This is a genomic window from Kosakonia sp. CFBP8986 (assembly GCF_034044935.1).
GTDB classification, from domain to species: Bacteria; Pseudomonadota; Gammaproteobacteria; order Enterobacterales; family Enterobacteriaceae; genus Kosakonia; species Kosakonia cowanii.
On sequence record NZ_JAXCXB010000001.1, the window covers coordinates 115344 to 171023 of the forward strand.

Annotated in this window: 55 protein-coding genes and 2 pseudogenes (2 of these 57 running past the window's edge); 20 read left to right on the forward strand and 37 right to left on the reverse strand. The window is 56.7% G+C overall.

Annotation, left to right across the window (positions count from 1 at the left end):
• Positions 1-38: the end of an N-acetyltransferase gene (gene yhhY / locus SOM48_RS00540; RefSeq protein WP_128481973.1), read on the forward strand. The gene continues 454 nt to the left of window position 1, outside the view; 38 of the gene's 492 nt are visible here — the last part of the coding sequence; the start codon falls outside the window, past its left edge; its stop codon occupies positions 36-38.
• 35 nt (positions 39-73) lie between these two features.
• Here the strand turns inward: yhhY and ggt are convergent, their stop codons facing one another.
• The gene (gene ggt, locus SOM48_RS00545) at positions 74-1834 is read right to left on the reverse strand and encodes a gamma-glutamyltransferase (RefSeq protein WP_320511217.1); all 1761 of its coding nucleotides are present in this window, start codon (positions 1832-1834) and stop codon (positions 74-76) included.
• Positions 1835-1957: 123 nt separating this feature from the next.
• Here ggt and SOM48_RS00550 point away from each other — a divergent pair, with 123 nt between their 5' ends.
• Positions 1958-2485 (forward strand): DUF2756 family protein, encoded by a 528-nt coding sequence (locus SOM48_RS00550; protein ID WP_312199537.1) that lies wholly within the window; start codon positions 1958-1960, stop codon positions 2483-2485.
• On the opposite strand, the gene ugpQ is transcribed toward SOM48_RS00550, so the two are convergent.
• The 11 genes and pseudogenes from ugpQ to SOM48_RS22785 all read right to left on the reverse strand — a co-directional run.
• A complete protein-coding gene (gene ugpQ, locus SOM48_RS00555) occupies positions 2482-3222 on the reverse strand; it encodes a glycerophosphodiester phosphodiesterase (RefSeq protein WP_054802640.1) in 741 nt (246 codons plus the stop codon). The genes SOM48_RS00550 and ugpQ overlap by 4 nt on opposite strands.
• The gene (locus SOM48_RS00560) at positions 3219-4292 is read right to left on the reverse strand and encodes a sn-glycerol-3-phosphate import ATP-binding protein UgpC (RefSeq protein ID WP_312480627.1); all 1074 of its coding nucleotides are present in this window, start codon (positions 4290-4292) and stop codon (positions 3219-3221) included. Before SOM48_RS00560 ends, ugpQ begins: the two co-directional genes overlap by 4 nt.
• Position 4293: 1 nt before the next feature.
• Positions 4294-5139 (reverse strand): sn-glycerol-3-phosphate ABC transporter permease UgpE, encoded by an 846-nt coding sequence (ugpE, locus tag SOM48_RS00565; RefSeq protein WP_042717160.1) that lies wholly within the window; start codon positions 5137-5139, stop codon positions 4294-4296.
• The gene (gene ugpA / locus SOM48_RS00570; protein WP_289744844.1) at positions 5136-6023 is read right to left on the reverse strand and encodes a sn-glycerol-3-phosphate ABC transporter permease UgpA; all 888 of its coding nucleotides are present in this window, start codon (positions 6021-6023) and stop codon (positions 5136-5138) included. The genes ugpE and ugpA overlap by 4 nt, the downstream gene beginning before the upstream one ends.
• 97 nt (positions 6024-6120) lie before the next feature.
• Positions 6121-7437, reverse strand: a complete 1317-nt coding sequence (gene ugpB, locus SOM48_RS00575) for a sn-glycerol-3-phosphate ABC transporter substrate-binding protein UgpB (protein WP_313276093.1) — start codon at positions 7435-7437, stop codon at positions 6121-6123.
• Positions 7438-7719: 282 nt separating this feature from the next.
• A complete protein-coding gene (locus SOM48_RS00580) occupies positions 7720-7875 on the reverse strand; it encodes a type I toxin-antitoxin system Hok/Gef family toxin (protein WP_023482078.1) in 156 nt (51 codons plus the stop codon).
• 277 nt (positions 7876-8152) lie between these two features.
• Positions 8153-8866, reverse strand: a complete 714-nt coding sequence (gene livF, locus SOM48_RS00590) for a high-affinity branched-chain amino acid ABC transporter ATP-binding protein LivF (protein ID WP_023482055.1) — start codon at positions 8864-8866, stop codon at positions 8153-8155.
• Position 8867: 1 nt separating this feature from the next.
• A complete protein-coding gene (livG, locus tag SOM48_RS00595) occupies positions 8868-9635 on the reverse strand; it encodes a high-affinity branched-chain amino acid ABC transporter ATP-binding protein LivG (RefSeq protein ID WP_023482112.1) in 768 nt (255 codons plus the stop codon).
• The gene (locus SOM48_RS00600) at positions 9632-10909 is read right to left on the reverse strand and encodes a high-affinity branched-chain amino acid ABC transporter permease LivM (RefSeq protein WP_128481969.1); all 1278 of its coding nucleotides are present in this window, start codon (positions 10907-10909) and stop codon (positions 9632-9634) included. The genes livG and SOM48_RS00600 overlap by 4 nt, the downstream gene beginning before the upstream one ends.
• On the reverse strand, positions 10906-11832 hold the full coding sequence (livH, locus tag SOM48_RS00605; protein ID WP_023482039.1) for a high-affinity branched-chain amino acid ABC transporter permease LivH: 927 nt from the start codon (positions 11830-11832) through the stop codon (positions 10906-10908). The genes SOM48_RS00600 and livH overlap by 4 nt, the downstream gene beginning before the upstream one ends.
• Positions 11760-12038, reverse strand: a pseudogene (locus SOM48_RS22785) (hypothetical protein); the annotation flags it as partial. The gene livH and the pseudogene SOM48_RS22785, both read right to left, overlap by 73 nt.
• A gap of 625 nt (positions 12039-12663) precedes the next feature.
• Between SOM48_RS22785 and panM the strand changes: the two are divergent.
• A complete protein-coding gene (gene panM / locus SOM48_RS00615) occupies positions 12664-13047 on the forward strand; it encodes an aspartate 1-decarboxylase autocleavage activator PanM (protein WP_320511218.1) in 384 nt (127 codons plus the stop codon).
• A 142-nt stretch (positions 13048-13189) separates the two neighbouring features.
• On the opposite strand, the gene SOM48_RS00620 is transcribed toward panM, so the two are convergent.
• The 6 genes from SOM48_RS00620 to ftsY form a co-directional block, all read right to left on the reverse strand.
• Positions 13190-14293, reverse strand: coding sequence for a branched-chain amino acid ABC transporter substrate-binding protein (locus SOM48_RS00620; protein WP_139569052.1), 1104 nt, complete (start codon positions 14291-14293; stop codon positions 13190-13192).
• Between the two features lie 244 nt (positions 14294-14537).
• The gene (locus tag SOM48_RS00625) at positions 14538-15800 is read right to left on the reverse strand and encodes a 4-aminobutyrate--2-oxoglutarate transaminase (protein ID WP_320511219.1); all 1263 of its coding nucleotides are present in this window, start codon (positions 15798-15800) and stop codon (positions 14538-14540) included.
• A gap of 148 nt (positions 15801-15948) precedes the next feature.
• On the reverse strand, positions 15949-16806 hold the full coding sequence (gene rpoH / locus SOM48_RS00630; RefSeq protein ID WP_023482062.1) for an RNA polymerase sigma factor RpoH: 858 nt from the start codon (positions 16804-16806) through the stop codon (positions 15949-15951).
• Between the two features lie 266 nt (positions 16807-17072).
• Positions 17073-18131: a permease-like cell division protein FtsX gene (ftsX, locus tag SOM48_RS00635; RefSeq protein ID WP_054802646.1), complete on the reverse strand. Its 1059-nt coding sequence runs from the start codon at positions 18129-18131 to the stop codon at positions 17073-17075.
• Positions 18124-18792 (reverse strand): cell division ATP-binding protein FtsE, encoded by a 669-nt coding sequence (gene ftsE, locus SOM48_RS00640; protein WP_023482101.1) that lies wholly within the window; start codon positions 18790-18792, stop codon positions 18124-18126. The genes ftsX and ftsE overlap by 8 nt, the downstream gene beginning before the upstream one ends.
• 2 nt (positions 18793-18794) lie before the next feature.
• Positions 18795-20285 (reverse strand): signal recognition particle-docking protein FtsY, encoded by a 1491-nt coding sequence (ftsY, locus tag SOM48_RS00645; protein ID WP_320511220.1) that lies wholly within the window; start codon positions 20283-20285, stop codon positions 18795-18797.
• Between the two features lie 190 nt (positions 20286-20475).
• Between ftsY and rsmD the strand changes: the two genes are divergently transcribed.
• The 4 genes from rsmD to zntA all read left to right on the forward strand — a co-directional run bounded on the left by rsmD (position 20476) and on the right by zntA (position 24369).
• Entirely contained in the window at positions 20476-21078 is a 603-nt protein-coding gene (gene rsmD / locus SOM48_RS00650) for a 16S rRNA (guanine(966)-N(2))-methyltransferase (protein WP_128481967.1), read from the forward strand.
• Positions 21068-21337: a DUF1145 family protein gene (locus SOM48_RS00655; protein WP_223284346.1), complete on the forward strand. Its 270-nt coding sequence runs from the start codon at positions 21068-21070 to the stop codon at positions 21335-21337. The genes rsmD and SOM48_RS00655 overlap by 11 nt, the downstream gene beginning before the upstream one ends.
• Before the next feature lie 122 nt (positions 21338-21459).
• Entirely contained in the window at positions 21460-22086 is a 627-nt protein-coding gene (locus SOM48_RS00660; RefSeq protein WP_023482129.1) for a lysoplasmalogenase, read from the forward strand.
• Positions 22087-22161: 75 nt separating this feature from the next.
• Entirely contained in the window at positions 22162-24369 is a 2208-nt protein-coding gene (zntA, locus tag SOM48_RS00665; RefSeq protein WP_320511221.1) for a Zn(II)/Cd(II)/Pb(II) translocating P-type ATPase ZntA, read from the forward strand.
• Here the strand turns inward: zntA and tusA are convergent.
• Positions 24366-24611 (reverse strand): sulfurtransferase TusA, encoded by a 246-nt coding sequence (gene tusA, locus SOM48_RS00670; RefSeq protein WP_139569043.1) that lies wholly within the window; start codon positions 24609-24611, stop codon positions 24366-24368. The two genes, zntA and tusA, sit on opposite strands and share 4 nt — an antisense overlap.
• Before the next feature lie 188 nt (positions 24612-24799).
• Between tusA and SOM48_RS00675 the strand changes: the two genes are divergently transcribed.
• Together SOM48_RS00675 and SOM48_RS00680 are read left to right on the forward strand one after the other, a co-directional pair.
• The gene (locus SOM48_RS00675) at positions 24800-25465 is read left to right on the forward strand and encodes a 7-cyano-7-deazaguanine/7-aminomethyl-7-deazaguanine transporter (RefSeq protein ID WP_042713185.1); all 666 of its coding nucleotides are present in this window, start codon (positions 24800-24802) and stop codon (positions 25463-25465) included.
• Positions 25466-25537: 72 nt separating this feature from the next.
• Entirely contained in the window at positions 25538-26095 is a 558-nt protein-coding gene (locus SOM48_RS00680; protein ID WP_042713186.1) for a DcrB family lipoprotein, read from the forward strand.
• Between the two features lie 69 nt (positions 26096-26164).
• Here SOM48_RS00680 and SOM48_RS00685 read toward each other — a convergent pair.
• Positions 26165-27390 (reverse strand): annotated as a pseudogene (locus SOM48_RS00685) (MFS transporter).
• Between the two features lie 111 nt (positions 27391-27501).
• Between SOM48_RS00685 and SOM48_RS00690 the strand changes: the two are divergent.
• Entirely contained in the window at positions 27502-28551 is a 1050-nt protein-coding gene (locus tag SOM48_RS00690; RefSeq protein WP_023482089.1) for an AI-2E family transporter, read from the forward strand.
• On the opposite strand, the gene arnF is transcribed toward SOM48_RS00690, so the two are convergent.
• The 8 genes from arnF to SOM48_RS00730 all read right to left on the reverse strand — a co-directional run bounded on the left by arnF (position 28548) and on the right by SOM48_RS00730 (position 36825).
• The gene (gene arnF, locus SOM48_RS00695; protein WP_320511222.1) at positions 28548-28934 is read right to left on the reverse strand and encodes a 4-amino-4-deoxy-L-arabinose-phosphoundecaprenol flippase subunit ArnF; all 387 of its coding nucleotides are present in this window, start codon (positions 28932-28934) and stop codon (positions 28548-28550) included. The two genes, SOM48_RS00690 and arnF, sit on opposite strands and share 4 nt — an antisense overlap.
• A complete protein-coding gene (gene arnE, locus SOM48_RS00700) occupies positions 28931-29269 on the reverse strand; it encodes a 4-amino-4-deoxy-L-arabinose-phosphoundecaprenol flippase subunit ArnE (RefSeq protein WP_320511223.1) in 339 nt (112 codons plus the stop codon). Before arnE ends, arnF begins: the two co-directional genes overlap by 4 nt.
• Positions 29266-30906, reverse strand: a complete 1641-nt coding sequence (gene arnT / locus SOM48_RS00705; protein ID WP_320511224.1) for a lipid IV(A) 4-amino-4-deoxy-L-arabinosyltransferase — start codon at positions 30904-30906, stop codon at positions 29266-29268. Before arnT ends, arnE begins: the two co-directional genes overlap by 4 nt.
• Entirely contained in the window at positions 30903-31805 is a 903-nt protein-coding gene (gene arnD, locus SOM48_RS00710) for a 4-deoxy-4-formamido-L-arabinose-phosphoundecaprenol deformylase (RefSeq protein ID WP_076769380.1), read from the reverse strand. Before arnD ends, arnT begins: the two co-directional genes overlap by 4 nt.
• 2 nt (positions 31806-31807) lie before the next feature.
• Entirely contained in the window at positions 31808-33787 is a 1980-nt protein-coding gene (gene arnA, locus SOM48_RS00715) for a bifunctional UDP-4-amino-4-deoxy-L-arabinose formyltransferase/UDP-glucuronic acid oxidase ArnA (RefSeq protein ID WP_288879904.1), read from the reverse strand.
• Positions 33784-34767 (reverse strand): undecaprenyl-phosphate 4-deoxy-4-formamido-L-arabinose transferase, encoded by a 984-nt coding sequence (gene arnC, locus SOM48_RS00720; RefSeq protein WP_054802652.1) that lies wholly within the window; start codon positions 34765-34767, stop codon positions 33784-33786. Before arnC ends, arnA begins: the two co-directional genes overlap by 4 nt.
• A 1-nt stretch (position 34768) precedes the next feature.
• Positions 34769-35905, reverse strand: a complete 1137-nt coding sequence (gene arnB, locus SOM48_RS00725; RefSeq protein ID WP_320511456.1) for a UDP-4-amino-4-deoxy-L-arabinose aminotransferase — start codon at positions 35903-35905, stop codon at positions 34769-34771.
• A gap of 410 nt (positions 35906-36315) precedes the next feature.
• A complete protein-coding gene (locus SOM48_RS00730) occupies positions 36316-36825 on the reverse strand; it encodes a phenolic acid decarboxylase (RefSeq protein ID WP_042713196.1) in 510 nt (169 codons plus the stop codon).
• A gap of 98 nt (positions 36826-36923) precedes the next feature.
• On the opposite strand from SOM48_RS00730, the gene SOM48_RS00735 reads away from it, so the two are divergent.
• From SOM48_RS00735 to SOM48_RS00775, 9 genes are all read left to right on the forward strand, one after another.
• Positions 36924-37784: a LysR family transcriptional regulator gene (locus SOM48_RS00735; protein ID WP_023482027.1), complete on the forward strand. Its 861-nt coding sequence runs from the start codon at positions 36924-36926 to the stop codon at positions 37782-37784.
• Between the two features lie 193 nt (positions 37785-37977).
• Positions 37978-39549 (forward strand): nickel ABC transporter substrate-binding protein, encoded by a 1572-nt coding sequence (gene nikA, locus SOM48_RS00740; protein WP_320511225.1) that lies wholly within the window; start codon positions 37978-37980, stop codon positions 39547-39549.
• Entirely contained in the window at positions 39546-40487 is a 942-nt protein-coding gene (gene nikB, locus SOM48_RS00745) for a nickel ABC transporter permease subunit NikB (RefSeq protein WP_054802655.1), read from the forward strand. Before nikA ends, nikB begins: the two co-directional genes overlap by 4 nt.
• Positions 40487-41320, forward strand: coding sequence for a nickel ABC transporter permease subunit NikC (nikC, locus tag SOM48_RS00750; RefSeq protein WP_313275358.1), 834 nt, complete (start codon positions 40487-40489; stop codon positions 41318-41320). Before nikB ends, nikC begins: the two co-directional genes overlap by 1 nt.
• Positions 41320-42081: a nickel import ATP-binding protein NikD gene (nikD, locus tag SOM48_RS00755; protein ID WP_320511226.1), complete on the forward strand. Its 762-nt coding sequence runs from the start codon at positions 41320-41322 to the stop codon at positions 42079-42081. The genes nikC and nikD overlap by 1 nt, the downstream gene beginning before the upstream one ends.
• Positions 42081-42872 carry a nickel import ATP-binding protein NikE gene (gene nikE, locus SOM48_RS00760; protein ID WP_320511227.1) on the forward strand — a complete coding sequence of 264 codons (792 nt, stop codon included), beginning with the start codon at positions 42081-42083 and terminating at the stop codon, positions 42870-42872. Before nikD ends, nikE begins: the two co-directional genes overlap by 1 nt.
• Complete coding sequence (gene nikR, locus SOM48_RS00765) at positions 42854-43267, forward strand: nickel-responsive transcriptional regulator NikR (protein WP_320511228.1); 414 nt, start codon at positions 42854-42856, stop codon at positions 43265-43267. The genes nikE and nikR overlap by 19 nt, the downstream gene beginning before the upstream one ends.
• Positions 43268-43341: 74 nt before the next feature.
• Entirely contained in the window at positions 43342-44136 is a 795-nt protein-coding gene (locus SOM48_RS00770) for an SDR family NAD(P)-dependent oxidoreductase (protein WP_320511229.1), read from the forward strand.
• 17 nt (positions 44137-44153) lie between these two features.
• Positions 44154-45146: an alpha/beta fold hydrolase gene (locus tag SOM48_RS00775; protein ID WP_270221973.1), complete on the forward strand. Its 993-nt coding sequence runs from the start codon at positions 44154-44156 to the stop codon at positions 45144-45146.
• Positions 45147-45186: 40 nt separating this feature from the next.
• On the opposite strand, the gene SOM48_RS00780 is transcribed toward SOM48_RS00775, so the two are convergent.
• The 7 genes from SOM48_RS00780 to SOM48_RS00810 form a co-directional block, all read right to left on the reverse strand.
• The gene (locus tag SOM48_RS00780; protein WP_414672782.1) at positions 45187-47079 is read right to left on the reverse strand and encodes a methyl-accepting chemotaxis protein; all 1893 of its coding nucleotides are present in this window, start codon (positions 47077-47079) and stop codon (positions 45187-45189) included.
• Between the two features lie 200 nt (positions 47080-47279).
• Positions 47280-47633, reverse strand: coding sequence for an SMI1/KNR4 family protein (locus SOM48_RS00785; protein ID WP_320511231.1), 354 nt, complete (start codon positions 47631-47633; stop codon positions 47280-47282).
• Positions 47630-48130, reverse strand: coding sequence for a hypothetical protein (locus tag SOM48_RS00790; RefSeq protein WP_320511232.1), 501 nt, complete (start codon positions 48128-48130; stop codon positions 47630-47632). Before SOM48_RS00790 ends, SOM48_RS00785 begins: the two co-directional genes overlap by 4 nt.
• A gap of 162 nt (positions 48131-48292) precedes the next feature.
• Entirely contained in the window at positions 48293-48796 is a 504-nt protein-coding gene (locus tag SOM48_RS00795; RefSeq protein WP_315079510.1) for a hypothetical protein, read from the reverse strand.
• The gene (locus tag SOM48_RS00800; protein WP_320511233.1) at positions 48796-49182 is read right to left on the reverse strand and encodes a hypothetical protein; all 387 of its coding nucleotides are present in this window, start codon (positions 49180-49182) and stop codon (positions 48796-48798) included. Before SOM48_RS00800 ends, SOM48_RS00795 begins: the two co-directional genes overlap by 1 nt.
• Positions 49183-49264: 82 nt before the next feature.
• A complete protein-coding gene (locus SOM48_RS00805) occupies positions 49265-49594 on the reverse strand; it encodes a hypothetical protein (protein ID WP_320511234.1) in 330 nt (109 codons plus the stop codon).
• 121 nt (positions 49595-49715) lie between these two features.
• Positions 49716-50120, reverse strand: coding sequence for a hypothetical protein (locus SOM48_RS00810; protein WP_289744893.1), 405 nt, complete (start codon positions 50118-50120; stop codon positions 49716-49718).
• A gap of 44 nt (positions 50121-50164) precedes the next feature.
• Here SOM48_RS00810 and SOM48_RS00815 point away from each other — a divergent pair, with 44 nt between their 5' ends.
• A complete protein-coding gene (locus SOM48_RS00815; RefSeq protein ID WP_320511235.1) occupies positions 50165-50437 on the forward strand; it encodes a hypothetical protein in 273 nt (90 codons plus the stop codon).
• A gap of 417 nt (positions 50438-50854) precedes the next feature.
• Here the strand turns inward: SOM48_RS00815 and SOM48_RS00820 are convergent, their stop codons facing one another.
• The gene (locus SOM48_RS00820) at positions 50855-51307 is read right to left on the reverse strand and encodes an SMI1/KNR4 family protein (RefSeq protein WP_320511236.1); all 453 of its coding nucleotides are present in this window, start codon (positions 51305-51307) and stop codon (positions 50855-50857) included.
• A 2-nt stretch (positions 51308-51309) separates the two neighbouring features.
• Positions 51310-55680: the 3' portion of an RHS repeat-associated core domain-containing protein gene (locus SOM48_RS00825; RefSeq protein WP_320511237.1), read on the reverse strand. It continues 141 nt past the right edge of the window; only the last 4371 of its 4512 coding nucleotides appear in the window; the start codon falls outside the window, past its right edge — the gene reads right to left on this strand; the stop codon is at positions 51310-51312.

Genomic DNA, 55680 nt, shown 5'->3' on the forward strand with positions numbered 1-55680 from the left:
ATGTCGATTCGTACTATATGGCGCGAATGAAGGGCTAAAAGATCCCTCTCCCGGCCGGGAGAGGGAAATTGCTTTAATATCCTGCGGTTAAATCATCTACCGAACGCGGATCGGACGCACCATACAGCGTGCCATCCGGCCCAACCATAATGCTCTGCGTACTCCCCATTGAAGCTTTCACGGCGACTTTCTGCCCCTTCTGCTCCAGCAGTTTCAGAGTGTCAGGGCTAAAACCCTTCTCCACGCGCAGTTCGTCCGGCAACCACTGATGATGGAAGCGCGGCGCATTGGTCGCTTCGGCAACGTTCATTCCATAATCGATGGTGTTCACTACCATTTGCAGCACAGTAGTGATAATCCGGCTGCCGCCAGGGCTACCGGTGACCAGCCAGGTTTTACCATCTTTCAGCACAATGGTTGGCGACATGGATGAGAGCGGACGTTTACCCGGCCCGATAGCATTCGCATCGCCACCCACCAGGCCATAAACATTTGGCACGCCCGGTTTGGCGGAGAAATCATCCATCTGGTTGTTCATCAGAATGCCGGTATTGCCGGCCACAATGCCGCTGCCAAACACGGTGTTCAGCGTATAGGTCACCGCTACGGCATTCCCCTCTTTATCCACCACCGAGAAGTGCGTGGTCTGGTTACTCTCGTAAGGTTCCAGCTTGCCGGGGCGGATCTGGCTGGAGGGGCGCGCTTTATTGACATCAATCTGTTCAGCAATCGATTTGGCGTACGCTTTGCTGGTCAGCGCCTGCCACGGCACTTTCACAAAATCGGGGTCGCCAAGGTATTCAGAGCGGTCGGCGTAGGCATACTTTTCCGCCTCCGCCATTACCTGCATCGCATCCGCGCTGCCGAAGCCATATTTCGCCAGGTCGAAATTCTCCAGGATGTTGAGGATCTGAATGATATGGATCCCGCCAGAGGATGGCGGCGGCATGGAGTAGACCTGATAACCGCGGTAGTCGCCGCTCACCGGCGTACGCTCAACGGCTTTATAATTTGCCAGATCCTCTTTGGTGATCAGCCCGCCGTTTTTGCTCATCTCCTGGGCGATCTGCTCTGCCGTTGTGCCTTTATAGAAACCATCTGGCCCCTTTTCAGCAATCAGCTCAAGGCTCTTCGCGAGGTTGGCTTGCACCAGCTTGTCACCCTTCTTCAGCGGCTGACCCTCTTTCCAGAAGATCGCCTTACTGGTGTCGTGGTTCGGCAGCACTTCACTGCCGTAGGTTTTGAGATCGTCCGCCAGCGCATCGTTAACCGTGAAGCCCTGCTTCGCCAGTTTGATGGCAGGCTGCACCACCTTTTTCAGCGGCAGCGAGCCGTACTTCTCCAGCGCCAGCGAGAAGCCGGCGACCGTGCCGGGCGTACCGGAAGCGAGATGGGAGGTCAGGGATTTTTTACTGTCCGGGTTGCCCTGCTCATCAAGGAACATATCGCGCGTGGCGGCTGCAGGCGCCATTTCGCGGAAATCGATCGCCGTGACCTTGCCCTCTTTGGTGCGGATCATCATAAACCCGCCACCGCCCAGGTTGCCCGCCTGCGGATGGGTCACCGCCAGCGCATAACCTACCGCGACCGCCGCATCGACCGCATTACCGCCCTCTTTGAGGATCTCCACACCCACGCGGGTCGCGGCTTCATCTACCGAGGCCACCATCCCCTGATGGGCTACTACCGGATGAAAGACATCGGCTTCTACCCCATACGAAACGGGGGCTAGCGCGGGTGCCTGAGCAGGCGGCGGCGCAGCGCCGACACTGAAACATGCTCCCGCCGTCAGCGCGGCGATTGCCGCCCAACGCGCAAACTGCTGTTTAATCATCGTCGTTCTCCACAAAGAAGGGCTACAGTTCCCGCTTAAGTCTGGTTCACAATGCGCAAAAAATCATGGTCATGCAGGAATGCGACTAAACTTAGGGGCAGGCCTCAACGGGAGGAGATGAGAATGAAACGCCTTGTAATTGTGGCAGCCCTGCTGCCGTTTACCGCTTTCGCACAGCCGCTTAACCCGACAAATAACCCGAATCAACCGGGGTATGTCGTGCCAAGCCAGCAGCGGATGCAGACGCAAATGCTTAACCAACAACAGCAGCAGCAAGGGTTACTGAAACAGCAGCAGCAGACGCAGAGCCGCCAGCAGCAGCAGAACCTGCAAATGCAGATGAACGATAATTCACAGCGAATAAGGCAGGCTCAGCCGGGGGAGCTCGACCCCGCCCACCAGCAAGTGCTCCCCAACAGCAACGGCGGGATGTTAAGCCAGGGCAGCAGTAGCGGTGGCGGGATGCTCAGCCAGCCGGGTAGTAACGACGCAGGAGCGTTAAGCCAGAGCAGCAATAATGGCGGCAGCGGGATGTTACATCCGCAAAACAGCGCCAGCGGTTCGACCCTGCAGCAGCCGCATATGCTGCCGCAGACCCAAACGCAAAGTGGCGGCATGCTGCACAGCACACCGCAAACCCCTACGCCTTAAGCGCCAAAGTGGGGCCCGATAGCGTCAATATTATCCGTACAGATGCAATCGACGCCCCACGCCAGCAACTCCGCCGCACGCGCCGGCTGATTCACCGTATAAACCAGAATGCGCAGGCCGGCGTCGCGCAGCATGCAGACGCGCGCTTCATCAAGCAATTTGTGGTTGAGATGAATAGAGGTGCAGGCCAGGCGGTCAGTCACCTCCTGCCAGTCATCGCGCCAGGCATCCAGCAGCAGACCGCGCGGCAGTTCCGGCGCAGCCTGTTGCGCCGCTTCCAGTGCATCGATCTCAAACGACGAGAGCAGCGGCGGGGTCATCTCTGACCACAACTCGCGGGCAGCAAGCGCAACAGCTTTGCCCGTCAGCGGGCCGGTGCCGGTCGTCGGTTTGATTTCAATATTCGCCATCATGCCATGCTGCTGGCAGCGCTGCGCCACCTCCGCCAGCAGCGGCAACGTCTCGCCTTTAAACTCGCCGCTGTACCAGCTCCCGGCATCGACTTTCAGCAGATCGCTCCACGCCAGCTCGCCCGCCACGCCCCAGCCATTGCTGGTACGCTCCAGGTTGTCGTCATGCAGCAGGAAGATCTGCCCATCTTTTGATAATTTGGCGTCAAATTCGATCATTGTGTGGCCATATCTGGCGCCGACATCGATCGCTGCAAGGGTGTTTTCCGGAGCCAGTTTTCCACCGCCGCGATGGGCAACGATGCGGGGATAGGGCCAGTTATTCATACGCGTTGTCCTGTTTCACCATCGAATAAGTGCAGGTGATGTTCCGCCAGATGCAGCCACAGCGTGCTGCCGGGTGCCGGGCGCTCCTGATGCGACAGACGCGCCACCAGTTTCTGCTCACCCCAGCGGCCATGGGCCAGATTATCCGCCCCGAGCATCTCCAGCGTATCCATCACCAGCGGTACGCCGCCTGCGGCTTGTGAGCTTAACGCAATATGTTCCGGGCGGATACCCAGCGTCATTTTCCGCCCGGCATAACCGCGATAGTGCCAGTTAATCGGCAATGCCATGCCGCTTGCCAGCTCAAAGTGCGTACCAGTCTGGCTGATATGCCCATCGAGTAAATTCATCGCCGGGCTGCCGATAAAGCTCGCGACAAAACGGCTGGCGGGCTTTTCATACACCTCAACTGGCGTACCGATCTGCTCGGCGACGCCTTTATTCATCACCATCACGCGCTGCGCCAGCGTCATCGCTTCCACCTGATCGTGGGTGACATAAAGCGAGGTGGTGTTAAGGCGGCGATGCAGCTGCTGCAACTCAAGGCGCATCTGCACGCGCAGCTTGGCATCAAGGTTAGAGAGTGGCTCATCAAACAGGAAAACCGCCGGATCGCGCACAATCGCGCGGCCCATCGCCACGCGCTGGCGCTGACCGCCCGAAAGCTCACGCGGTCGACGCTTCAGCAGGCTTTCAAGCTCGAGAATACGCGCCGCTTCCGCCACGCGTCCGGCAATATGTGCTTTGCCCATACCGCGGATTTTCAGCCCCCAAGCCATGTTCTCCTCCACGCTCATGTGTGGATAAAGTGCATAGTTCTGGAACACCATCGCGATGCCGCGATCTTTTGGCTCCTTCTCCGTGACGCGCTGGCGGTCAATCCAGATATCGCCGCCGGAGACGCGCTCCAGCCCGGCAACCATGCGCAGCAGCGTCGACTTTCCGCAGCCCGATGGGCCAACCATGACAATAAATTCGCCGTCGGCCACATCCAGCGTCAGCGGCTCAATCACCTGAGTTTTCCCGCCGTCCCAACTTTTTGTCACTGCCTGTAATTTTAGAGATGACATCTTATTTCTCACTGTCGACCAGACCGCGCACAAAGGCGCGCTGCATGGTTAAAACGATAACAACCGGGGGGATCAGCGTCAGCAGCATCGCGGCCATCACCTGGTTCCACTGCGTCGTACCCTCACCGCTCGACATCATCCCTTTAACGCCCGCCACGGCGGTGCCGAGGTTGACGTCGCTGATAATCAACAGCGGCCATAAATACTGGTTCCAGCCGTAGATAAAGGTGATGACGAACAGCGCCGCAAGATTGGTGCGCGACAGCGGCAGCACAATGTCGCGGAAAAAGCGCATTGGCGAGGCGCCATCAATGCGCGCGGCTTCGATTAGTTCATCCGGCAGCGTCATAAAGAACTGACGAAAGAGAAAAGTCGCGGTAGCAGAGGCCATCAGTGGCAAAGTCAGGCCGGTATAGCTGTCGAGCATCTTAAGGTTGGCGATCACTTCCACCGTCGGGAAGATGCGCACCTCTACTGGCAGCATCAAGGTACTGAAGATCATCCAGAAGAAGAGGTTTCGCAGCGGAAAACGAAACCAGACGATGGCGAAGGCCGAGAGGATCGAAACTGAGATTTTCCCTACGGTTATCACCAGCGCCATGATGAAACTGTTAGTCAGCATCAGCCAGAAGGGCGCGCTGTGGGGACCGACGCCGTTAACCCAAATCGCGCGCAGGTTCTCCCACAGATGGCCGCCGGGGATCAGCGTCATCGGCGTGTCGTATACCGCGTTGTTATCAAGCGTGGCAGTGACAAACGCGACGTAGAGCGGAAACAGCACCACCGCAACGCCTAAGATAAGCATGATATGGCTGAACAGCGTCAGCCCTGGGCGGTTCTCAATCATTGGTAGCGCACCTTACTTTCGACATAACGGAACTGCACCACCGTCAGCACAATCACCAGCACCATCAGGATCACCGACTGCGCCGCAGAGGCGGAGAGATCCAGCCCGGCAAACCCTTCGCGGTAAATCTTATAAATCAGCGTGGTGGTTGCCTGCACCGGGCCACCGGCGGTCGCCGCATCGATAACCGGGAACGTATCGAAGAAGGCGTAGACGAGGTTGACCACCAGCAGAAAGAAGCTCACGGGTGCGATCAGCGGCAGTGAAAGCTTGAAGAAACGGCGAATAGGTCCTGCGCCATCAATGGCGGCGGCTTCCACCAGCGAGCGGGGAATCGACTGCAACGCGGCGAAGAAGAAGAGGAAGTTGTAGCTGATCTGCTTCCAGACCGAGGCGAACACCACCAGAAACATCGCCTGACCACTGTTTTGCGCATGGTTCCAGTCATAGCCGAACTGCTCAAGGAAGTGCGTAATCAACCCGCGTCCGGGATTGAAAAGAAAGATCCACAATACCGCGGCAACAGCAGGTGCCACGGCGTAGGGCAGCAGCATCAACGTCTGGTAGATGCGGCTGCCGCGCACCACGTTATCCACCAGCGCGGCAAAGAACAGCGAGACAAACAGGCCGCTGAAGGTGACCATCGCGCTAAAACGGATCGTCGTCCAGAAGGCGTCGAGGTAGTAGCTGTCATGAAACAGCGCGGTGAAGTTATCCAGCCCGACAAACTGGCTAGAGAGACCAAAGGGATCGACGCTCTGCACGGAGTACCACAGCGCTTCGCCCGCAGGCCAGAGAAAGAAAATCACTGTAATCGCCAGCTGCGGCGCGACGAGCAGATAGGGTAGCCAGCGTGAACGAAACACCGGACGGGATGCGGACATAGCAAGACTCTTTTTGAAAATGCCGGGGGGCGGCGACGCGATAGATTGACCGATTTACAGGCCGGACAAGCGCTGCGCTTATCCGGCCCTTAGTACATTAAGACTTGGTCGACTGCTGGAAGCGGCGCAGCAACTGGTTACCGCGCTCAACCGCAGAGTCCAGCGCCTGTTGCGGGGTCTTCTTACCGGTCCACACGCTCTCCAGCTCTTCATCAAGCACGGTGCGGATCTGCGGCATATTGCCCAGACGCAGCCCTTTGGTGAAGGCCAACGGCGGCTTGTTCAGCATCTGGCGCGTGGCGATATCCGCCCCCGGGTTTTTGTCATAGAAACCCTGCTGACGCGTCAGATCGTACGCCGCCTTGGTGACAGGCAGATAACCGGTTTTCTGATGCCACTCGGCAGCGATTTCCGGCTTGGTCAGGAAGTCGAGGAACTGCGCCACGCCTTTGTAGGTTGCATCATCTTTGCCTTTCATTACCCACAGGCTGGCACCGCCGATAATGGCGTTTTGCGGCGCGCCTTTCACATCGGCGTCGTAGGGCATCATGCCGACACCGTAGTTAAATTTCGCATAGTGGCGAATATCCGCCAGCGAACCGGATGAGGCGGTGGTGATGGCGCAATCGCCGTTATAGAACTTCTCGGTGGATTCATCTTTACGGCCAAAGTAGCTGAATTCGCCCTTCTTATTCAGCTCTTCCAGCATGGCGATATGCTTCACCTGCTCCGGCTTGTTGAACTCCAGCACCGCATCGGTACCGTCAAAACCGTTGTTTTTAGTGGCAACCGGCAGACCGTGCCAGGCGCTAAAGTTCTCAATCTGGATCCAGCCCTGCCAGCCGCTGGCGTAGCCGCACTTCATGCCCGCCGCTTTTAGCTTCGCTGTGTAAGCCGCCAGATCCTGCCAGGTTTTTGGCGGTTGATCCGGGTTCAGACCTGCTTTTTTGAAAGCATCTTTATTGTAATAAAGCACCGGTGTGGAGCTGTTAAACGGTTGAGAGAGCAGATGCCCGGTTTTTGAATCGGTGTAGTAACCCGAAACGGTCGGCACAAACTGGCTTTCGTCAAAGGTGATACCCGCATCTTTAAAGACCTCGTAAACCGGCTTGATCGCTTTAGAGGCCATCATCGTTGCGGTGCCAACCTCGTAAACCTGCAGCAGCGCTGGCGCATTGCCGGTGCGGAAGGCGGCAATGCCCGCGCTCAGGTTCTGCTCGTAGTTGCCTTTATAGACCGGAACGATTTTGTAGTCAGGGTGGGTATCATTAAAACGTTGCGCCAGGGAGTCGACCTCTTTGCCTAACTCGCCTTCCATGGAGTGCCAGAACGGGATAGTGGTTACGGCCATGGCATTGCCAGCAAAAACAAATCCCAGCGCCAGACCCAAAGCTGTATGTCGTAACGTCGTCATTATGCTCTCTCTTGTTATACGGGATGCGCGATATCACGCGTTTTGTGCTCGCGAGGTAACATGACACGCTCGAATGACAGAAAAATAACTTTTTAATTACAAAAGCATGACAGCCAGGCGTCAGGCAGATGTCGGGCAAGTGATGGAAAGATGAAGGAAAAATGGCGGTTTAGACAAAGGGCTTCCCGGCGAACCAGGAAGCCCTTTAAGCGGCGCTCGAAGGCAACGCTGCAACAACATCATCGCACCTGAAAGGCAGGGATTGCTCCCTGCCCCAGGTCGCTACTTACCGGATTCGTAAGCCATCAAAGCCGCCACCTCTCTCTCCTTGTCCCGGTAGCGAAGCTCGCACAGGGATTTGCGGGTCAGATAGGTGAATATCAGCAGCGTGAAGCAGAGAATAAACACGCAGCAGATAAAAGTTTGCGGGATTTTCATAGCCTATAACTCCTTGCCTTTCAGCAGGTAAGAGGCTACGCTGACGTTGTCTATGTGTTAGTGTAGCCTCGGGTTAATTGAAAAATTGACTCGGGGCTTTCATCTTTCTGCCTCACAACATTTCTGCATAACTTCCTGAAGCGCAGCCATGAGGCAAAAAGCCTCAAGCGCCGCCCGCATCCTGTTGCGAACCCTCTCGCTGCGTATGGCTAAAGTGCATTTTTCAGAAAAAAACCGGCCCTTGCGAGGCCGGTTTTTATGTCTTAACTTCAAAGTGTTAGCCGCCGAGGTAAGCGCTTCTCACCGCTTCATTCGCCAGTAGCGCATCGCCGGTATCTTCGAGCACCACATGCCCGTTCTCCAGCACATAGCCGCGATCGGCGAGCTTCAGCGCCTGATTAGCATTCTGCTCCACGAGGAAGATGGTCATCCCCTCTTTACGCAACTGCTCAATGGTGTCGAAGATCTGTTGAATGATAATCGGTGCCAGCCCGAGCGACGGCTCATCCAGCAGCAGCAGGCGCGGCTGGCTCATCAGCGCGCGGCCTATCGCCAGCATCTGCTGTTCACCGCCGGACATGGTGCCGGCACGCTGTATACGGCGTTCATGCAGGCGCGGGAAGAGTTCATACACCCATTTAATACGCGTCTGATATTGATCGCGGTGGGCGAAGAAGCCGCCCATTGCCAGGTTCTCTTCCACGGTCATCCGCGAGAAGACGCGGCGGCCTTCCGGCACGATCGCGACCGCTTCACGCATAATCTTCGCCGTTTGCCAGTCGGTAATATCTTTACCATCAAACACCACGCGGCCGCTGGTGGCGCGCGGATCGCCGCACAGCGTGCCGAGCAAGGTGGTTTTCCCCGCACCGTTGGCACCAATCAGGGTCACGATCTCTCCCTGATTAATATGCAGACTGACCTCGTGCAGCGCCTGGATTTTGCCGTAGTGGGCGCTAACTTTGTCGAAAGATAACATTGCGTTTTCCATCTTATGCCTCACCCAGATAAGCGCGGATCACGTCCGGGTTGTTACGAATCTCTTCCGGCGTCCCGTTGGCCAGCGGTGTCCCCTGGTTAACGACGTAAATCCGGTCGGAAATACCCATCACCAGTTTCATATCATGTTCAATCAGCAGGATGGTGGTGTTGTGATGGTTACGCAGCTCGACGATCAGCTCATCCAGCTCTTTGGTCTCTTTCGGGTTTAACCCTGCCGCCGGTTCATCCAGCATCAGGATCTCCGGCTGCGTCACCATGCAGCGGATAATCTCCAGACGGCGCTGATCGCCATAAGCCAGATTGCTGGCCTGGCGGTTGGCGTGCGCTAACAAACCGATCCTCTCAAGCCAGGTCGCGGCGCGATCGAGCGCTTCGCTCTGCGTGCGGCGAAACGCGGGCGTCTTCAACAGGCCAGAGAAGAGGCCGGTTTTTAACTGCTGATGCTGAGCAACCAGTAAGTTCTCAATCACCGTCATTTCACGGAACAGACGCACATGCTGAAAGGTACGCACCACGCCCATACGCGCGATTTGCTGGCCCGGCAGCCCTTCAAGATGCTGGTCGCGCAGCATAATGGTGCCGCCGGTGGGTTTATAAAAGCCGGTCAGGCAGTTGAAGACGGTGGTTTTCCCCGCGCCGTTTGGGCCAATCAGCGAGACAATCTCCTGCGGTCGCAGCTCCAGCGAGACGTTGTTGACCGCCAGCAAACCGCCGAAGCGCATCATCAGGCCATTTACCGATAACAGTGGCTGACTCATGCCTGCTCTCCTTTTGCCTGGCCGTTTTTCAATTTCAGCTGCGGCCGCGTCATCGGCAGCAGGCCCTGCGGACGCCAGATCATCATCAGCACCATCAAACCACCCAGCATTAACATGCTGTATTCATTGAAATCACGCATCAGTTCGCGCGAGACCACCAGCAGAATAGCGGCGAGGATCACCGCGAACTGCGAGCCCATCCCGCCCAGTACGACAATCGCCAGTACAAAGGCGGATTCGGCAAAGGTGAAGGACTCCGGGCTGACAAAGCCCTGGCGCGCGGCAAACAGCGTGCCAGCAAAACCTGCGAATGCGGCGCTGATGGTAAATGCCGTCAGCTTGATACGTGTCGGGTTGAGACCCAGCGAGCGGCAGGCGATCTCATCTTCACGCAGTGCTTCCCACGCGCGGCCCAGCGGCATACGCAACAGGCGGTTGATAACGAACAGCGTCAGCACCACCAGCAGCAGCGCCACCAGATAGAGGAACACCACGCGGTCGCTCGGATCGTATTTCACATTGAAGAAGTTGCTGAAGGTATCCCAGCCCCCTTCGCGCGCTGTGCGGCTGAACTCAAGGCCAAACAGCGTCGGTTTCGGGATCTGGCTGATGCCGTTTGGCCCACCGGTCACTTCGGTGTTGTTAAGCAGCAGAATGCGCACAATCTCACCGAAGCCCAGCGTTACAATCGCCAGGTAGTCGCCGCGCAGACGCAGCACCGGGAAGCCCAGCAGGAAACCGGCAGCGGCAGAGACCAGCCCCGCCAGCGGCAGGCAGGTCCAGAAGCCAAGCCCGTAATAGTGGTTCAGCAGCGCAAAGGTGTAGGCACCGATCGCGTAAAAACCGCCGTAGCCCAGCACCAGCAGGCCGGAAAGGCCAACAACTACGTTCAGCCCCAGACCCAGGATGATATAGATCATCGTCATGGTGGCGATATCAATGGTGCCGCGCGACACCATAAACGGCCACACCACGGCAATCACCAACAGCGCCAGCAGGAAAAGCTTCTGCTTAACGGTAGATCCATCAATCGCCGGCAGGACAAATTTCGGCCCGGAAATGCCTTTCAGGCTCTTCTGGAAAACAGGGCGCAGTAACTGGAAGAAAAAGACCACGGCGGTGCCGATAAAGATCCACTGCCAGCGGATATCTGCCGCGTTATCGACCACCAGTTTGGTGCCATTCAGCTCCAGCTGAACGCCCATAAAGACGCCAGCAAGGATGAAGAACATGGCGGCAGAGAGCAGCGCCATCGCAAAATGCATCGGTTTCATACTTTCTCTACCTCCGGGCGACCGAGGATACCGGTCGGCATCACCAGCAGGACGCCAATCAGCAGCGCGAAAGAGACCACATCTTTATACTCAGTGCTCAGATACGCTGAAGAGAGCGCTTCCGCTACGCCGAGGATCAGCCCCCCAATCATCGCGCCAGGAATGCTGCCGATACCACCCAGCACCGCGGCGGTAAATGCCTTCATACCCGCCATAAAGCCGATGTAGGGATTTATCACGCCATAGAACTGGCCGAGCAGCACGCCAGCAACCGCCGCCATCGCTGCGCCAATCACAAAGGTCAGCGCGATCACCCGATCGGTGTTGATGCCCAGCAGGCTCGCCATTTTCAGGTCTTCAGCACAGGCGCGGCAGGCGCGTCCCATGCGGGAATAGCGGATAAAGAGCGTTAGCGCGAGCATAGCGACAAAGGTGACGATCCAGATAACCAGCTGCATCGTGGTGATGGAGGCGGCAAAGTTTTCACTGCTGCCGATAGTCCACTGGCCGTTGAACAGGCTTGGCAAGGCTACGTCGCGCGAGCCTTCTGTCAGGCTGACATAGTTTTGCAGGAAGATGGACATGCCGATGGCGGAGATAAGCGCAATCAGACGCTTGGAGCTGCGCACCGGGCGGTAAGCAACGCGCTCGATACTCCAGCCGTAGGCACTGGCGATAATAATCGCGCCGACAAAACCTGCCCCGACCAGCAGCCAGCTTGAGTCGATGCCCATCATCATCAGGGCGGCGATAATCATAAAGGAGACGTAGCTGCCGATCATGTAGACCTCGCCATGGGCGAAGTTAATCATGCCGATAATGCCGTACACCATGGTGTAGCCAATGGCGATCAGGGCATAAGTGCTGCCCAGCGTGACGCCGTTGAACATCTGCTGCAAGAAATAGAGAAACTGCTCAGACATAACTTAACCTTCTTAAATCTCTCAAGATTTTCGTCCAAAGAGAGGGATGACTGTGACTTCGCCACACAGGACGAACCATCGGCGTGCCGTTGCAAGACACTCAACTTAAATCCCTTCAGATCGCCTTTTTCATCCCAGTTCGGCGGCCCTGTTTCGGTTTTAGCCCCGTTGGCTTTTAACGCGTTAATCAGGTCAGCGGCTTGTTTCAACGTCCCCGGCGCAGCATCTCTCCACTATCCGGTTAATAACCACCGTAGTAGACAAAGACGATATTTTCTTTTTTTAGATGAGCGTTAAGCGCAGAAAAAACTACTTCCCTGACGGTAATACCTTTTAAACAAGACCGCGTTGCCATGACCGGCTTTCAATCATTCCCGCGACAAATGTTTTCGCGTGCCTTTTCATGCCTGCTACCCCGTTCGTGATGTTGTGTGAAAATTTTGTTTTTATATGGTTAAAAAGCATTCTGTACTTTTAATGCACAATGCTATTTTTATCAGCGCCTTTAATGAGTTAGCGTGGTTTTCTGGCGTAAACCATACTAAATACTCTATTTTTCAGGCGATTAAGCAGAGATAATATTCTGTATTAAGCGCGAGATAAACATCTAAAAGTGGGGCTTTCAGCATAAAATAACGGCAGTATACGCGGTAGAAAGCACCATCATTCAGGTTAAAATGCTGTGTCTTTTTCGATCTCTGATGTTTCTGGCTATGCCAGTCGCTGCGCTAAAACTATTCACCTGTTGTATTAAATATAAAAAAGTCTCCAGCCCCGGCGGGTGAAATTGTTTACACTCATTCCCTGTTTCACGTTTTGGACAAACGGTAGATGAAATTAACCATTATCCGGCTGACCAGTTTCAGCGAGCAGGATCATATTGATTTAGCGAAAATCTGGCCGGAATACTCCCCCGCCTCTCTGCATATTGACGATACGCACCGCATTTACGCCGCACGGTTTAATGACCGCCTGCTGGCCGCCGTACGGGTGACGTTGCGCGGCACCGAAGGCGTGCTGGATTCGCTGCGTGTGCGGGATGTCACTCGCCGTCGCGGCGTCGGGCAATACCTGGTGGAAGAGGTGATGCGCGATAACCCGGCAATGACCAGTTGGTGGATCGCAGATATCAGCGTTGAAGATCGCGCCGTGATGGCCGCCTTTGCTCAAGCGCTCGGCTTTACCGCGCAGCAAGATGGCTGGGAAAAACGCTAAAAATAGCGGGCAAGGTGAGCCATGCCTGAGCGCAATTTCGCGTCGCAGGAAGTCGTTAATCCCCGGAAGCTTACAGGCGTAAGCGACCGGGGCAAATGCAGCCAACGCACCTATGGCGCGAAAGGCGACTATCAAATACTCATCACTTCGCGTCGGTCGCGGTACCGTTCGCATGCCAGGTAAAGACGCCGAACTCAAAGCCCTTCAGATCGCCCTTCTCATCCCACGTCAGCGGCCCCATCACGGTTTCAACAGAGTGACCTTTCAGATAGGTGGCGATTTCAGCCGGATCGTCAGACTGGTTCAGGCCCGCAGCCAGCGACTGCAGCGCGGCGTAGGTGGTCCAGACAAACGCGCCGCTCGGATCCTGTTTCTTGCCTTTGATGGCATCCACAATCGGTTTGTTCGCCGGTACCTGATCGTAGTTCTTCGGCTTGGTGACTAACATCCCTTCGGCAGACTCCCCGGCGATGTTAGAGAGTGAGACGTTCGCCACGCCTTCCGGCCCCATGAACTGGGTTTTCAGACCGGCCGCACGCGCCTGACGCAGGATCTGGCCCATCTCAGGGTGGTAACCGCCGTAGTAAACAAAGTCGATATTCTCTTTCTTCAGACGCGCAACCAGCGTGGAGAAATCTTTTTCACCGGCGGTGATGCCGTCAAAGAAGACCACGTTGGCATTGCCTTTTTTCAGGCCATCCTGCACGGCGCGCGCCAGGCCTTCGCCATACTGCTGCTTATCATGAATGATAGCGATGCGTTTCGGCTTCACCTTATCGAGAATGTATTTCGCCGCCGTTGGACCCTGGTCAGAGTCGAGACCGGTGGTACGCAGCGTCAGTTTGTAACCGCGTGCAGTCAGCTCAGGGGCAGTAGCTGCAGGCGTGATCATCAGGATGCCTTCGTCTTCATAAATGTCGGACGCTGGCTGAGTGGAAGAGGAGCAGAGGTGGCCGATAACATATTTGATGCCGTCGTTAACCACTTTGTTGGCTACCGCTACCGCTTGTTTCGGGTCGCAGGCATCGTCATATTTCACCACGACCAGTTTGTCGCCTTTGACGCCGCCTTTTGCGTTGATATCGGCAACAGCCTGCTCAGCACCGGTAAATTCCTGATCGCCATACTGCGCAACCGGACCGGACATCGCACCGACAACGGCAACTTTGATATCTTTGGCGAATGCCACGTTGCTCATTGCTAACGCAATACATCCTGCCAGTAACGCTTTGCCCTTCATTTTCATCCTGAGTTTCCCCATTGTTATGGTTTTTGCAATTGTTGTGATGTTGTTATCTGGAATATTGCTTCGCTTATTACCCTAAGCAAAGAATATGATATTTGTTATTGTGCAGAATAGTGCCCTGTAAGCAGCATACTCTGCTAAAACATACCCCATTTTATGGAATAAGGAATAGCAATTTTGCAGGTTGTGCGGCAGAGCGATGCGAGAACGTGACCAAGCCGCCCATAAGGCGGCTGAATAATTACTACCTTAGCGACCGCTGGATAATATCCAGCGCTTTTCGGAACTGCTCATCAGGAATGGTCAGCGGATAGAGGAAGCGGATAACGTTGCCATAGACGCCGCAGCTCAGCAGCAGCAACCCGGCCTGAAGCGCTTTATCCTGCACCTGTTTGGTGAACTCCGGGGACGGCGCGCCGGTTTGCGGGTCCTGAAACTCGACCGCCACCATCGAGCCCTGCGCGCGGATATCGGCAATATGCGGGCAATGCGCTTTCGCATGGGTCAGCACTTCGACCAGATCTTTGCCCAGCTGGTTGGCGCGTTCGCACAGCTTCTCCTCTTCAATCACATCCAGCACCGCATGCGCTGCGGCCACCGCCAGCGGGTTACCGGCATAGGTACCGCCCAGGCCACCAGGCGCAGGAGCATCCATCACTTCGGCACGTCCGGCAACTGCCGAGAGCGGTAAACCGCCCGCCAGGCTTTTCGCCATAGTGATGAGATCGGGTTTGATGGCGTAATGCTCGCTAGCGAAGAGTTTGCCGGTGCGGGCAAAACCGCTCTGCACCTCGTCGATAATCAGCAGAATACCGTGGCTGTCGCACAGGGCGCGCAGCGCCTGCATAAACTCTGGCGGAGCAATATTAAAGCCCCCTTCGCCCTGCACCGGCTCTAACAGGATTGCGGCGACCTGATCGGGCGCGATATCGGCTTTGAAGAGATGCGTCAGGCTTTGCAGCGCCTGTTCAGTGCTGACCCCGTGCAATTCATTTGGATAGTGGGCGTGATAAACCGAACCGGGAAACGGCCCGAAGCCGATTTTATAAGGCGCAACTTTTCCCGTCAGCGCCATGGTCATAAAGGTACGACCGTGAAAGCCGCCGCCAAAGGCGATAATGCCCGGACGTTTGGTATAAGCGCGGGCGATTTTCACCGCGTTTTCAACCGCTTCGGCGCCGGTAGAGAAGAAGGCAGTTTTCGCCGGGCCATCAATGGGAACCAGCGCGTTGATGCGCTCGGCAAGCGAGATATAGCTTTCGTAAGGAACGATTTGGTACGCGGTGTGCGTAAAGGCCTGGAGCTGTTTTTCGACTGCTGCCATCACTTTTGGGTGTCGATGGCCGGTATTTAGCACCGCGATCCCGGCGGCAAAATCAATTACCTCGTTGCCTTCCACATCCCACAGCGTGGCGTTTTCTGCTTTCTCAGCGTAGAAGCCGCACATCACGCCAACCCCGCGCGGCGTGGCGGCTACACGCCGCTGATGTAATTCACTATTCTTCACCTTTTTCCCCTCTCTGTGCCAACCCACAGAGTAAGTATATAGCGCCTTCGTTAAGTCGACGTTTTAACCAGCACCGGGAGTGAGAGGAAATTCAGATAATAAAAAACCGGGTGAGCTTTCGCTGACCCGGTCTGTTTGCGGCTGGCGCTTACGCTTCGATAGCGGCGCGCAGTTTTTTCATCGCGTTCTTTTCAAGCTGTCGTACGCGTTCAGCGGAAACGCCGTAACGGTCGGCCAGCTCCTGTAGCGTGGACTTGTTATCTTCGTCCAGCCAGCGGGCGCGGATGATCTGCTGACTACGTTCGTCGAGACCCTGCATCGCATCGGTCAGTTTGTTGGCTGCCTGCTCTTCCCAGTTATCATCTTCAATGCCGTCAGCAAAGTTAGATGTTTTGTCCTGTAAGTAGAGCACCGGTGCCATCGGCTGGCCGTCCTGCGCATCGTCATCGGAAGACATATCAAACGTCATGTCCTGGGCCGCCATACGCGACTCCATTTCACGCACGTCTTTGCTGGTCACACCCAGTTCGCGGGCGACCATTTCGACTTCGTCCTGGTTAAACCAGCCGAGACGCTGTTTAGCCTTACGCAGGTTAAAGAACAGCTTACGTTGTGCTTTGGTGGTCGCGACTTTCACGATACGCCAGTTGCGCAGCACATACTCGTGGATCTCAGCTTTGATCCAGTGCACGGCGAAAGAGACCAGACGCACACCGACTTCAGGGTTGAAGCGGCGTACCGCTTTCATCAGGCCGATATTTCCTTCCTGGATCAGATCCGCCTGCGGCAGACCATAGCCCGAGTAGTTACGAGCAATATGAACAACAAAGCGCAGGTGAGATAGAATCAGCTTTTTCGCTGCTTCCAGATCGCCCTGGTAATGCAGCTTTTCAGCCAGCGCCCGCTCTTCATCAGCCGTCAACATCGGCCATGCGTTAGCGGCCCGGACGTAAGATTCCAGGTTGCCAACAGGGGCTAAAGCTAAAGTTTGCATTTCTTTGGTCATTCAAATCCTCTCAATTCACTATCAACTGGCGGCGGTCTGTCCCCATCAGGCAACAAACATGCCAGCATTTTTGAGCAACGAGAATAGCATTCACTTTTTTATCAGACAGTGATTTTATCCACAAGTTCCTTGTAGGCGTGTGAATAAATTACGCACAAATTGTGACATCCGGATGAACAGCCGACGCGGGGAACAGCAAGATAGTTGGGTACGCTCTCCCTGCAACGGTATTCGTCATTGCAGGGGAGGAGTATACCAGAGAATCGTTAGTCCGGAGTAAAGTGACGTAAATGTTGCACCGTCGCCAGCCAGGCGGCAATCCAGCCAATCATCGAACAGACCAGCAATAGCAGCAAACATTCATCGAAAGATAAGCCACTTAACTCAAACTGTGTGCCGAAGACCTTCGCCACATCCGTCACCGCCGACGAGAGTCGCATCACCAAAATTTCAGACAAAATGAGCGATAAAAACGCGCCGGAGAAGCCAAGAAGCGCGCCGCCGTAAAGGAACGGGCGCAGGATAAACCCGTCCGTTGCGCCAATCAGCTTCTGCACATTAATGGTGTCACGACGGGCAAAGATGCTGAGACGCACGCTGTTACCGATCACCAGGAAGACGGCAGCGATCATCAACACGCCAATCATGGCCGAAACGCGCCCAACCAGCCCGGTCAGCGCCGACAGACGCGCAAACCAGCTATCGTCCATACGTACTTCGTCGATGCCCTGCACGCGCGTAATGCGATCGCGCAGCGTGTTCAGCGCCTCGGTGCTCTGGAAATCGATTTTCGGCACCACCACCGCCACTGCCGGCAGCGGGTTCTCTTCCAGCATATCTAACGCGCCGCCAAAACCGGACCAGTTACGAAACTCGCCGAGCGCATCTTCGCGGGAGAGATAGTTCACCTTCTCAACGCCCGGTTCGGACTGCAACTGCCCGACCACCTGCTGCGCGGCGTTATCATCCAGCGCTTTATCGAAGTAGACGGTAATTTGCGGCGAAGGATAATACTGCGACGCCGCATGGCTGACGTTTTTATAGACCATATAGCAGACGCTCGGCAGCGTTAGCGAGATGGCAATCACCATCACTGTCAGGAACGTTGCCAGCGGTTTACTCTTCAGATCCTGCAGCGCACCGTGCCAGGCGTAGCGCATCTGCTCGTTGAAGACATTGGTTTTACGCGAAGGCGGTCGGGGGGCCTGCTTGCTGCGTCTCGGCGCGCTGCGGCTGCCTTCGCCCGCCGACGAGGCGGATTTGCGAAAACGGTCGAGCTTGCTGCCGAATTGCCGAATATGATTGATTGCGTCGCGCTTATTCACCCGCCAGGCCTCCATGCAAATGGCCGTCGCTCAGGCTCAGCATGCGGTACGAACGCCGGGAAATCAGTCCCATGTCGTGCGTCGCCATCAGTACCGTCACCCCAACGCGGTTAAACTCTTCAAACAGACGTAAAATCCCTTCAGACAGGGCTTCATCCAGGTTCCCGGTCGGTTCATCCGCCAGCAATACGGCAGGTTTATTCACCACCGCGCGGGCGATGCCCACACGCTGCTGCTCACCGCCGGAGAGCTGGATCGGGAAGCTTTTCGCTTTGTCCAGCAGCCCGACTTTATCCAGCGCCGCCGACACGCGACGGCGAATATCATCCCCGCTGGCACCGGCGATAATCAGCGGGATCGCGACGTTATCAAACACCGTGCGATCCATCAGCAGATGGTGATCCTGGAAAATCATGCCGATCTGGCGGCGCAAAAACGGCACTTCGCGGCTTTTCAGCCGGGAAATATCGTGGCCGCTGAAGAAGATTTTCCCGGCGCTTGGCCGTTCAATCCCACAGATCAGCTTCAGCAGGGTACTTTTCCCCGCGCCGGAGTGCCCGGTCAGAAACGCCATCTCGCCCTGCTGCAGGTGAAAGGTCACCCCCTGCAGCGCTTGTCTCCCACCGAGATAGGCTTTGCTGACATGTTCAAAGCGAATCATTGTTAATCCTCTCGGGCAAAAAGCGCCTCAATAAAATCGCCCGCATTAAACGGACGCAAATCTTCAATACGTTCGCCAACACCGATATAGCGAATTGGGATACCGAACTGATCCGCTACCGAGAAGATCACCCCGCCTTTTGCGGTGCCGTCAAGCTTGGTCAGCGTGATACCGGTTAAACCGACCGCTTCGTGGAACAGTTTGGCCTGGCTTACCGCATTTTGCCCGGTGCTGGCATCAATCGTGAGCATCACTTCGTGCGGCGCATTTTCATCGAGCTTTTTCATCACGCGCACAATCTTTTTCAGCTCTTCCATCAGGTGCGATTTATTCTGCAGACGGCCGGCGGTATCCGCAATCAGCACATCGACATTACGCGCCTTCGCTGCCTGGATAGCGTCAAAGATAACCGAAGCGGAATCCGCGCCGGTATGCTGGGCAATCACCGGAATATCGTTGCGCTGGCCCCACACCTGCAACTGTTCAACCGCTGCTGCGCGGAAGGTATCGCCCGCCGCCAGCATCACCGATTTACCCTGCTGCTCAAACTGGCGCGCCAGCTTGCCGATGGTGGTGGTTTTACCGACGCCGTTAACGCCGACCATCAGAATAACGAACGGCGTTTTGCCTTCGACATTCAGCGGCTCGTCCACCTTCGCGAGGATCTCGCTCATCTCCTCTTTCAGCAGACCATACAGCGCTTCCGCGTCGCGCAGCTGCTTGCGGCTGGCCCCTTCCGTCAGGTTGGTGATGATTTTCCGCGTGGTCTCAACGCCGACATCAGCAATCAGCAACTGCTCTTCCAGCTCTTCGAAGAGATCATCATCGATTTTTTTACCGCGGAACAGACTGATAAATCCGGAACCGAGATTCTCTTTTGTTTTCAGCAGGCTGCGCTTCAAACGCGCGAAGAAACCCTCTTTAGTCGGCTTCTCCTGCTCCTGAACCGGCTCGTCGACCGGCACAACCATCACCGCTTCTTCCGCCGCTTCGGCCGCCAGCGCATCCAGCTCTTCCTCGCTCGGCAGCGTCTCGTCTTCTATCTCTTCAACTTCTGGCTCGTCGACTTCAACGTCCGCAGTAACCAGCGGCTCGGCTTCGGCCTGCCACTCTTCGGCGTCAATGCTCTGCTCGCTAAGCTCTTCCGGCAGCGGCAGCGCTTCATGCTCAACGGCAGCAACGGGTGCTACTTCGATAATCTCTTCGACGGGTTCTTCAACAGCTGCTTCTTCTATAACCTGTTCTTCGGCAACCGGCTCTTCTGCAACGCGCTCTTCAGCAACAGGCTGCAATGCCTCTTCATGCACCAGCTGTTCGCTGACCTCGACAACCTCTTCGGCGAACTTTTCGCTGTCGGCGGCAGGCTCGGCAACCGGCGTCTCTTCTACCTGTTGTTCTGCCGTTTTCTGCTCTTCAGCTTGCGCCTCATCGGCCCGCTCTTTCTGCCCAAAGCCCAGCCAGGAAAAAAAGCCACGTTTCTTTTCATTTGCCATTGGCGACTACACTCCTCGCTGTTGATTCTATAGCGCAGCCTGTCTGCTCGACCAGGACTGAAATCATTGGTGAATTAGTCGGATAGTCTAACACTTTCCTTATCTCTCATCACGGCCTGAGGATTAGGGTTTAACGCAATTCATCCGCCCGCTAGAATAGCAGGCCGAAATGATGAGCAAAGCGAAGACCATGAAGAAACCCAACCGTGCCGCCAGCGGACAAATTCGTATTATTGGCGGGCAGTGGCGGGGCCGTAAATTACCGGTTCCCGACAGCCCAGGCCTGCGCCCGACCACCGATCGCGTGCGCGAAACCCTCTTTAACTGGCTGGCACCATCAATGGTTGACGCCCGCTGTCTCGACTGCTTCGCTGGCAGCGGCGCGCTAGGGCTGGAAGCGCTCTCCCGCTACGCCGCCAGTGCGACGTTGGTTGAGATGGAGCGCAGCGTCGCCCAGCAGCTTCAGCAAAACCTCGCTACGCTTAAAGCCACCAACGCGAAAGTCGTTAACAGTAACACGCTGAGCTTTTTAGCCGCAGCCGGCACGCCGCACACCATTGTGTTTATCGATCCACCGTTTCGCAAAGGGATGCTGGACGACACCGTGCGTTTGCTGGAGAACAACGGCTGGCTGGCGGATGATGCGCTCATTTATATCGAGAGCGAAGTAGAAAATGGTTTACCGTCAGTGCCTGCGCACTGGCATTTACACCGGGAAAAAGTCGCGGGCCAGGTGGCTTACCGTTTGTATCACCGCGAAGCACAAGGAGAGAAGCATGCCGTTGCTGATTAATCTGGGCCGTCTGATGATGCTCTGCATCTGGGCCTTTCTGATCTTCAATCTGATCCACCCCTTTCCGCGCCCGTTGAATATTTTCGTCAACGTCGCGCTGGTTTTTACCTTCTTTATGCATGCCTTGCAGGCGACGATGATGAAAACCGCGCTGCCGAAAGAGGGGCCGCAAATGACCAAAGTCGAGCAGCTGCGCATTTTTCTTTTTGGCGTCTTTGAACTGCTGGTCTGGCAGAAGAAGCTGAAAGCAAAGAGATAACTCTGTCAGATTAAGTGGAATTGCAGGGCATTGGGGGAAGTTCGCATTGTCATCCCCCTTTTTACGCCACTACACTTGAGGGGAGAGTTTTACGCAACAATAACAGTTACAGGGACTTAATTATGCTGTGGTCATTTATTGCTGTCTGCTTTTCCGGCTGGTTGTACGTCGACGCTTCCTATCGTGGCCCGGTGTGGCAACGCTGGGTGTTCAAACCCGTAACCCTTCTGCTGTTACTCCTGCTCGCCTGGCAAGCGCCCATGTTTGATGCCATCAGCTATCTGGTGCTGGCGGGTCTGTGCGCCTCGCTGGTGGGTGATGCCCTGACGCTGCTGCCGCGGCAAAAGTTACTTTACGCTATCGGCGCTTTCTTCCTGGCCCATCTGCTTTATACCATCTACTTCGCCAGCCAGATGACGCTGACCTTCTTCTGGCCGCTGCCGCTGGTGCTGCTGGTGATTGGTGCCCTGCTGCTGGCGGTGATCTGGACGCGTCTTGAAGAGCTGCGCATGGCCGTCTCCACCTTTGTCGCCATGACGCTGGTAATGGTGTGGCTGGCCGGTGAGCTGTGGTTCTTCCGTCCGACCAGCCAGGCGCTGTCGGCATTTATCGGCGCGTCGCTGCTGCTTATCGGTAATATTGTCTGGCTCGGCAGCCACTACCGTAAACGCTTTAGCGCGGATAACGCCATCTCCTCCGCCTGCTATTTTGCCGGCCACTTCCTGATCGTCCGTTCGCTCTATATCTAAAGCGCTTGACTCTGGAGTCGACTCCAGAGTGTATCCTCCGGTTAATGAGAAAATTATCATTCACCGGAGGATGCGATGGCTGCTCCCGAACTCAAGAAAACGCCGCACTTTGCCGCGCTCAAACTGCGCCCCGTTGCTGAAAGCAATGTCCCCTGCTGCGGCGATACAAGCTGTGAAACCCGCTCCGCACCGGAAATAACCGCCGCCGGCGATCGCTATAGCTGGCAAGTGAGCGGTATGGATTGCGCCGCCTGCGCACGTAAAGTGGAAAATGCGGTGCGCCAGATCGAGGGTATCACCCAGGTGCAGGTCGCTTTTGCCACCGAAAAGCTGATTGTCATCGCGCAAGAGGACGTGCGCGAGCGCGTCGAAAAAGCCGTTCAAAACGCGGGCTACCAGCTTCGCAGCGAAAACAGCGCTCCCGCGCCTGCGCCTTCATCCCTGCGCGAAAACCTGCCGCTGATCCTGCTCATCGTCATGATGGCCCTGAGCTGGGGGCTGGAGCAGTTCAATCACCCCTTCGGCCAGGCGGCGTTTATTCTCACCACGCTGGTTGGTTTGTGGCCGATTGCCCGCCAGGCCGTGCGCCTGATGAGAAGCGGTAGCTGGTTCGCCATCGAAACCTTAATGAGCGTGGCGGCAATTGGCGCGCTGTTTATCGGCGCGACCGCCGAAGCGGCGATGGTGCTGCTGCTGTTTTTAATTGGCGAGCGGCTTGAAGGCTGGGCCGCCAGCCGCGCGCGCAAAGGCGTAAGCGCACTGATGGCGTTAAAACCCGATAGCGCCATTCGCATGCGTAACGGCGTGCGTGAAACCATCCCAGCCAGCCAACTGCAACCTGGCGATACCATTGAAGTCCCGGCGGGCGGGCGCTTACCAGCGGACGGCCGCCTTATCTCGCCGTTCGCCAGTTTTGATGAGAGTGCCTTAACCGGCGAGTCGCTGCCCGTCGAGCGCAGCGCGGGCGAAAGCGTGCCCGCAGGTGCCACCAGCGTCGATCGGCTGATTACCCTGGAAGTCGTGTCAAAAGCGGGCGAAAGCGCCATCGACCGCATCCTGAAACTGATTGAAGAGGCGGAAGAGCGCCGCGCGCCCATTGAGCGCTTTATCGATCGCTTCAGCCGTATTTATACGCCAGCGATTATGGCCGTGGCGCTGCTGGTCGCGGTGGTTCCACCCCTGCTCTTTTCCGCTCCGTGGCTGGAGTGGGTCTATAAAGGGCTGGCGCTGCTGCTGATTGGCTGCCCCTGCGCGCTGGTAATCTCCACCCCCGCGGCCATCACCTCCGGGCTGGCGGCCGCCGCACGTCGCGGCGCGCTGATCAAAGGCGGCGCGGCGCTGGAGCAGCTCGGCACTCTGCGTCAGGTAGCGTTTGATAAGACCGGCACCCTGACCCTCGGCAAACCGCAGCTGGTCGCCATTCAGGCATTTTCGGGTACAGAGGAGCAGGAGCTGCTGGCGCTCAGCGCCGGGGTTGAGCAGGGCTCGACGCACCCGCTGGCGCTGGCGATTGTGCAGGAGGCGCAGCGTCGTGGCATCGCTATTCCGCAGGCCGACGGGCAGCGCGCGCTGGCCGGGAAAGGTATCGAAGCGCGTATCGGCGCGCATGACATTCACATCTGCGCACCGGAAAAGGTGCCAGCGGGCCTGCTTAATGACGCCGGGCGCAAGCAGATTGAGCAGCAGGAAGCACAGGGGCAAACGGTGGTAGTGGTTCTGCGCGATAACACCGTAATCGGTACGCTGGCGCTACAGGACACCCTGCGCGACGATGCAAAAGCCGCGGTGGCGGAACTGCATGCCCTTGGCATCACGGGCGTGATCCTCACCGGCGATAACCCGCGGGCAGCGGCAGCGATTGCTGGTGAGTTGGGGCTGGAGTTTCGCGCCGGGCTGCTGCCGGAAGATAAAGTGAGCGCCGTGCGCGCGCTGAATGAAGCGGCTCCGCTGGCGATGGTCGGCGACGGCATCAACGATGCCCCGGCAATGAAAGCGGCAACAATTGGCATTGCGATGGGCAGCGGTACCGATGTCGCGCTGGAGAGCGCCGATGCGGCGTTAACCCATAACCGGCTCGCCGGCCTTGGGCAGATGATCCGCCTGGCGCGCGCCACGCACCGTAATATTCGTCAGAACATCGCCATTGCGCTGGGGCTGAAGGGGATATTCCTGGTCACCACACTTTTGGGGATCACCGGATTATGGCTGGCAGTGCTGGCGGATACCGGCGCAACGGTGCTGGTGACAGCCAACGCGCTGCGCCTGTTACGCCGCAACGATTAGTGGCTTTTACGCACTAAATAGCGGTAGGGCAACGCCTCGGTTTGATCGGCAACCAGCTCATGTTCCATAAAACGGCAGAAGCCGGGAATATCGCGGGTGGTTGCCGGATCGTCGGCGATAATCAGTACAGTTTCGCCAACCTGCATGTTACGCACGGTTTTGCGCACCATCATTACCGGCTCCGGGCAGCGCAGGCCAAGGGCATCAAGAGTGTGGTCGGCGGTAGAAAACGGATCGCTCATCTTCATCTCACAAGTGAAAAAACCGCCCTAGTTTACGCTGCCATTTTCAGGGCGCAAGGGAGGTTAACGATTGCGTTAAAATTAGCCATTGCATCGCGCGATGATTGCAGTATCATGCGGCGGCTTCTGCCTGGCAGAGCATAAATTGAACTGGGTTCCCTCACCCCATTTACCAAAAAGGTCACAATATGACGCACTTTTCCAACGCACAGCGCATGAAGGCGCTGGTCTGGCTATCGCTATTCCACCTGCTGGTGATTATCTCCAGTAACTATCTGGTGCAGCTCCCGGTCGCCATTTTCGGCTTCCACACCACCTGGGGCGCATTCAGTTTTCCGTTTATCTTTCTGGCAACGGATCTCACCGTACGCATTTTTGGCGCGCCTCTGGCACGACGGATTATTTTTGCCGTGATGGTGCCCGCCCTGCTCGCCTCTTACGTTATCTCGTCGCTCTTTTATATGGGCAGCTGGCAAGGTTTCGGCGCGCTCGCCCACTTTAACCTGTTTGTCGCGCGTATCGCCGCCGCCAGCTTTATGGCTTATGCGCTGGGGCAGATCCTCGATGTGCACGTCTTTAACCGCCTGCGCCAGAGCCGCCGCTGGTGGCTTGCGCCAACGGCCTCGACCATTTTTGGTAACGCCAGCGATACGGTGGCCTTCTTCTTTATCGCCTTCTGGCGCAGCCCAGATCCCTTTATGGCGCAGCACTGGACCGAAATCGCACTGGTGGATTACAGCTTCAAGGTGCTTATCAGCATCGCCTTCTTCCTGCCGATGTATGGTGTGCTGTTGAATATGTTGCTGAAAAGACTGGCAGACAAATCTGAAATCTCGGCATTACAGGCGGGTTAAAGGTACGACTTATCAGTTGTGATAATATGGAACAACGAGCCATTATGGCTGTTTATTGAAAGGATGAAGTCAATGCGCAATCTGGTGAAATATGTCGGTATTGGCCTGCTGGTGATGGGGCTGGCTGCCTGTGATAACAGCGACAGCAAGAAGCCCGTACAGGGTGCCGCCGCAGAGAGTAACGCCTCCGGTCAGCCGGTGACCCTGCTCGACGGTAAACTCAGCTTCTCGCTGCCTGCGGATATGACCGATCAGAGCGGCAAGCTGGGCACGCAATCCAACAACATGCACGTCTACTCTGATGCCACAGGCCAGAAAGCGGTGATTGTGATTGTGGGTGATAACACGCAGGAAGATCTGAGCGTGCTGGCGAAACGTCTGGAAGATCAGCAGCGCAGCCGCGACCCGCAGTTGCAGGTTGTGACCAACCGTGCGATTGAGCTGAAAGGGCAGACTCTGCAACAGCTCGACAGCGTGATCTCCGCCAAAGGCCAGACCGCATGGTCCTCTGTGGTGCTGGGAAAAATTGATAACCACCTGGTAACGCTTCAGGTGACGCTGCCGGCGGAAAATCAGCAGCAGGCGCAAACTGCTGCCGAGAACATTATCAACACCATCGTGGTGAAATAACGCCGCAACACTCGAAAAGAGAAAGGGAACCTGCAGGTTCCCTTTTTTTATGCCAGGCCGGATAAGCATTTACGCGCTATCCGGCACTCTCTGCTTTAACCGCCACGCCAACAGCAGCGCAATCGCCACCAGCCCGGCGGCGGCAAGATAAATAGATGAGACGCCCGCCCAGGCCATCAGCAGCCCTGCCAGCGGGCCGGTCACGCCTAGCGAGAGATCCATAAACACCGTATAGGTCGCCAGCGCCGAGCCCTGATTGTGCTGCGGCACCGCTTTTACCGCCACCACGCCCAGCGCCGGGAAGACCAGCGAGAAACCGGCCCCTGTCAGGAAAACGCCCAGTTTCACCATCCACGGATCGACCGCCAGGCCCACCAGCAGCAGCCCGCAGGTCTCCACCGCAAAGCAGATCAGCGCCACATTGAGGCCGCCAAAACGGTTGATACCATTGGGAAACAGCAGGCGTGCACCAACAAACGCCACGCTGAAGAGCGTCAGGGCGAACGCCGCCCCATCCCAGCCTCTGGCATCGTAATAGAGGGTGATAAAGGTAGCGATCACGCCAAAACCGGCCGAACCGAGCGCCAGCGCCATCCCGTAGAGCCAGACGCGGCCGAGCACAGCGCGAAACGGCAACGGCTTGCCTTTGCTGGCTTTTACCGCCGCACGCGGTAGCGCAAGCAGCACCGCCAACAGCGCGACGGCCATAATCGTCACCGCCAGCCCGTGCAGGCCGCCATAGTGATAACAGAGCACGCCGAGCGGTGCGCCAAGCGCCATCGCCCCGTATGTGGCAATACCATTCCACGAGATGACGCGCCCGATATGCACTGAACCGACCACGCCGACGCCCCACAGCGTCGCGCCGGTACCGGCAAAACTCTGGCCGATGCCTAAAATCACCCGCCCAAGGCAGAGCAGCACCAGGCTCAACACGCCCGACTGCATTCCCGCCAACAGATAGCTCAGCCCGCTGAGAAACGCGCCGCAGAGGCCGAAAATCACCACTTTCTTCGGCCCCAGCAGATCGGCATAGCGCCCAGCATGCGGGCGGCTGAGCAGCGTGGCGAAGTACTGAAGACTTATCACCAGCCCCGCCCAGAAGGCGCTGTAGCCCATCACGTCATGGACAAAGCCGGGCAGCACCGCCAGCGGTAAACCAATGGTGAGATAGCTGGCGAAGTTAAAAATTACGACGGACAAAATCCGCAGATTGAGGCGCAATCCGCTCGGCGCCGGTTCAGCGCGGTGTTCAGGCATCAGGATTTACTCAGATTTTTACAACAATGTTTCACTATTACCACGACACAAGGTAGAAAGCAGCACGACTTTAAGATTATCTCTGTCAGGCGAAGGTGGCGCGGCGCACTACACTTACTGGCAATAAGAAAAAAAAGGAATTAATCATGATGCAACCTCAGCCAGACCGGGCGGGCCTCCACATTCTTCTCAAACTGGCGTCACTGGTGGTCATACTCGCCGGTATCCACGCCGCAGCCGATATTATTGTGCAACTCCTGCTGGCGCTCTTCTTCGCCATTGTTCTTAACCCGCTAGTGACCTGGTTTCTACGCCGCGGCATCAAGCGCCCGGCGGCCATTGCCATTGTCGTGCTGGTGATGCTGGTCTTCCTGACCGCCTTATTCGCCGTGCTTGCCGCGTCGATGAATGACTTTATGACCCTGCTGCCGAAGTACAACCGCGAGCTGACACGCAAGTTTTTGCAGCTTCAGGATGCGCTGCCGTTCCTGCATCTGCATCTCTCCCCGGAGCGTATGCTGCAACGCATGGACTCCGACCGCATGATGTCGTTCGCCACCACCATGGCGACGCAGTTATCGAATGCGATGGCAAGCGTCGTGCTGCTGGTAATGACAGTGGTGTTTATGCTGTTTGAAGTGCGCCACGTGCCCTACAAAATGCGCTTTGCCCTTAACAATCCGCAGATCCACATCGCTGGTCTGCACCGCGCGCTGAAAGGGGTGTCGCACTATCTGGCACTGAAAACGCTGCTCAGCGTCTGGACCGGGCTAATTGTCTGGGTCGGGCTGGTGGCGCTGGATGTGCAGTTTGCGCTGATGTGGGGCGTGCTCGCCTTTTTGCTGAACTACGTGCCGAATATCGGGTCGGTGATCTCCGCCATTCCGCCAATGATCCAGGCCCTGCTGTTCAACGGCACCTACGAGTGCCTGTTAGTCGGCGCCCTCTTCCTGGTGGTGCACATGCTGATTGGCAATATCCTTGAACCGCGCATGATGGGCCACCGCCTCGGCATGTCGACGCTGGTGGTGTTCCTCTCATTATTAATCTGGGGATGGCTGCTCGGCCCGGTGGGGATGCTGCTCTCGGTGCCGCTCACCAGCGTATGCAAAATCTGGATGGAGACCACCACCGGCGGCAGCAAGCTGGCGATTATGCTTGGCCCAGGCCGACCGAAATCGCGCTTACCCGGTTAAGCTCTCTTGCGGGCGGGCAGGAAGATAACCAGCACGCCCGCCACAATCAGCGCCACGCCAAACGCGCCGCGCAGCGTGAAGGGTTCATGCCAGCCAGGCAGCCAGATGGCGGCGGCCCACACCAGAATGTAACTCAGGCTGAGCAGGGCATAGGCTTTGCTCAGCGCCATCCGGTGCAGAGCCAGATACCAACAGCCCATCGATGCCACGTAGCCCATCAACCCCAACAGCAGCGCCAGCGTGCCAGCCCGCGCATGCAGCAGCGCCAGCAAAAAGCCGCGCAGATCGGTCAACGGCGGCAGCGACAGCATACCATCACGCAGTAACAGTTGCGCCCCGCTCACCAGCAGCACGCTAAGAAGCGCCCAGTGTAGCCCCTTCATAATGAACTCCCGAGCAGCGCCACACCGGCAATAATCAACGCCAGACCGCAGGCATGGCGCAACGTGATCCGCTCATGCCAGATCGCCCTCGCCGCCAGGGTCACCCAGACAAAATTAAGGCTCAGCATCGGGTAGGCGACGCCGACCGGAACGCGCTGCAACACCAGCAGCCACAGCACCATCCCCGCGCCCAGCGCCAGCAGTGCCAGCGCCAGCCATAGACCAACGTGCCTGCCGCGCGATGCCCCGCTCGCCGGGCGCGTCGCCTGCTTCTGGCACAGCTGCCCAAGACAGCTCAACAGGCTGGCCGCGCCGAGCCAGATCCAGCTACTCATTGCGGAAAATACTGCAATAACACCATCCGCCCCTGCTGATAGACGTTATCCGGTTTTGGAATGGGTAGACGCATAAACTCATCGGCCTGCGACTGATGCAGCACCAGGGAAACAATTCCCTGTTGGCGATGCCCGGCCAGCCAGTCGGTGAAATCACGCTCGGCGACAAAGCGCCCTTTCGCATCAGGATAATCCAGACCATAAGCCAGCTCACCGCGCGAACCGAACAGCAGAATATCGCTGCGCTTCAGCTCCCAGGCGAGCCCGGAGGCAACGCCGGGATTATCCGACAGCACATAGCGGCTCTCCGCCAGCGCGTCATCAATACAGGCGATCAGGAACTGCGGCTGTTTGGAATCCATCACTTTATCCGGAATGGCAAACCCCACCAGCAGCGCCAGCGTCAGTGGCGAAAGTGCGGCGAAGAACCAACGCTCAGCACTGGCCCTGAAGGTAAACAGCCCGACCAGCGCCCACATCAGGAAGATAAAGGCAGCAAGCGCCGCTTTATAATCTTCGATCGGCAGCCAGACGGGATGCTTTAACATTCCCCACGGCGACACCACCAGCGCGGCGATCGCGCCAGTGACCCCGAAAGCGATATTGATCCCGGCGTTGATACGCAGCACTTTCACGCTCGCAGCGGTGCGCGCGTAACGCGCCATCAATATCGCCAGCGGCGCAAAGCAGGGCAGAATATAGGTCAGCAGTTTTCCCTGAGCGATGCTGAAGAAGATCAGCGGCATTACCACCCAGCCGAGTAGGTAGAAAGCATCACTGCGCGCGCGCCAGCCGGTTTTCAGCGCGCCGGGCAGCAGGCCAAGCCATGGCAGCGAACCGGCAAGCAAACAGGGAATGTAGTACCAGAACGGGGCTTTATGCTGCGCGTCCTCTTGGGCGAAGCGCTGAATATGCTCAACCCAGAAGAAGTAGCGCCAGAAATCAGGCTCGCGCGCCGCAATGGTCAGCCCCCACGGCAGCACCGTCAGGACGCATGCCAGCACGGCCAGCCAGCCCCAGATCAGCACCTCTTTCCAGCGCCGCTGCGCAATCACCCACGGCAACACGCCGATAACCGGTAGCGCCAGCGCCAGAAACCCTTTGGTCATCACCCCCATACCGCAGGCGATGCCGAGCAGCAGATAGCCGCCCGCTTTCCCACGTCGGGTGGTGGTCTGCGCCGCCAGCCAGAAGCTGAACATCGCCAGCGTCATCCATAAGGCGATCATCGGATCCAGCACGGCATAGGTACCGACACCGTAGACCAGCAGCACGGTCAGGTAGATGACGCCCGAGAGCAGCGCCGTCGCTTTGTCGCGCCACATCTTCCACGCTAACGCGCCAACCAGCAGGGCAGAAACGGTGGTGGAGAAGACCGCGCCAAAGCGTACCGCGAAGTTGTTGTGACCAAATACCCACTGCGCGAGGGTGTTGATCCAGTATCCGGCGATCGGTTTTTCAAAATAGCGCAGCCCGAGGAAATGGGGCACTATCCAGTCGCCGCTTTGCAACATCTCGCGGCTGATCTCCGCATAGCGGGTCTCATCCGGTTGCCAGAGCAGGCGATACTCGAGCGGCGCAAGGTAATAAAGGGCAAACAGCGCCAGCATCGCTAAACCATAATGAACAGGTTTCATCGTTGTGCACTCAACAGTTTTTGGCATCCCAGCCACCCTTCGCGGCCAACCACTTCGCCGCGTACCACTTTGCCGGGCGGCAGTGTCGTGACATCGTCCGGTAGCAACTGCCCCAGCGGGCAAAACGTAATCTCCTCCTGCGCCGCCAGCGTCAGCAGTTGATCAAATGCATCGGCACCGATAATCCCCTCCACTTCGGCATGGATGGTGTAGACCGGCGTACCCCGGGCGCGATGCATGCGATCGAGGATAAAGCGGTTGAAGCCCTCGGCGCTCACCGAGGAGCCAACGACCTCATCCCAGGTGGGTAACGAAACGGGAATTTGTGGCGCGGCGTAGACGTTTTCCGCCAGTTGCGGGCGGAAAGGCTGGCTACCGCGACAGTCGCTGTTGTAGCGAAACGGGAAGACCGATTTCGCTTTCACCACCCGCTGATCTGCCCGCCAGCCCGCCGCCGCCGAGCAGGTTACCGGCTGGCCGATAATCCGCTCCAGCGCCGAGAGGCCGCGAGCGATCTCCGTTTCCAGCCGCGCCTGATCCCAGACGCCGCTCCAGCTTTGCCAGGCGTGGTGATCCCAGGCGTGCAGCCCCACTTCATGCATGCGCGCCGTCTGGCGAATGATCTCTGCATTGGCATCGCCAATAATGCGCCCCGGCCAGGCAGTTCCGGCCAGCAAAATATCCCAGCCATATAGCGACGCCGCGCGCGAGCGCAGCATCTTCCAGAAAAATTTCGGCTTCAGCAGACGCCAGATATGCCGCCCCATATTGTCCGGGCCGACGCTAAAAAAGACGCTCGCCTGAATCTGGTGCTTCTCCAGCAGCTGCAGCAGGCGCGGCATGCCCTGCTGCGTGCCGCGAAAGGTATCGACATCAATACGTAAGCCGATTTTTTTCATGCTTATTGCTCATCCGTCAGTTCGACCGTACGCAGGAAAAAGTCGAGCGTCTCGTCAACCGTCTGGCGCATCGCTACCGTCGGCTCCCACTGCAGGCAGCGTTTGGCGTTGCGAATACTCGGTTTGCGGTGCTCAACATCCTGGTATCCTTTACCGTAATAGCTGCTGCTCTCAACGTCGCGGAAACCGGCAAAAGGCGGGAAGCGGTGGCGCAGCGGATGCTGCTCAAAGCTCTCCAGCAGCATCTCGGCAAGCTCCTTGATACTGGCTTCGTTCTCCGGGTTGCCGATATTGATAATCTCGCCGTCGCAGCGCCCGTCACGGTTTTCAATAATGCGGAACAGCGCTTCGATACCGTCGCTGATATCAGTAAAGCAGCGCTTCTGTTTTCCGCCTTCAACCAGCTTGATCGGCGAGCCTTCCACCAGGTTGAGGATCAACTGAGTGATGGCGCGAGAGCTGCCGATGCGCGCGGCATTGAGGTTATCCAGACGCGGGCCCATCCAGTTAAACGGACGGAAGAGCGTAAAACGCAGCCCCTCTTTCTCGCCGTATGCCCAAATCACACGGTCAAGAAGCTGTTTCGACACCGAGTAGATCCAGCGCTGTTTGCTTACCGGCCCGACCACCAGGTTCGAGTTATCCTCATCAAACACTTTGTCGGTGCACATGCCGTACACTTCCGAGGTCGACGGGAAGATGATGCGTTTGTTGTACTTCACGCAGTCGCGGATGATCTTCAGGTTCTCTTCAAAATCGAGCTCAAAGACGCGCAGCGGGTTGCGGGTGTACTCAATCGGCGTGGCGATCGCTACCAGCGGCAGCACCACGTCGCATTTTTTAATGTGGTACTCGATCCACTCTGAATGAATGCTGATGTCGCCTTCAACAAAGTGAAAACGCGGGCAGTCGAGAAAACGTCCGATGGCGTCGGAACCGATGTCGAGGCCGTAAATCTCATAGTTATCGTCGCGCAGCAGGCGCTCGGTCAGGTGGTTGCCGATAAAGCCGTTTACCCCAAGGATCAGCACGCGAGTGCGGCGTTTTACCGCCACCACCGGTTTGCTGCTCAACAGCGCCCCGGCCACCAGCCCCAGCGACTGCGCCAGCTGCGCGCCCTGCATATAAACGCCTTTCTCAGTCTGGCCGGTCATCACCTCCAGCGCGCCCTCGCCGCAGGCAATAATCAGCGGCGCGACGGAGATAACGGTTCCCGCTCGTGCTGGCGCCACGTCGCTGCGCACGCGAGATTTCCAGACGATAAATTTGTGCGTGCCAACAAAGCTGAACGCGCCCGGCCACGGATCGCTCACCGCACGCACCAGGTTGTGCAGGGTTTGTGCCGGTTTTTCCCACTCCAGGCGACCATCTTCCGGCGTGCGGCGGCCAACATAGCTCGCTTTACTCTCATCCTGTGCGGTTTCGCTGAAGGTGCCGCTTTTCAGCGTCGGTAAAGCGCCTTCCAGCAGATGTTTGGCGCTCTCGGTCAGTTTACGGTGCAGCGACAGCGCGTCATCGGCGTCGGCAATCTCGACCGCTTGCTGGGCGATGATCGCTCCGGCATCCGCGCGGGAGATCATCCGGTGCAGCGTGACGCCGGTTTGCGTTTCGCCATTCACCAGCACCCAGTTCAGCGGCGCGCGTCCACGATAGGCGGGCAGCAGCGAACCGTGCAGGTTAAACGCGCCGATGCGCGCGTTATTCAAAATCGCTTCGCCGAGCAGGTTACGGTAGTAGAACGAGAAAATAACGTCCGGCTTCATCTCGGCAATGCGGTCAACCCACAGCGGATGGTTAACGTCATCCGGGGCATAAACCGGAATACCGCGCTCGGCGGCAAGGCGTGCTACCGAGCTAAAAAAGGCGTTTTCCTGTGCGTTGTCGGCATGGGTAAAAATGGCCGCAATATCAAACCCGGCGTCCAGTAAGGCCTGTACGCCGACGCATCCCATATCGTGATAAGCAAAAACAACGGCTTTCATTGGTTCTTTTCCTCTTGCGAAACGTCATGATCCTGGCGGACAACGCGTTGAATAAAGTAGCGGGGACGGGCGCGCACATCGTTATAGATGCGCCCGATATACTCCCCAAGCAGGCCCATGCCGATAAACTGTGCGCCGATAAAGGTGAAGAGAATGGCGAAGAGCGTGAATACCCCTTCCCCCGCCCACTGCGCGCCAAACGCCAGCCGCAGAATCACCAGCAGCAGCGACAGCGAGAAGCCAAACAGCGCGATGACGCTGCCAAAAACGCTGAGCAGACGCAGTGGCGTGGTGGTCAGGCAGGTCACCAGGTCATACATCAGGTTAATCAGACGCATAAAGCTGTATTTCGAGTCGCCAAATTCGCGCTCGGCGTGCTGCACCGGGATCTCAACCGCCCGGCGGGCAAAGGTGTTAGCGAGGATCGGGATAAAGGTGCTGCGCTCGTGGCAGCGCAGCATCGCGTCAACGATATGACGGCGATAGGCGCGCAGCATGCAGCCGTAGTCGCCCATCGCTTTCCCGGTAGCGCGCTGGATCAAGTGGTTAACGCCGCGCGACGCCAGCTTGCGAAACAGGCTGTCCTGGCGGTTTTGCCGCACGGTGCCCACCACGTCATACCCTTCGTTGGCTTTCGCCACCAGCCGCGGGATCTCCTCCGGCGGGTTTTGCAGATCCGCATCCAGGGTAATCACCAGATCGCCGGTGACATGGCTGAAACCGGCCATGATCGCCGAGTGCTGGCCGTAGTTGCGGTTGAGCAGCACCGCGACGATATGGCTGTCGGGTTGCTCTGCCGCATCGGTCAGCATACGCGCGGAGTCATCGCTGCTGCCGTCATCCACCAGCAGGATTTCGTAATCGATACCGATTTGCGCGCAGCTGGTGGTGGTGCGGCGGATCAGCTCCGGCAGGCTCTCCTGTTCGTTATAAACCGGGATCACCACCGAGACTTTTTCAATAAGCGGGAGGGTGAACATATCAGCAGCCTGCAATCTGTTTAAGCGCGTCAATGACGCGGGTTGTGTCGTCATGGGTCATATCCGGAAAGAGCGGCAGGGAACAGATACGCGCGCTGTTCCACTCCGTGTTGGGAAGTTCGGTCGGGAAGTTTTCGCGGTAGTACTTCTGGGTATGCGCCGCACGAAAATGGAGGCCGGTGCCGATACCCTGCGCTTTTAGCCGCTCCATCAATGCATCGCGAGAGAGGCCGCAGCGCTGCTCGTCGACGCGAATAATAAACAGATGCCAGGCGTGCTGATGCGGCCACGACGGCAGCGCCAGCGGCTGAAATGGCGTCGTGGCCAGTTCAGTCAGATAGCGGTGGGCAATTTCTTGACGGCGGGCGTTGGCGGCCGGCAGTTTATCGAGCTGCACCAGCGCAATAGCGGCGTTGATATCCGCGAGGTTGTATTTAAAGCCCGGCGAGATCACCTCGGCCTGCGGCGCGCGGCCGTGGGTCTGGCGGTCATAGGCATCGACGCCGAGGCCATGAAACTTCAGGCTGCGAATGCGGTTTGCCAGCGCTTCGTCATCGGTTACCACCAGCCCGCCTTCGGCACAGGTCATATTTTTGATGGCGTGGAAGGAGAAGATTGCGCAGCCGCGCGCGCCAACGTGGTGGCCCTTGTAGTACGTGCCCGCCGCGTGGGCGGCATCTTCAATCACCGGAATGCCGTACTTTTCACCGAGGGTGTGGATGGCATCGATATCCACCGGCGCGCCGGCGTAGTGCACTGGCACAATTGCTTTGGTACGCGGCGTGATTGCCGCTTCGATCGCCTCGGGTGTCACCATCAGCGTGTCGCGATCGACATCGATCATCACCGGCGTCGCGCCGAGCAGCACGATCATGTTGAGGGTGGAGACCCAGGTCATTGAGGGAGTAATCACTTCATCGCCCGCACCAATACCCAGCGCCATTAACGTGACGTGCATCCCCGCCGTGGCGGAGCTGACGGCAATGGCGTGCTGGTTGCCGGTCAGTGTGCAAAACGCGGCTTCAAGTGCCTGATTCTTCGGCCCGGTGGTGATCCAGCCCGACGCCAGCACCTGCTGAATGCCGGCGAGTTCATCCTCTCCCATCGATGGGCGTGAAAAGGGTAAAAATTCACTCATCATTTTTTCCTGGCATCAACGGCATATTAAAAAACTGCCACAGTGAAACATGTAATGGGAATAAAATGGCGCACAAAACTTAAATGAAAATAGAATGAACCTACGATTTCAGTGTTTTTTACCGAAAAGGTGATAATGGTGAGGGTAGCAATAAAAGATTAGGACAAGATTAAGAATTTAACCTTCAGATAAAAATATAAAAACCTTTAAAAACATCTAGATATATAATACAGCGAGTTTTTTATACTGTGATTCCTGTCAAAAAAGTGCAATAAAAAACGCCCATTCAGTCAATGAACGGGCGTTATCTTAATTATTTAAACGGAATGACAACAAAGCAAAAATAGTCTTATTTTTCTGCAAACAATTATTTCATTAGCTACAACGTTAATAGCGTCATAAATGTGAAACTATTCTGATAAGTTTCGCGGGAAATTAGCCGGTAGTTCACTGGCCGGGCAGGCAATGACCTGCTCATTATTCTCACCGCAGTCGCGCACAAAGGTAATGGTGGCAAACTCATCAATCACTTCTGTCGGGTAAGCGGGGCCTGCCTCGCGCAGGGATTCCATCAGCGCAATATGCTCGTTCTGGAAGCAGACGGTTTTCTCCGGATTGTTGATCACCCAGCGCGGGAAGAAGATGGTGCCGTGGAACAGGCGATCGCCGAGGTTGGCAATCAGGCTGACGTCGGTGCCGGTCGGCTCAGTCCAGGAAATTTTATAGATGCTTTCGCCAACGCGAACGATATAGACCCGCTGATCTTTCACCCAACGGTTGGCCACAATCCCGCTGTGAATGCGGTAATCAATGGTGTTGGCATTTTTTACATACAGCTCGTAGTTCCAGCCATTATCGTAGGTGTAGACCAGATGTTTACCGACAAAGCCACTCAAATCATGTTTATCAAAGCTGCTCATATCTCATCTCCTCTTGTTGTTGAGGAGATCGTACCTCTGCAAAAAACCAATGAATAACGCTATATTTGCATCAAATTCATTCAAAAATTAGATGAGTCATGCACAAGAGCACGCTGGAACAATGGTCGCTGCTGCAAAAAGTGGTCGAACTGGGCAGCTTTGCTAAAGCGGCAGAAGAGACACACCGCAGCCAGTCTTCGGTCAGCTATAACCTGGCGCTCCTGCAGGAACGGCTCGGTGTTGCGCTGCTGGTGCCGGAGGGGCGACGGGCAGTGCTGACGCCTGCGGGCGAACTGCTGCTCAGCCAGGTGAAGCCGCTGCTGAAAGCGTTTGAGTGGGTGGAGACCCGCGCCGCTACGCTGCGTAACGGTATGCGTACCCGGCTGGATCTGGTGGTCGACAGCATCTTTCCGCGCGCACGGCTGTTCGCCATCCTGCGCCAGTTCCAGCACTGTTACCCGCAAACCCAGGTACGCCTGACGGAAGTGCTGGAGACCGCTCCGGACGATGCGCCAAGCTACGCGCAGGCGGATGTGATGGTGCTGACCCGCCGCCAGGATATGACCGGGCGCGGCGAGTGGCTGATGAATATCGATTTTGTTTGCGTGGCGCACCGCGATCACCCTCTCAGCGCGGCGCAGCAGGTGAGCGAAGCGATGCTCGCCGCCTGGCCGCAGATCCGCATCGCCGAAAGCGACGCCCGCCAGACGCCTGTTGCGCAGGAGGCGTGGACCTTTTCCACCATTGATGCCGCCATTGAGGCGGTGCAGTATCAGGTCGGTTACGGCTGGCTGCCGCAGGAGCGTATTGCGCCGCTGCTGGCAAGCGGGCAGTTGAAAGCGCTGCCGCTCAACCACGGCGCGCGGCGTGCCACGCCGCTGCATCTGATCGTCAAAAAGGATCTCGCCCCGCTCGATGAGCAGGTAGAGATGTTGTTGCAGCTGTTTAAAGCGCAGTAAGGGAAGATGCCCGGTGGCGCTGCGCTTACCGGGCCTACGTATTCCGCGCGTATCCATCCGGCAATCCTCATCCGCCCACCGAGAATTAATCCCGCGCAACCGCCCGCCGTTTGATCTAAAACATCTCATTCGTATGATGAATAATTAAAATCGTCATACTTTCCCGCCAATGACGTTTCGTCAGGACGCTTACGTGTTTTTCTACCGTTATGCTGGCGCTCTGCTGCTGCTCTGCGCATCGTTTGCCCTTTTTGCGGCAACGGATACTCTCACCACCGCCTGGCCGGTGAATGTCGGCCCGCTCAACCCTCACCTCTACACCCCGAACCAGATGTTCGCGCAAAGCATGGTTTATGAACCGCTGGTGAAATATGAGGCCAACGGCACGGTGCGCCCGTGGCTGGCAACAGGCTGGCACCATTCGGACGATGGCAAAACCTGGGTCTTCACCCTGCGCGATGGCGTGACCTTCTCCAACGGTGAGCCCTTTAACGCCGAAGCGGCAGCGGAGAACTTCCGTGCGGTGCTGGATAATCGCTCGCGCCACGCCTGGCTTGAGTTGGTGAACCAGATCAGCGAAGTGAAAGCGTTAAGCCCCAATCAGTTACAAATCACGCTCAAAAGCGCCTATTACCCCTTCTTACAAGAGCTTGCCCTGCCCCGCCCGTTTCGCTTTATCGCCCCGTCGCAATTTAAAAACCATGAAACCCTGAACGGCATTGTCGCGCCTATCGGCACCGGGCCGTGGATCTTGCAGGAGTCACGCTTAAATCAATTTGACGTGATGGTGCGCAACGAGCGCTACTGGGGCGCGAAACCGGCGCTGGCGAAAGTGGTGATTAAGGTGATCCCCGATGCCACCAGCCGCGCCGTGGCGTTTGAAACCGGCGAGATTGACCTGCTCTACGGCAACGAAGGGCTGCTGACGCTCGATACCTTCGCTCGCTATCGCCAGAACCCGCAGTGGCGCACCCAACTCTCCGCACCGGTGGAAACGGTGATGCTGGCGCTCAACTCCGCCCGCGCGCCGACCAACGAGTTGGCAGTGCGCGAAGCGCTGAACTATGCGGTGGATAAAAAAACCCTTATTAATGGCGCGCTGTACGGTACGCAGCAGGTCGCCGATACGCTTTTCGCTCCGGGCGTGCCCTACGCCAATATTGGTCTTAAAGCGCGTCAGTACGATCCCGCCCGCGCCAATGCGCTGCTGGAAAACGCGGGCTGGTTATTGCCCGCCGGGAAAACCATTCGCGAAAAAGCGGGCCAGCCGCTGCATATCGAGCTGGCTTTTACCGGCACCGACGCGCTGAGCAAATCGATGGCGGAAATCATTCAAGCCAATCTGCGCCAGGTGGGCGTGGATATCGCGCTGGTCGGTGAAGAGGAGAGCAGCATCTACGCCCGCCAGCACGACGGCCGTTTCGGCATGATCTTCAACCGCAGCTGGGGCGCGCCCTACGATCCCCACGCGTTTATCAGTTCGATGCGTGTGCCCTCGCACGCCGATTACCAGGCGCAGCAGGGTTTGCCTGACAAGCCACTGATCGACAAAGAGATTGGCGAAGTGCTCACCGCCCGGGATGAGGCCACCCGGCAGGCACTCTATCGCGATATTCTCACCCGCTTGCATAACGATGCCGTCTATCTGCCGATCAGCTATGTGTCGACAATGGTGGTGGCGAAGCCGGAGCTGGGAGAGATCCCGTTTGCGCCCGTTGCCGCCGAGATCCCGTTTGATCAGATCAAACCGGGCAGCGCGCAATGAGCCGCTACGTGATAAAGCGTTTGCTGCTACTGATCCCGATGATCCTTGCCGCCTCTGTGGTGATTTTCCTGCTGCTGCGCCTCGGCACGGGCGACCCGGCGCTCGATTACCTGCGCTTGTCGAACCTGCCGCCGACGCCGGAGATGATTGCCGCCACGCGCGTGGCGCTCGGCCTTGATCAGCCGTTAGTCGATCAGTACGCCCACTGGTTATGGCGCGCGCTGCATCTCGATTTTGGCCTCTCCTATGCCACCCAGCGCCCGGTGCTGGAGGATGTGCTGCGCTTTCTGCCCGCCACCTTGCAACTGGCGGGCGCGGCGCTGGTGCTGATCCTGCTGACCTCGCTGCCGCTCGGCATCTGGGCAGCGCGACACCGCGATAAGTGGCCCGATTTTGTTGTCCGCGCGGTGGCGTTTCTTGGTGTCTCAATGCCCAACTTCTGGCTCGCCTTTCTGCTGGTGATGCTCTTTTCCGTGCATCTGCACTGGTTGCCTGCGCTCGGTTACGGCGGCTGGCAGCACCTGATTCTGCCCGCCGTCTCCATCGCGCTGATGTCGCTGGCCATCAATGCGCGTCTGCTGCGCGCCAGCCTGCTGGAGGCCGCCGGGCAGCGCCACGTCACCTGGGCACGGCTACGCGGGTTAAGCGAGAAGCAAACCGAGCGGCGGCATATTTTGCGCAACGCGTCGCTGCCGGTGATCACTGCGCTGGGGATGCATATTGGCGAGCTGATTGGCGGCACGATGATTATTGAGAGCATCTTCGCCTGGCCCGGCATTGGCCGCTACGCCGTGTCGGCGATCTTCAACCGCGACTACCCGGTGATCCAGTGCTTTACGCTGGTGATGGTGATGGTTTTCGCCCTCTGCAACCTGGCAGTGGATCTGCTGAGCGCCGCGCTCGATCCGCGCGTCCGTCATCATGAAGGGGCGCACTGATGCACTTTCTCCACACCGCGCGCTGGCCAGTGCGCCTCGCCCTGCTGATACTGGCGTTGCTGTTTATCATCGCTCTGAGTTGCCAGTGGTGGCTGCCCTTCGATCCGCAGGCTATCGACCTGCCTGCGCGGCTGCTGCCGCCCGATAGCAAGCACTGGCTCGGCACGGATCATCTCGGGCGCGATATCTTCTCCCGGCTGCTGGCCGCCACCCGCGTGTCGCTAGGATCGGTGCTCTGCTGCCTGCTGCTGGTGCTGATCCTCGGGCTTGGCGCCGGCGGCTGCGCCGGGCTGCTTGGCGGGCGCGTGGATCAGCTGATTATGCGTGTTGCCGATCTCTTTATGACCTTCCCCACCTCGATCCTGTCGTTTTTTATGGTGGGTGTGCTTGGCACCGGCCTGACCAATGTGATTATCGCCATCGCACTCTCTCACTGGGCCTGGTATGCGCGGATGGTGCGCAGCCTGGTGCTGTCGCTGCGCAGCCGCGAATATGTGCTGGCCGCACGGCTGAGCGGAGCGGGTTATCTGCACTTGTTTCGTGACCACCTGGCGGGCGCAATTGTGCCGTCGTTGCTGGTGCTGGCGACGCTGGATATCGGCCATATGATGCTGCATGTCGCCGGGATGTCCTTTCTCGGCCTCGGGGTCAGCGCGCCGACGCCGGAGTGGGGGGTGATGATCAATGACGCGCGGCAGTTTATCTGGACGCAGCCGCTGCAAATGCTGTGGCCGGGGCTGGCGCTGTTTCTCAGCGTCATGGCCTTCAACCTGGTGGGCGACGCGCTGCGCGACCATCTCGACCCACATCTGGTTACGGAGCACGCCCACTGATGGCTACGCAATTGAGCCTGCAACATCTCACGCTTTCCGCAGCGCGACCGCTGGTTGACGATCTCTCTCTTACTCTACGCCGCGGCCAGGTGCTGGCGCTGGTCGGTGCCAGCGGCAGCGGCAAATCCCTCACCTGCGCGGCAGCGCTTGGCGTATTGCCCGCAGGCGTTCGACAAACGGCGGGCGCGGTGCTGATCGACGGCCAGCCGGTTTCCCCCCAGGCGCTGCGCGGCGTGACGGTGGCAACGGTGATGCAAAACCCACGCAGCGCGTTCAACCCGCTGCGAACCATGGCCGACCACGCGCGGGAGAGCTGCCTGGCGCTGGGCAAACCGTTCAGTGAAACGCACGCTATCGCCGCGCTGGAGCAGGTCGGCCTGCGCGATGCACGCCGGGTTCTCGCCCTTCACGCTTTTGAGATGAGCGGCGGCATGCTGCAACGGGTGATGATTGCGCTGGCGCTGCTGGCCGAGGCGCCCTTTCTTATCGCCGATGAGCCGACCACCGATCTCGACGCCATCGCCCAGGCCAGTATCCTCGACCTGCTCGACTCCCTGATGCAGCAATGCCAGCCGGGAATGCTGCTGGTAACGCACGATATGGGCGTGGTGGCGCGTCTCGCCGATGAGGTGGCGGTGATGGATAACGGGCGCATCATCGAGCGCGGCGCGGTCGGGGCTATTTTTCACGCGCCGCAGCATCCGCTCACTCGCCAGCTAGTGAGCGCGCACCTGGCGCTCTACGGCATGGAGCTTGCGTAATGACCCTCCTCACCGTTAACCAACTCTCCCACGCTTACCGCCACCAACAGGTGCTGAGCGATATCTCCCTGACGCTAAAGCAGGGTGAAACCGTCGCCCTGCTCGGGCGCAGCGGCTGCGGCAAGAGCACGCTGGCGCGCCTGCTGGTCGGGCTGGAAGCACCTGAGCAAGGCCACGTCTGCTGGCGAGGAACGCCACTTTCGGCGCTTGATCGTGCCGCGCGCCGCAATTTTCGCCGCGATGTACAGATGGTGTTTCAGGATCCGATTAGCGCGGTCAACCCGCGCATGACGGTGCGCGACATCATGCGTGAACCGCTGCGCCACCTGGCAAAGCTCAGCAAAGCGCAGCAGCTCCAGCGCATCATGCAATTGCTCGCAGATGTCGAGCTGGAGCCTGATTTATTGGAGAAACACCCTATGCAGCTGAGCGGCGGTCAGCTGCAACGTGTCTGCCTCGCCCGGGCGCTGGCGGTCGCGCCGGGGTTACTGATTCTGGATGAAGCGGTCTCCAGCCTCGATCGCGTGGTGCAAAGCGGCATCATCGCCCTGCTGCAACGCCTGCAACAGCGCTCCGGCGCGGCGTGCCTGTTTATCACCCACGATTTGCGCCTGGTGGAGCACTTCTGCCAGCGGGTGCTGGTGATGGAGGCCGGGCAGATCGTCGAAAACGTCACCGTCAGTGCGCCGCTGCGCTTTAGCTCCGCTGCGGGCCAGGCGCTACAACAGGCGGTGTTACCCGCCCTCCCTTCACTTCGCCCGAGGAACCCGCTATGCAACGCGTTACCCTAACGCTTGACGACGATCTGCTCGCCGCCCTGGACACGCTAAGCCAGCGGCGCGGCTACCACAACCGCTCAGAAGCCGCACGCGATCTGCTGCGCGGCGCACTGGCGCAGGAGGCTCCGGCGGATCCGGAGAAGCAGGGCTTTGCTGTGCTGACCTACGTGTATGAACATGAGAAGCGCGAGCTGGCAAGCCGGCTGGTCGCCACTCAGCACCACCATCACGATCTCTCAGTGGCCACCCTGCACGTGCACATCAGCCATGACGACTGCCTTGAGATCGCCGTCCTAAAAGGCAAACGCGGCGAGATTGAGCATTTCGCCGATGAGGTGATCGCCCAGCGCGGCGTGCGCCACGGCCATTTACAGTGTCTGGCGCAGGAACCTCATACCCACAGTTGATGCTTTTTCGCCCGCACCGCGCCACATGTGCCAGGCTTATTTATTTGCCAAATCCACGTGATAAGGAGCGAATAATGAAGATTGATCTGAGCGGAAAAGTGGCGCTGGTTACCGCCTCGACGGGCGGGATTGGTTTCGCAATTGCGACCGGGCTGGCGCAGAGCGGTGCAGAGGTGATCCTCAACGGGCGCAGCGACGAGTCGGTCAACAAGGCCAAAGCGGCGTTAACCCAGCACGTGAGCGGCGCTCGTGTGCGTACCGCTGTTGCCGATCTTGGCTCGGCGGAAGGTGTGGCTTCCCTGCTTAAAGCCGCCTCTGACGTTGATATCCTGGTCAATAATGCCGGTATTTATGGCCCGCAGGATTTCTACGCCACCGATGACGAGACCTGGGAGAATTACTGGCAGACCAACGTCATGTCCGGCGTGCGGCTGGCACGCGCGCTGCTGCCCGCAATGGTCGATAAGGGCTGGGGCCGCGTGGTGTTTATCTCCTCCGAGTCCGCCCTGAATATTCCGACGGATATGATCCACTACGGCGTGACCAAAACGGCGCAGTTGTCGCTGGCGCGCGGGCTGGCGAAGTTTGTTGCCGGCAGCGGCGTCACGGTCAACAGCGTATTACCGGGGCCAACGATGTCCGACGGTTTCGCCGGCATGATGCAGGAAGAGATGGAGAGAACCGGTAAGTCACTGGAGACGCTGGCGAAAGAGTTTGTGATGGCGAATCGCCCCTCATCGGTTATCCAGCGCGCCGCCACCGTTGAAGAGGTGGCGAATATGGTGGTTTATGTTTGCTCAACGCAGGCGTCGGCGACCTCCGGCGCAGCGCTGCGCGTCGATGGCGGCGTGGTGGACGATATCGTTTAAACGAGCCAGGAGGTTGTATGCGACGTTTTCCCCGCCGCGCGCTACTGCTCGCGTTGCTCTTCACCGGTGCGGCGCAGTCCGCGGAGTATGGTGGCCAGCTTGAAGGGTTCACCTACCCGTGGCCGCTGATGCACTTTGAGTTTCAGTCCCAGCGCCAGCCCTTAAGCATGGGGTATATGGATATCTCCGCCGATAAACCGAACGGCGAAACCGTGGTATTGCTGCACGGCAAAAACTTTTGCGCCGCCACCTGGGAGAGCACCATTACCGCGCTGCATGAGGCCGGTTACCGGGTGATTGCCCCCGATCAGATTGGCTTCTGCACCTCCACTAAACCGGCCAATTACCAGTACAGCTTTCAGCAACTGGCGGAGAATACCCATCAACTGCTGGCGAAGTTGGGGGTGAAAAAAGCGGTGATTATCGGCCACTCCACTGGCGGCATGCTGGCGACGCGCTATGCGCTGATGTACCCGCAAGAGACGCAGAAGCTGGTGATGGTTAACCCGATTGGCCTTGAGGACTGGAAGGCGAAGGGCGTGCCCTATCGCAGTGTGGACGCATGGTATCAGCGCGAGCTGAAAACCACCGCGCAGAGCATTAAAGCCTACGAGCAGAAGACCTATTACATGGGTGAATGGAAGCCGGAATACAATAAATGGGTTGAGATGCTGGCGGGATTAAACAACGGGCCGGGCAAGACGCGGGTGGCGTGGAACTCGGCGCTGATCTACGACATGATCTACACCCAGCCGGTGTTCTATGAGTTTAAGGATTTACGCGTGCCCACTACGCTGTTTATCGGCACCGGCGATACAACCGCGCCCGGCAGCGATGATGCGCCGCCGGAGGTGAAAAAGGCGGTCGGCAACTACAAGGTATTGGGCAAAGAGGCGGCGGAACTGATCCCCAATGCCCGGCTGGTGGAGTTTGATGGCTTAGGTCACGCGCCGCAGATGCAGGACCCGGCGACATTTCACCGGGCGCTGCTCGACGATCTGGCAAAATGACGCATTAAAGAGAAAGGCCCGCTCATTGCGGGCCTTTGCATTACACCTGACGCGCGGCGAAGAAGGCCAGCGTCTCTTCCAGTGATTTCGCCTGCTCCTCCAGCGACATGGCGGCCGCGGAGATCTGCTGCACCAGCGAGGCGTTCTGCTGGGTGGCGCTATCCATCTGATTTACCGCCACGCTGACCTGGTTGATGCCCTTGGTCTGCTCATCCAGCGCCTGTACGATTTCGTTGATCACCAGGTGGACATTGGTGACCGCCTCGATGATCTGTTTCATCATCGCGCCAGTTTCATTCACCAGCGCCACGCCTTTGCTGACGCGGCCGGTCGACTCATCAATCAGCGTTGAGATCTCTTTCGCCGCATTGGCGCTGCGCTGCGCGAGGCTGCGCACTTCACCCGCAACCACCGCAAAACCACGCCCCTGCTCCCCGGCGCGCGCCGCTTCCACGGCGGCATTCAGCGCAAGGATATTGGTCTGGAAAGCGATACCGTCGATGATGCTGTTGATATCGCCGATCTTCTGCGCGCTTTCGTCGATTTTATTGATGACATCAACCACTTCGTCAACCAGCGCTTCGCCCTGCCCGGCAATCTCCGTCGCCTGCTCGGTAAGACGCGTCGCTTTGTGGGCGTTATCGGCGTTATTTTTCACCGTGACGGCAATTTGCTCCATGCTCGCTGCGGTTTGCACAATCGCCGCCGCCTGCTCTTCGGTACGTGAAGCAAGATCGAGGTTACCGGCGGCAATTTCGCTACTGCCCGCACGCACCGAGTTGCTGGCATCGGTGATGGTGCTGACAATGCGGTGCAGTTGCCCCTGCATGGCGTGTAGCGCGTAGAAGATGCTACTGCTGTCACCCCTCTGCACGGGGATGGTGCTGCTGAGATCGCCCTGCGCAACCGAGAGCGCGATCTCCGCCGCTTCGGATGGCTCACCGCCCACCGGGCGCGCGACTTTGCGGGTAAAGACCAGCGCCACCACCAGGCTGACGATAATAATACTCAGCACCATCATCACAATCGCATTCATCAGGAAGTGCCAGGCTTCCGCCATCACCACGCTGACCGGGGTGATAATCGCCAGTTTCCACGGCGTGCCGCTATTGCCGACCGCAATGGTGCGCCAGGTAATAAATGCCGGTTCGCCGAGCTGCGGATCGTCAAAGCGCACCACCTCGCTGCCCGTAATGCTGCCCTTGTAGGGCTTGCCGATGGCCGCTTTGTCCGGGCTGGAGACGACGTTATTCTCCGCCGACAACAGCACGGCATAGCCGACGCCGTCCCATGGTTTGATGGCACCAATCCGTTTTTGCAGCGTCGCCAGTGAGAAGTCCGACGTGACTGAACCCTGGAATTTACCGTTGCGCATAATCGGCGCGGCGATGGAGGTAAGCATCACATCGACCCCGTTGTAGGGGTAGATATAGGGCTCGATAATCACCTCTTTCTGGCGCTGGCGCGGCAGCACATAGTAATTGCCGCTGCCCGGCGTTTCGTAATCGAGCAGGTTGTGCAGAGACGGGTTGCCTGCCGAGTCGCGATCGACATAACGGGCATAGCGACCGGCAGGATCCTGCTCCGGTTTGCCGGCAAATTCGGCATCTTTGCCGTCGAAAGCGTTCGATTCAAAGGCCAGCGACATCGAGAGGAAATCGCTGTGCGCATGCAGGTAGTCGCGCAGGAGCTGATCCAGCCCTTTGCGATCCGCAAGGCCTGCTTCACGCAGTGACCAGGCGCTGTTGCCGACATCGCGCGCCGCAACCAGCGCGGAATCAAGCTGCTGGCTCACTTGCAGGGTTTCGGTCTGGGCAATCTGTTGCAGATGTTTCTTTGCCACCATCTCCTGCTGCGCCATCGCTTGCCATATCAGCAAGCCAATGGTCACAAGAAAACCGGCGGTTATCGTGACAAAGATGGATATCAACATCAGCGTCCTGGCTTTGAGCTTTTTCCCGGTATTTCTTTTGACTGACATAACTTCTCCGATATGGCGTGGCGCGGGGCGCATGACGGATATATCGGAAGAATGTGCGCAAAAGTTATACCAGCTTTAAATTAAATTTTTGTCTGGCAAGCGAACGGGCAGCGCTGGAAAGGGCTTTGTGAGGAAAATCAAAGGCAAAACGCTCAGGCGAGCAACTGGTCGATACTCTCAGCGACAGGCTCCATCGGCAGCGCGCCAAGCGCGCCCAGATCCTGGCTGTAGATCATCTCGTTGCCCGATTTGCCGTGGATAAAGTAGCCAACATCGCCATCCTGACCAATCAGCAGATACTCAGGCTCCACCTGCTGGATGGCATAGGTGTCGTTTCGCTCCAGCAGATCGCCGTGGGCGTATAAATAGATAGCATCACCTTCCGGCGTGGTGATTTCGGTTGCGTCGCACTGCGCGATGAGAAAGCGCGTGTAACGTTCGGGGAAAGTTAAATGGTGGGTAGTTTTGAATGCATCCAGGGTGGTTTGCAATAGGCTGGTATTCATCTTTTTTTACGTCCTCTGCGTGAAGCTTGCGGTGCCCAGGAAGAGTAGTCGCTGACGACAATCTCAAAAAGTTGCAGATCGCCAGGGATGTGCTGAAGACTATCGGCAATCTCGTCATAGGGCGAAGGGAGAGAAAAAGCGAGCCCGTAATCACCATCAACAATCAGAGCGCCGTTAATCAGCAGGACGCTTTTGCTGAGAAGCGTTAGCCGCTCCATGGTGATACCAGCATAGAGCCTGTTCTGGTATCTCCCGTGGTAGTTCTGGTTACAGATGACGGAGACGATGATGTCGTTCGCATCGGTAAAGATCGATACCGTGTTGTCATCAAGAAAATAGCCGTGCATATCGCCGCCCAACGGCGATGAAGAGGGGTACTCTTTCGTCTCGACGGTAAAGCGGGTAAGCATCTCCTCAAGGTAAATATCCACAGAATGACCAAGATGGATATTGGCAAGCGAGGTGAAACTAATGATATCGGCGTTAAAATCAATCATGGTTTAACAGGTCGAGGGCTTTCGGGAAAACTAGCGTGGCGAGGTGTGGTTGTCAATTTGGTCTGCCAGAAGAGATAAGTAAGGTCTTAAGAAGCGCGACGTGTTGCGGATAGCGCGCCTTCACGCCTTAAAGATCAGCCAATCCAATAAGCTTGTTCTGCTTTAGCGCCGGACTCTATTTAAGTGTTTTTGTGCATATTGACGGATTAATTCATTATCAGCGCTGGCTAATAATTCCATTTTCTCAATAGCATTCTGGTCCTGTATTTTCTCCAGCACCCGTATGCATTTATTTGCCAGTATGAAATCATCATCGTAATCCCTGTAATCAAGATTGAGCAGCGCGGCTTCATAAAGAGGATTTACGCTGGAAGGCTGCCGATAATGATCTAACAATCTTACGATCTCTTCATGTTTCTGATGCCAGGTATCTGTCACAAGCTGGTTTAATATGTCGACATCGTAGTAATCAAATTTTACTACCGCACTGAGATAAAGAAGAAGGTCAACAAGCTCAGCGTCTTTGGCTTCTCGCGCAATGGTTAACTCCTTACAGAGATCTAACACTCCGGAACCATCACCAAACTGGCATAGAAATTCAGAGAGATTAATTTGCTTCATCATTAACTTTAGAATCAGCTCTTTTTTATTACTCAGCAATTCCATCACTCCTCATCTTTAAATATCAGCGCATTAGTTTTGAGATTGTTATCTTTTATATATTTGCTTTCCCACTCATCGTAGCTATCGGGCGCAGAATAACTAAATCCCTTTTCAAAATATCGATAACCATGCGAAATAACCATAGCCCAATAATATTCTTCTTCATGTCCCAGCAAGCAAGCTTCCAGATAATTTTGGGGTAGCACAGTTAGCATAGGTGAGTTATTAATTATAGACTCTGCCTCGCCTTCTGATTTATTACCATAAGCGACCATTATGCCTTTAACAAGGCTAACAAAAGTGTAGAAATTAACTATAACGGACTCGCCTGGGTTATCGTCATTTATAAAAACCAAACCATCTTTAAGAGTGCTCTTTTTAATAGCCACGATAAAAATCCAATATAGCATTACTATTGATAAAAAACAGCGCCGATAAACAACCCCAATAAAATTCCGATTTATCAATAACCTATTCCGAACGTGGCTTCCAATAACGAATATTTTCTAATTCTCTTTCAATATCATCCATCTCATCATCGCCTGGCTCAAGGTTAAATTTCTCGCTAATCACTCTTCTTATATTTGCTAGTTTTTTAGCAATCTCATTTTCATCTATAAACCTTGTAGTTTCTTCACAATAGGCAGATCTATTCTCAGATGTAATCTCACCGTCGACGTTATCGTAGTAATGCCTGGCAATATCTCGCAATGAAATAAGAATACATTCAACATCTGTTAATATTTTAATAGCCTCATCTCCTGACAAAGAGATCTCTTCATTTTCTTTTAACAATTTCAATTTACTTCCTCCTGGATGTTATTGATAAATCCAGACCAAATAACCATCAAGAGCAATACGCTTGATCATTTCAGGCCATAACTGGGGAGATAAGAAAGACAGAGCTATATTTAAACCACGCCTAATCTGTGCTATTTTTGTATAACTCATTAAAGGGAATTTCTACGTATTCCTCTGGATTATTTATCAAACAACTCTCCCCCGGAAAGAGACATTCCCAAACGGTTACATAAAACTGTTTCATACTCATATTCTTAGGTGGTTCAAAAAGCGGAATGGCAGACTCATAAAGACGCGAAAGTAGTTTTTCATCATAGAAATTAATCGCATATGCAAGACTATTTTTGCATCTGTCTTTTATAAAATAAGGGAAATTATCATAAAACGGCTTTATTAACTTCCGGAAGGCTAATGATAAGCTGTTTTCATTGGATAAGTTTAAACCAACAAGGGAAGCATCCATATTTGGATCTTCAGAAAGTGCCTGCCAAAGCATCGAGATATAGCTATCGTTGATTTTTTTCATATTTATTCCGCGACTCCTGCCGTGTGATACCAGAAATTTTCCGCATGCTCACCGTGGCTGTCGACCCGCGCCAGCGGTTCATAGCTGTTTTCGGTGTAAAAATTCCGCACCGACGTTTCCGCGTTCTGGTGGCTGGTTTCGCCCACCATCTGCAGGCAGGATCAGGCGTACTGCGTACATTCTGGTTTGGTATAGGTACTGAAATTTTAATTCAAAAGAGATTTTTCCTTAAAGTCGCTATTGAAATTAGTAATGCCTATAAACATATCCCAAAATCAACTAACTTTTTGACTTCTATTTTAGTTCTTCAACATTAAATTTTTGAATCTAGAAAAGCACTTAGCCGCAAGAAAATATTTCTCATCAATAAAAACCGAATTTATAGAACTTTAATAAAACCTCATTGCATTCATTTATTCTATAATAATAGCATTTTATTTCGCACTTAAAAAAACATCAACTCATTTTATATTTTCAATTGCCACCATCTAAAAATCATATTAAAGCAATCAATTAACCCAGCAGAAAAATATAAAAGAATATCATTTTTACAATAAACACTTTCGCTATTGACATCGTCGGCAATTAGATGAACGTCTGTTAAAATTTGTTGGACACTAAGTCATCTTCTTTCAAGAGTGTTGTAGTTTGCTCTGCTAGTAACAGAAACTTCTTGAAAGAAATTTTGTTCATCAAAAATAAGGGCAGGTAGAAACATACCGGCCCCTATAAAATCACAATTCTATTTCATGAAGGTCACCCAAGAATTCAGTAAAAGTCTCACTCACTTTATAAACATTAGACATATCAGGCGAATCACCCTCATCAGCCTCAAACTCATGATCCCAGAAATAAATTCCTTGGTGTCCATTTACACCAATCAACACAAGGTTACCACCAGCATCATGCGCGATTGGCATTAATCCCTGAGGCACCCTATCTTTATACTGCTCATAATACTTTTGTAAATTGCTATATTTTTCCTTCCCTAAACTAAGAAACCAATCAACTGCAGAACCATCATCTCTATCAGAATAAAATCTGAAAGCACTCGGGACTGGTTGGCCTCCGTTATATTTCTTTAAAAAATCTTTGTAATCCTCAGGAAAGGCACCGCCAACTCTTTTTTCGAAAGTTGTGATTTCTTCTGTACTAGCTGGACTATTATAGTTCACGATATTAACCATTATTATCTCCTGTTTGTAGCAATGCCACCAGAGTGCCTTACAGCGTCATGTATTTCAGTAGGAACAAGTTGCATGTAACCAGAATCCTGATGATGATGCCATGTATAACCTCTAGGTCTAGGATTACTTGGGCTGTAACCTGCAGCGATATCTGCGCGGCCAAAATCAACATCTCTTGACTTACCAAGCGTTATACGCACGTTTTTAATAGAATACCTAGAAAAATCCGGGAAGCCAGCATGGTTGAACGGGACGCTATGTTGATATTTGCCTCTAATATCAATAGGCAATTTTTCAATCGGATACATTTTGCCTGCAAAAGCACTATTGATTGGCCTTCTACCATTAATTTTTCTAACCATCGGGCCACATGGCATTTTAGCCAACCCCAACGGATCCACCCACCCCAGTGGATCATCCACATAGGTATAGGTATTCAGCCCGCCCGCCAGACCAATCGGATCCATCTGGGTGTAACACCCGCCCGCCGGGTCGTAGTAGCGGAAGGTGTTGTAGTGCAGGCCCGTTTCGCGGTCCAGGTACTGGCCCTGGAAGCGCAGGTTCTGCGGGGTGTCCCAGTTTACCGGTGTGCTCTCGCGCAGGCTGCGGCCCCAGGCGCTTGAAGCCCCGCGCCAGACGGTGTCGCCGTTGCTGTCGGTCACGCTGTCCGGCAGGCCGTTCAGTTCCGTGTGGTACCAGAAGATGTCCGCATGCTCACCGTGGCTGTCGACGCGCGCCAGCGGCTCATAGCTGTTTTCGGTGTGGATATACTGCACCGCCGCGTCCGGGTGGCTGTCGCTGGTTTCGCCCACCATCTGCAGGCCGGACCAGGCGTACTGCGTGCGTTCCGGTTTCCGGGCATGGCGTCGCCACACCTGTTTCTCCGTGCGGCGGCCCAGCGCGTCGTAGCGGTATTCTGCTTTTGTGAACTCCGCATCGCCGTCGAATTCCACCCGGCTGATGCGGTGCTCGTCATCGTAGCTGAAGCGCTGCGTCACTCTCCGGTGCGTGTCGTGGCGCACGGACATGCGCCCGAAACCGTCGTACTCACGGTTCACGCCGTCCAGGCGTTTCAGCAGGTTGTTCCATACCGGCTGCATCTCCGGCGTGGTGCGGTTGTCCGCGGCGTCATACCAGAAACGCTCTTCCCCTTCCGGCTGCAGGCTCTGCGTCATGCGCCCGGCCGCATCGTAGCCCCACAGGGACTGACGGTACTTCTCCGCCGGAGTGGAGGGTGCGCCGTCGGTGTACATGCGACGGATTATCTGGTCCGCGCGGTCCCACTGGTAGCGGCGCTCCGAGACCAGACGGTCGCGCAGGTTGTCCGTGCAGCGCCGGTGCGTGATACGCCCGGCCATGTCATAGTGCGTCTCGAGCTCCAGCGCGCCCATCGTGCGGTGCGTCTCCCGGTGCAGGCGGTCACGCTGGTAGCCGGTGACCGGCAGCGTTTTGCCGCTCAGGGAGAGCTGCATCTCCAGCAGGTGCCCGGTGCCGTAGCGCAGGAATTTCAGTTCCCGACCGTCCGGGAAGGTGGTGGCGCTGAGGTTGCTTAAGGCATCGTATTCATGCTGATAAACGCCGGAATGGTTCTCCTCGCGGACCAGGTCGCCAAGCTTATTGCGCGCGAGGATAATGGCTTCGCTGTGCGCGGGCTCGCGCATCTCCACCGCGGCCTGACGCCACTCGGTGTAGGCATAACGGCGGATTTCGGTGGCCAGCGCGCTGTAACGGTATTCGGTGCGGTGCTCCGGGGTTTCCCGCGCCGTCATGCGCCCGAGGGCGTCATATTCGTAATTCAGCACCTGCGCCGGCAGGTCGCTGCCGCGCTCCGGGTGGCGTACCAGCGAAGCAACCTGCTGCGCGGCGTTGTAGTGATACTCCGTCTGCCGCCCGGCGTAATCCTGCTGACAGGTCAGCAGCCCGGTCGGGGTGTAGTCGAAACGCCACTCCTGATTGTTGGCGTTAGTCAGCGTCACCAGACGGCCCGCCCGGTTGAAGCGGAAACGGGTCACATGCCCTGCCGGGTCGGTGGCTTCCGTTACCTGGCCGCGCGCGTTGAGCTTCACTCTGCGCGTGCTGACGCCGTCGACGCTCTGGCCGCAGAGCAGGCCGGATTTTGTGTAGCTGAATTGCGTCTCGCGTCCGTCGGCACGAATATAGGTCTGCAGGCGGCCAGCGGGGCTCCAGACGTAGCGGTCAGTATTGCCGAGCGGGTCGGTGCTGCGGATAAGACGCCCGGCACCATCATACTGATTCTGGCTCTGGTTGCCGGAGCAGTCCTCCTCACGGATCAGCTGGCCCAGCGCATCCCACCAGAAGCGGTGGCTGTTCTCCAGCGCATCGATGCGGCGGATTAAATCGCCCTGATCGTTCCACTCAAAGCGCGTCACGCCGCCTTCCGGATCGGTCAGCGCCACCACATCGCCCGCCAGGCTGTATTCGTACTGCCAGACGCCGCCATCCGGCAGCACCTCTTTTAACGGGAAGTCATACAGCGGATGCCAGGTTTTCAGCGTTGCGCGTTCGAGCGGGTCGCGCTCCAGCGTCATATTGCCGCGATCGTCCCAGGCAAACTCCCAGCGCCCGCCGTCCGGCTGTACGGCTGACAGCAGCTGTTCGGACTGTCCCGCCCAGTTGAACTGCCACTTACCGCCGTGCACATCGGTGTACGCGGTGATGCGGTAGATCTCATCCCAGTAGTGTTCGCTGACCACGCCTTCATCGTTGCTGACGCGGGCGTAGCGTTTGCTCTCATCGGCGTCGATACGCCAGTTTTCCAGCACCGTGCCCTGCTCGTCATGAACCTGGTACGCCTTCACGCGCCAGTGTTCGGCGTCTGCGCTCGGCTGCCACTGGTAATGCACTTTCAGGCCGGTAGAGAAGCTGTGCCAGGCCAGCATATCGCTGGCGCGATCCCAGCCAAACTGGCGGGTTACCACATCATCGGCATCGATGACCGCAATCAGCTGCGCCTGGTCGTTGTAGCGATAGCTCACCAGCAGCTGGCGTCCGCCATCAACGATCTGATAAACCGCGCGTAACCGCCCGCTATGGGCGTCGTACTCAAGTTCAACATCCAGCGCTTCGTTGTCACTGGAGATACGCGCCAGCTGGCCCTGCTCGTTCCAGCTGAAGTAGTGGGCGTTTTCATGGCGGTCGTAGATGCGGTGCATGCGCCACTCGCCCGGGCGGGTGGGATCCGGTTCATAGACCTGATGATCGCCTTCGCCGGTCTGGATCGCAATCGCGCCGTTCGGGCTGGAGAAGAGCCTGAGCCCCTCGTCCGGATAGGAGATCATATCGCCGCTGAGCACTTCGCCGAGCCCCAGCTCGCGCCCGCTCATATCCTTGAAAATCAGCTGATTGTCCGCCAGACGGTAAAGACGCGTCTCAAACGGCATCATCCAGCCGGGGCCGAACATGCCGGAGGCACGGTTGCGGCTGTTGTAGATACGCTGCCAGTAGAGCGGCATACGATCCGGCAGCACAAAGTCGAGATCCTCCTCTTTGGCGAGGATCTTGGCGCCGCTGGCGATATTGACCGGAAAAGCGGTGCTCGCTGCGGAGATAAGAACGGAAGAAACCACATCTGAAACTACCGCGCTGCCAAAAGCACAGACGATATTTTTCAGCACGCTGCGGGTTAGCATGCGTCGGCAGAGCATTCTTGCCAGATTGGGCAGTTCAGCGACCCCCAGCGAGCCGACAATGGCACCCAGCAAGTAGGCCAGCTGGTTTTTGCCACTGCGGATATCGCGAACGGTGATTGTGTCACCACCGATGCGAACCCGCGGATCTTCGCTAACTTTGATTTCCGCTTCGCAGGTGCTCTTCTCACCATTGCGCGCCGCGGGCTGATTATTGATTAGAACGCTTTTGGAACCCTGGGCGATAAAGTTACTGCTGGTGACCGCATGGCCTTTTTTGCAGTCAACGGTATCGAGTGGCATCGGGGTCGCATGGGGATCGGCGCTCTCAACCAGCGGTTGAGAAAGGGATTCCCACAGGTTTGAGCCCCACTTTTTCATATCATCGAGGGTGAGATTTTTAGCGCGTTCGGCAAGCGCTATCGTCATGCCGCCGGGCGTCACGATGAGCTTTGCAGCTTCAGCCGCAGTGGCCAGCGCCAGCACGCCAACAGCCGCCCAGTCGATGCTCTCTTCAGGAGCAGGAGGCGCGAGCAGATAATCGCGATCCACGGTTCCGGCGGCACGCGCGGCTTTTTTGCCCTTGATATGCACGTTTTCAGAGCCGGTGACAATATGCGCGTCGGGGGGCCCGGGGTCTATCAGGCTGTCGACCAGTTTCCCGGCAGCATCGCCGATTTTTTCCAGCTCGCCGCTGAAAACCAATGCGGCTATCGCCACCCCGCC

Excerpts from the sequence above, each read along its gene's own strand:
- SOM48_RS00785 (WP_320511231.1), bottom strand. The coding sequence starts at position 47,633 with ATGAATACCAGCCTATTGCAAACCACCCTGGATGCATTCAAAACTACC.
- SOM48_RS00550 (WP_312199537.1), top strand. The coding sequence starts at position 1,958 with ATGAAACGCCTTGTAATTGTGGCAGCCCTGCTGCCGTTTACCGCTTTC.
- tusA (WP_139569043.1), bottom strand. The coding sequence starts at position 24,611 with ATGAGCGATCCGTTTTCTACCGCCGACCACACTCTTGATGCCCTTGGC.
- rpoH (WP_023482062.1), bottom strand. The coding sequence starts at position 16,806 with ATGACCAAAGAAATGCAAACTTTAGCTTTAGCCCCTGTTGGCAACCTG.
- SOM48_RS00680 (WP_042713186.1), top strand. The coding sequence starts at position 25,538 with ATGCGCAATCTGGTGAAATATGTCGGTATTGGCCTGCTGGTGATGGGG.
- SOM48_RS00735 (WP_023482027.1), top strand. The coding sequence starts at position 36,924 with ATGCACAAGAGCACGCTGGAACAATGGTCGCTGCTGCAAAAAGTGGTC.
- ugpB (WP_313276093.1), bottom strand. The coding sequence starts at position 7,437 with ATGACGACGTTACGACATACAGCTTTGGGTCTGGCGCTGGGATTTGTT.
- ftsY (WP_320511220.1), bottom strand. The coding sequence starts at position 20,285 with ATGGCAAATGAAAAGAAACGTGGCTTTTTTTCCTGGCTGGGCTTTGGG.
- nikC (WP_313275358.1), top strand. The coding sequence starts at position 40,487 with ATGCACTTTCTCCACACCGCGCGCTGGCCAGTGCGCCTCGCCCTGCTG.
- SOM48_RS00675 (WP_042713185.1), top strand. The coding sequence starts at position 24,800 with ATGACGCACTTTTCCAACGCACAGCGCATGAAGGCGCTGGTCTGGCTA.
- SOM48_RS00820 (WP_320511236.1), bottom strand. The coding sequence starts at position 51,307 with ATGGTTAATATCGTGAACTATAATAGTCCAGCTAGTACAGAAGAAATC.
- arnF (WP_320511222.1), bottom strand. The coding sequence starts at position 28,934 with ATGAAGGGGCTACACTGGGCGCTTCTTAGCGTGCTGCTGGTGAGCGGG.
- nikB (WP_054802655.1), top strand. The coding sequence starts at position 39,546 with ATGAGCCGCTACGTGATAAAGCGTTTGCTGCTACTGATCCCGATGATC.
- nikD (WP_320511226.1), top strand. The coding sequence starts at position 41,320 with ATGGCTACGCAATTGAGCCTGCAACATCTCACGCTTTCCGCAGCGCGA.
- ugpE (WP_042717160.1), bottom strand. The coding sequence starts at position 5,139 with ATGATTGAGAACCGCCCAGGGCTGACGCTGTTCAGCCATATCATGCTT.
- ugpA (WP_289744844.1), bottom strand. The coding sequence starts at position 6,023 with ATGTCCGCATCCCGTCCGGTGTTTCGTTCACGCTGGCTACCCTATCTG.
- SOM48_RS00600 (WP_128481969.1), bottom strand. The coding sequence starts at position 10,909 with ATGAAACCGATGCATTTTGCGATGGCGCTGCTCTCTGCCGCCATGTTC.
- SOM48_RS00580 (WP_023482078.1), bottom strand. The coding sequence starts at position 7,875 with ATGAAAATCCCGCAAACTTTTATCTGCTGCGTGTTTATTCTCTGCTTC.
- arnB (WP_320511456.1), bottom strand. The coding sequence starts at position 35,905 with ATGAGTGAATTTTTACCCTTTTCACGCCCATCGATGGGAGAGGATGAA.
- arnD (WP_076769380.1), bottom strand. The coding sequence starts at position 31,805 with ATGAAAAAAATCGGCTTACGTATTGATGTCGATACCTTTCGCGGCACG.
- ggt (WP_320511217.1), bottom strand. The coding sequence starts at position 1,834 with ATGATTAAACAGCAGTTTGCGCGTTGGGCGGCAATCGCCGCGCTGACG.
- ugpQ (WP_054802640.1), bottom strand. The coding sequence starts at position 3,222 with ATGAATAACTGGCCCTATCCCCGCATCGTTGCCCATCGCGGCGGTGGA.
- SOM48_RS00770 (WP_320511229.1), top strand. The coding sequence starts at position 43,342 with ATGAAGATTGATCTGAGCGGAAAAGTGGCGCTGGTTACCGCCTCGACG.
- SOM48_RS00730 (WP_042713196.1), bottom strand. The coding sequence starts at position 36,825 with ATGAGCAGCTTTGATAAACATGATTTGAGTGGCTTTGTCGGTAAACAT.
- SOM48_RS00810 (WP_289744893.1), bottom strand. The coding sequence starts at position 50,120 with ATGAAAAAAATCAACGATAGCTATATCTCGATGCTTTGGCAGGCACTT.
- rsmD (WP_128481967.1), top strand. The coding sequence starts at position 20,476 with ATGAAGAAACCCAACCGTGCCGCCAGCGGACAAATTCGTATTATTGGC.
- nikE (WP_320511227.1), top strand. The coding sequence starts at position 42,081 with ATGACCCTCCTCACCGTTAACCAACTCTCCCACGCTTACCGCCACCAA.
- SOM48_RS00660 (WP_023482129.1), top strand. The coding sequence starts at position 21,460 with ATGCTGTGGTCATTTATTGCTGTCTGCTTTTCCGGCTGGTTGTACGTC.
- nikR (WP_320511228.1), top strand. The coding sequence starts at position 42,854 with ATGCAACGCGTTACCCTAACGCTTGACGACGATCTGCTCGCCGCCCTG.
- ftsE (WP_023482101.1), bottom strand. The coding sequence starts at position 18,792 with ATGATTCGCTTTGAACATGTCAGCAAAGCCTATCTCGGTGGGAGACAA.
- arnT (WP_320511224.1), bottom strand. The coding sequence starts at position 30,906 with ATGAAACCTGTTCATTATGGTTTAGCGATGCTGGCGCTGTTTGCCCTT.
- SOM48_RS00560 (WP_312480627.1), bottom strand. The coding sequence starts at position 4,292 with ATGTCATCTCTAAAATTACAGGCAGTGACAAAAAGTTGGGACGGCGGG.
- zntA (WP_320511221.1), top strand. The coding sequence starts at position 22,162 with ATGGCTGCTCCCGAACTCAAGAAAACGCCGCACTTTGCCGCGCTCAAA.
- SOM48_RS00795 (WP_315079510.1), bottom strand. The coding sequence starts at position 48,796 with ATGGAATTGCTGAGTAATAAAAAAGAGCTGATTCTAAAGTTAATGATG.
- SOM48_RS00790 (WP_320511232.1), bottom strand. The coding sequence starts at position 48,130 with ATGATTGATTTTAACGCCGATATCATTAGTTTCACCTCGCTTGCCAAT.
- panM (WP_320511218.1), top strand. The coding sequence starts at position 12,664 with ATGAAATTAACCATTATCCGGCTGACCAGTTTCAGCGAGCAGGATCAT.
- arnE (WP_320511223.1), bottom strand. The coding sequence starts at position 29,269 with ATGAGTAGCTGGATCTGGCTCGGCGCGGCCAGCCTGTTGAGCTGTCTT.
- livH (WP_023482039.1), bottom strand. The coding sequence starts at position 11,832 with ATGTCTGAGCAGTTTCTCTATTTCTTGCAGCAGATGTTCAACGGCGTC.
- SOM48_RS00780 (WP_414672782.1), bottom strand. The coding sequence starts at position 47,079 with ATGTTGATATCCATCTTTGTCACGATAACCGCCGGTTTTCTTGTGACC.
- arnC (WP_054802652.1), bottom strand. The coding sequence starts at position 34,767 with ATGTTCACCCTCCCGCTTATTGAAAAAGTCTCGGTGGTGATCCCGGTT.
- SOM48_RS00690 (WP_023482089.1), top strand. The coding sequence starts at position 27,502 with ATGATGCAACCTCAGCCAGACCGGGCGGGCCTCCACATTCTTCTCAAA.
- SOM48_RS00620 (WP_139569052.1), bottom strand. The coding sequence starts at position 14,293 with ATGAAAATGAAGGGCAAAGCGTTACTGGCAGGATGTATTGCGTTAGCA.
- SOM48_RS00775 (WP_270221973.1), top strand. The coding sequence starts at position 44,154 with ATGCGACGTTTTCCCCGCCGCGCGCTACTGCTCGCGTTGCTCTTCACC.
- arnA (WP_288879904.1), bottom strand. The coding sequence starts at position 33,787 with ATGAAAGCCGTTGTTTTTGCTTATCACGATATGGGATGCGTCGGCGTA.
- livF (WP_023482055.1), bottom strand. The coding sequence starts at position 8,866 with ATGGAAAACGCAATGTTATCTTTCGACAAAGTTAGCGCCCACTACGGC.
- livG (WP_023482112.1), bottom strand. The coding sequence starts at position 9,635 with ATGAGTCAGCCACTGTTATCGGTAAATGGCCTGATGATGCGCTTCGGC.
- SOM48_RS00815 (WP_320511235.1), top strand. The coding sequence starts at position 50,165 with ATGCTCACCGTGGCTGTCGACCCGCGCCAGCGGTTCATAGCTGTTTTC.